This window comes from Pseudomonas brassicacearum (assembly GCF_000585995.1).
GTDB classification, from domain to species: Bacteria; Pseudomonadota; Gammaproteobacteria; order Pseudomonadales; family Pseudomonadaceae; genus Aquipseudomonas; species Aquipseudomonas brassicacearum_A.
The window spans coordinates 2,052,349-2,110,019 of record NZ_CP007410.1; the positions used below are offsets into that span (position 1 = coordinate 2,052,349).

44 protein-coding genes and 1 other RNA gene (2 of these 45 only partly in view) are annotated in these 57,671 nt (G+C 61.8%); 19 read left to right on the forward strand and 26 right to left on the reverse strand.

Annotation, left to right across the window (positions count from 1 at the left end; translation table 11 throughout):
- From CD58_RS08945 to CD58_RS08955, 3 genes are all read left to right on the forward strand, one after another.
- On the forward strand, positions 1-6 hold the 3' end of the coding sequence (locus tag CD58_RS08945) for a mechanosensitive ion channel family protein (protein WP_025212680.1). The gene continues 819 nt to the left of window position 1, outside the view; 6 of the gene's 825 nt are visible here — the last part of the coding sequence; its start codon lies beyond the left edge, outside the window; its stop codon occupies positions 4-6.
- Between the two features lie 91 nt (positions 7-97).
- On the forward strand, positions 98-688 hold the full coding sequence (gene sigX / locus CD58_RS08950) for an RNA polymerase sigma factor SigX (protein WP_025212681.1): 591 nt from the start codon (positions 98-100) through the stop codon (positions 686-688).
- 107 nt (positions 689-795) lie between these two features.
- Entirely contained in the window at positions 796-1,830 is a 1,035-nt protein-coding gene (locus tag CD58_RS08955) for an OmpA family protein (protein ID WP_025212682.1), read from the forward strand.
- A gap of 199 nt (positions 1,831-2,029) precedes the next feature.
- On the opposite strand, the gene cobA is transcribed toward CD58_RS08955, so the two are convergent.
- The 8 genes from cobA to CD58_RS08995 form a co-directional block, all read right to left on the reverse strand.
- Positions 2,030-2,785 (reverse strand): uroporphyrinogen-III C-methyltransferase, encoded by a 756-nt coding sequence (gene cobA, locus CD58_RS08960; RefSeq protein ID WP_025212683.1) that lies wholly within the window; start codon positions 2,783-2,785, stop codon positions 2,030-2,032.
- Between the two features lie 11 nt (positions 2,786-2,796).
- Positions 2,797-5,514 carry a nitrate reductase gene (locus CD58_RS08965; protein ID WP_025212684.1) on the reverse strand — a complete coding sequence of 906 codons (2,718 nt, stop codon included), beginning with the start codon at positions 5,512-5,514 and terminating at the stop codon, positions 2,797-2,799.
- Positions 5,514-5,831: a nitrite reductase small subunit NirD gene (nirD, locus tag CD58_RS08970; RefSeq protein ID WP_025212685.1), complete on the reverse strand. Its 318-nt coding sequence runs from the start codon at positions 5,829-5,831 to the stop codon at positions 5,514-5,516. Before nirD ends, CD58_RS08965 begins: the two co-directional genes overlap by 1 nt.
- Positions 5,828-8,281, reverse strand: coding sequence for a nitrite reductase large subunit NirB (gene nirB, locus CD58_RS08975; RefSeq protein ID WP_025212686.1), 2,454 nt, complete (start codon positions 8,279-8,281; stop codon positions 5,828-5,830). The genes nirD and nirB overlap by 4 nt, the downstream gene beginning before the upstream one ends.
- Before the next feature lie 415 nt (positions 8,282-8,696).
- A complete protein-coding gene (locus tag CD58_RS08980; protein ID WP_025212687.1) occupies positions 8,697-10,367 on the reverse strand; it encodes a bifunctional protein-serine/threonine kinase/phosphatase in 1,671 nt (556 codons plus the stop codon).
- A gap of 9 nt (positions 10,368-10,376) precedes the next feature.
- Entirely contained in the window at positions 10,377-11,588 is a 1,212-nt protein-coding gene (locus CD58_RS08985; RefSeq protein WP_025212688.1) for a nitrate/nitrite transporter, read from the reverse strand.
- 403 nt (positions 11,589-11,991) lie between these two features.
- Positions 11,992-12,567 (reverse strand): ANTAR domain-containing response regulator, encoded by a 576-nt coding sequence (locus tag CD58_RS08990; RefSeq protein ID WP_025212689.1) that lies wholly within the window; start codon positions 12,565-12,567, stop codon positions 11,992-11,994.
- 14 nt (positions 12,568-12,581) lie between these two features.
- A complete protein-coding gene (locus CD58_RS08995) occupies positions 12,582-13,793 on the reverse strand; it encodes a CmpA/NrtA family ABC transporter substrate-binding protein (RefSeq protein ID WP_025212690.1) in 1,212 nt (403 codons plus the stop codon).
- A gap of 254 nt (positions 13,794-14,047) precedes the next feature.
- Between CD58_RS08995 and CD58_RS09000 the strand changes: the two genes are divergently transcribed.
- Complete coding sequence (locus CD58_RS09000; RefSeq protein WP_025212691.1) at positions 14,048-15,067, forward strand: quinone-dependent dihydroorotate dehydrogenase; 1,020 nt, start codon at positions 14,048-14,050, stop codon at positions 15,065-15,067.
- A 339-nt stretch (positions 15,068-15,406) separates the two neighbouring features.
- Here the strand turns inward: CD58_RS09000 and rmf are convergent, their stop codons facing one another.
- Positions 15,407-15,622: a ribosome modulation factor gene (rmf, locus tag CD58_RS29135; RefSeq protein WP_003223300.1), complete on the reverse strand. Its 216-nt coding sequence runs from the start codon at positions 15,620-15,622 to the stop codon at positions 15,407-15,409.
- Positions 15,623-16,153: 531 nt separating this feature from the next.
- On the opposite strand from rmf, the gene rlmKL reads away from it, so the two are divergent.
- Both rlmKL and CD58_RS09010 read left to right on the forward strand, forming a co-directional pair.
- Positions 16,154-18,424, forward strand: a complete 2,271-nt coding sequence (gene rlmKL / locus CD58_RS09005) for a bifunctional 23S rRNA (guanine(2069)-N(7))-methyltransferase RlmK/23S rRNA (guanine(2445)-N(2))-methyltransferase RlmL (RefSeq protein WP_025212692.1) — start codon at positions 16,154-16,156, stop codon at positions 18,422-18,424.
- A gap of 145 nt (positions 18,425-18,569) precedes the next feature.
- Positions 18,570-20,957, forward strand: a complete 2,388-nt coding sequence (locus CD58_RS09010; RefSeq protein WP_025212693.1) for a GGDEF domain-containing protein — start codon at positions 18,570-18,572, stop codon at positions 20,955-20,957.
- A gap of 148 nt (positions 20,958-21,105) precedes the next feature.
- On the opposite strand, the gene dacB is transcribed toward CD58_RS09010, so the two are convergent.
- Positions 21,106-22,572, reverse strand: coding sequence for a D-alanyl-D-alanine carboxypeptidase/D-alanyl-D-alanine-endopeptidase (dacB, locus tag CD58_RS09015; RefSeq protein WP_025212694.1), 1,467 nt, complete (start codon positions 22,570-22,572; stop codon positions 21,106-21,108).
- A 233-nt stretch (positions 22,573-22,805) separates the two neighbouring features.
- Between dacB and CD58_RS09020 the strand changes: the two genes are divergently transcribed.
- Positions 22,806-23,150, forward strand: coding sequence for a YggL family protein (locus CD58_RS09020; RefSeq protein ID WP_025212695.1), 345 nt, complete (start codon positions 22,806-22,808; stop codon positions 23,148-23,150).
- Between the two features lie 92 nt (positions 23,151-23,242).
- On the opposite strand, the gene CD58_RS09025 is transcribed toward CD58_RS09020, so the two are convergent.
- Positions 23,243-24,433: a benzoate/H(+) symporter BenE family transporter gene (locus tag CD58_RS09025; protein WP_025212696.1), complete on the reverse strand. Its 1,191-nt coding sequence runs from the start codon at positions 24,431-24,433 to the stop codon at positions 23,243-23,245.
- A 243-nt stretch (positions 24,434-24,676) separates the two neighbouring features.
- Between CD58_RS09025 and CD58_RS09030 the strand changes: the two genes are divergently transcribed.
- Complete coding sequence (locus tag CD58_RS09030; RefSeq protein ID WP_025212697.1) at positions 24,677-25,441, forward strand: GntR family transcriptional regulator; 765 nt, start codon at positions 24,677-24,679, stop codon at positions 25,439-25,441.
- Between the two features lie 130 nt (positions 25,442-25,571).
- On the opposite strand, the gene guaD is transcribed toward CD58_RS09030, so the two are convergent.
- The 4 genes from guaD to xdhA form a co-directional block, all read right to left on the reverse strand.
- Positions 25,572-26,876: a guanine deaminase gene (guaD, locus tag CD58_RS09035; RefSeq protein WP_025212698.1), complete on the reverse strand. Its 1,305-nt coding sequence runs from the start codon at positions 26,874-26,876 to the stop codon at positions 25,572-25,574.
- A 19-nt stretch (positions 26,877-26,895) separates the two neighbouring features.
- Positions 26,896-27,738, reverse strand: coding sequence for a xanthine dehydrogenase accessory protein XdhC (gene xdhC, locus CD58_RS09040; protein WP_025212699.1), 843 nt, complete (start codon positions 27,736-27,738; stop codon positions 26,896-26,898).
- A 117-nt stretch (positions 27,739-27,855) separates the two neighbouring features.
- Positions 27,856-30,255, reverse strand: coding sequence for a xanthine dehydrogenase molybdopterin binding subunit (xdhB, locus tag CD58_RS09045; RefSeq protein WP_025212700.1), 2,400 nt, complete (start codon positions 30,253-30,255; stop codon positions 27,856-27,858).
- Positions 30,248-31,702: a xanthine dehydrogenase small subunit gene (gene xdhA, locus CD58_RS09050; RefSeq protein WP_025212701.1), complete on the reverse strand. Its 1,455-nt coding sequence runs from the start codon at positions 31,700-31,702 to the stop codon at positions 30,248-30,250. The genes xdhB and xdhA overlap by 8 nt, the downstream gene beginning before the upstream one ends.
- A gap of 393 nt (positions 31,703-32,095) precedes the next feature.
- Between xdhA and CD58_RS09055 the strand changes: the two genes are divergently transcribed.
- From CD58_RS09055 to ffs, 6 genes are all read left to right on the forward strand, one after another.
- Complete coding sequence (locus CD58_RS09055; protein WP_025212702.1) at positions 32,096-32,755, forward strand: GntR family transcriptional regulator; 660 nt, start codon at positions 32,096-32,098, stop codon at positions 32,753-32,755.
- Between the two features lie 2 nt (positions 32,756-32,757).
- A complete protein-coding gene (gene smc, locus CD58_RS09060) occupies positions 32,758-36,246 on the forward strand; it encodes a chromosome segregation protein SMC (RefSeq protein ID WP_025212703.1) in 3,489 nt (1,162 codons plus the stop codon).
- 258 nt (positions 36,247-36,504) lie between these two features.
- Positions 36,505-37,350, forward strand: a complete 846-nt coding sequence (gene zipA / locus CD58_RS09065) for a cell division protein ZipA (protein ID WP_025212704.1) — start codon at positions 36,505-36,507, stop codon at positions 37,348-37,350.
- 131 nt (positions 37,351-37,481) lie between these two features.
- Positions 37,482-39,845: an NAD-dependent DNA ligase LigA gene (gene ligA / locus CD58_RS09070; RefSeq protein ID WP_025212705.1), complete on the forward strand. Its 2,364-nt coding sequence runs from the start codon at positions 37,482-37,484 to the stop codon at positions 39,843-39,845.
- Positions 39,846-39,921: 76 nt separating this feature from the next.
- Positions 39,922-41,082, forward strand: coding sequence for a zinc-binding metallopeptidase family protein (locus CD58_RS09075; RefSeq protein WP_025212706.1), 1,161 nt, complete (start codon positions 39,922-39,924; stop codon positions 41,080-41,082).
- A gap of 125 nt (positions 41,083-41,207) precedes the next feature.
- Positions 41,208-41,303: signal recognition particle sRNA small type (gene ffs / locus CD58_RS29140), an RNA gene on the forward strand.
- Positions 41,304-41,498: 195 nt separating this feature from the next.
- On the opposite strand, the gene CD58_RS09080 is transcribed toward ffs, so the two are convergent.
- Both CD58_RS09080 and CD58_RS09085 read right to left on the reverse strand, forming a co-directional pair.
- The gene (locus tag CD58_RS09080) at positions 41,499-42,005 is read right to left on the reverse strand and encodes a DUF4823 domain-containing protein (protein WP_025212707.1); all 507 of its coding nucleotides are present in this window, start codon (positions 42,003-42,005) and stop codon (positions 41,499-41,501) included.
- A 202-nt stretch (positions 42,006-42,207) separates the two neighbouring features.
- Positions 42,208-42,522 (reverse strand): helix-turn-helix domain-containing protein, encoded by a 315-nt coding sequence (locus CD58_RS09085; protein ID WP_025212708.1) that lies wholly within the window; start codon positions 42,520-42,522, stop codon positions 42,208-42,210.
- A gap of 340 nt (positions 42,523-42,862) precedes the next feature.
- On the opposite strand from CD58_RS09085, the gene CD58_RS09090 reads away from it, so the two are divergent.
- Positions 42,863-44,605 (forward strand): putative bifunctional diguanylate cyclase/phosphodiesterase, encoded by a 1,743-nt coding sequence (locus CD58_RS09090; protein WP_025212709.1) that lies wholly within the window; start codon positions 42,863-42,865, stop codon positions 44,603-44,605.
- On the opposite strand, the gene CD58_RS09095 is transcribed toward CD58_RS09090, so the two are convergent.
- Positions 44,557-45,324, reverse strand: coding sequence for a substrate-binding periplasmic protein (locus CD58_RS09095; RefSeq protein ID WP_025212710.1), 768 nt, complete (start codon positions 45,322-45,324; stop codon positions 44,557-44,559). The two genes, CD58_RS09090 and CD58_RS09095, sit on opposite strands and share 49 nt — an antisense overlap.
- Positions 45,325-45,466: 142 nt before the next feature.
- Here CD58_RS09095 and dnaX point away from each other — a divergent pair, with 142 nt between their 5' ends.
- The 4 genes from dnaX to recR all read left to right on the forward strand — a co-directional run bounded on the left by dnaX (position 45,467) and on the right by recR (position 49,928).
- On the forward strand, positions 45,467-47,533 hold the full coding sequence (gene dnaX, locus CD58_RS09100) for a DNA polymerase III subunit gamma/tau (protein ID WP_025212711.1): 2,067 nt from the start codon (positions 45,467-45,469) through the stop codon (positions 47,531-47,533).
- Positions 47,534-47,597: 64 nt separating this feature from the next.
- Positions 47,598-47,936 (forward strand): YbaB/EbfC family nucleoid-associated protein, encoded by a 339-nt coding sequence (locus CD58_RS09105; RefSeq protein ID WP_025212712.1) that lies wholly within the window; start codon positions 47,598-47,600, stop codon positions 47,934-47,936.
- Positions 47,937-48,224: 288 nt separating this feature from the next.
- Positions 48,225-49,259 carry an NADP-dependent oxidoreductase gene (locus CD58_RS09110; RefSeq protein WP_025212713.1) on the forward strand — a complete coding sequence of 345 codons (1,035 nt, stop codon included), beginning with the start codon at positions 48,225-48,227 and terminating at the stop codon, positions 49,257-49,259.
- A 66-nt stretch (positions 49,260-49,325) separates the two neighbouring features.
- Complete coding sequence (gene recR / locus CD58_RS09115; protein WP_025212714.1) at positions 49,326-49,928, forward strand: recombination mediator RecR; 603 nt, start codon at positions 49,326-49,328, stop codon at positions 49,926-49,928.
- A 125-nt stretch (positions 49,929-50,053) separates the two neighbouring features.
- Here the strand turns inward: recR and CD58_RS09120 are convergent, their stop codons facing one another.
- From CD58_RS09120 to ccoG, 8 genes are all read right to left on the reverse strand, one after another.
- A complete protein-coding gene (locus CD58_RS09120; protein ID WP_025212715.1) occupies positions 50,054-50,602 on the reverse strand; it encodes an adenine phosphoribosyltransferase in 549 nt (182 codons plus the stop codon).
- Positions 50,603-50,687: 85 nt separating this feature from the next.
- Positions 50,688-51,422, reverse strand: a complete 735-nt coding sequence (fnr, locus tag CD58_RS09125) for a fumarate/nitrate reduction transcriptional regulator Fnr (RefSeq protein WP_025212716.1) — start codon at positions 51,420-51,422, stop codon at positions 50,688-50,690.
- A 94-nt stretch (positions 51,423-51,516) separates the two neighbouring features.
- Positions 51,517-52,899 (reverse strand): oxygen-independent coproporphyrinogen III oxidase, encoded by a 1,383-nt coding sequence (gene hemN / locus CD58_RS09130; RefSeq protein WP_025212717.1) that lies wholly within the window; start codon positions 52,897-52,899, stop codon positions 51,517-51,519.
- Between the two features lie 196 nt (positions 52,900-53,095).
- Entirely contained in the window at positions 53,096-53,779 is a 684-nt protein-coding gene (locus tag CD58_RS09135; protein ID WP_025212718.1) for a sulfite exporter TauE/SafE family protein, read from the reverse strand.
- Positions 53,772-53,990: a cbb3-type cytochrome oxidase assembly protein CcoS gene (gene ccoS / locus CD58_RS09140; protein WP_025212719.1), complete on the reverse strand. Its 219-nt coding sequence runs from the start codon at positions 53,988-53,990 to the stop codon at positions 53,772-53,774. The genes CD58_RS09135 and ccoS overlap by 8 nt, the downstream gene beginning before the upstream one ends.
- A 24-nt stretch (positions 53,991-54,014) precedes the next feature.
- Positions 54,015-56,465: a heavy metal translocating P-type ATPase gene (locus tag CD58_RS09145; protein WP_025212720.1), complete on the reverse strand. Its 2,451-nt coding sequence runs from the start codon at positions 56,463-56,465 to the stop codon at positions 54,015-54,017.
- Positions 56,466-56,628: 163 nt separating this feature from the next.
- Positions 56,629-57,168: a FixH family protein gene (locus tag CD58_RS09150; protein ID WP_025212721.1), complete on the reverse strand. Its 540-nt coding sequence runs from the start codon at positions 57,166-57,168 to the stop codon at positions 56,629-56,631.
- Between the two features lie 11 nt (positions 57,169-57,179).
- Positions 57,180-57,671: the 3' end of a cytochrome c oxidase accessory protein CcoG gene (ccoG, locus tag CD58_RS09155; RefSeq protein WP_025212722.1), read on the reverse strand. The gene runs 924 nt beyond the window's last position; the window shows 492 of its 1,416 coding nt (coding positions 925-1,416); its start codon lies off the right edge, out of view; it ends in the stop codon at positions 57,180-57,182.

Below are 57,671 nucleotides of genomic sequence, written 5' to 3' on the forward strand. Positions count from 1 at the left end.
CGCTAACCCGGCAAACCCTGCTAATGTATGCCGCCGCAAAATGCCCGTTATCGCAGGCTGCGGCGCACATTGACCTAGACTGTCGGCCCGACTTGTTTTGAACAAACCCCAATCGCTATCTACGCGCTACGACCCCCGTGATCTCTCCGATGAGGAGTTGGTCGCGCGCGCGCATACGGAGCTGTTTCACGTAACACGCGCTTACGAAGAGTTGATGCGGCGTTACCAGAGAACATTATTTAACGTTTGTGCACGATATCTTGGGAACGATCGCGATGCTGACGATGTCTGTCAGGAGGTGATGTTGAAGGTGCTGTATGGCCTGAAGAACTTCGAGGGGAAATCGAAGTTCAAGACATGGCTCTATAGCATCACGTACAACGAATGCATCACGCAGTATCGCAAGGAACGGCGAAAGCGTCGCTTGATGGACGCTTTGAGCCTGGACCCTCTCGAGGAAGCGTCTGAAGAAAAGGCGCCCAAGCCCGAGGAAAAGGGTGGACTCGATCGCTGGCTGGTCTATGTGAACCCGATCGACCGGGAAATTCTGGTGCTACGATTTGTCGCAGAACTGGAATTCCAAGAGATCGCAGACATAATGCACATGGGTTTGAGCGCGACAAAAATGCGCTACAAGCGCGCTCTTGACAAATTGCGTGAGAAATTTGCAGGCATTGCTGAAACTTAGTTTGGCGCAAATATCTCTTACGTGTAGGCAAGTTCTGATAGACTTGCCGCCGAGTTGTCCCCCGGTTTGCGGGACTGCTTCACAATCACCAGATGGGGATTTAACGGATGAAACTGAAAAACACCTTGGGCTTTGCCATTGGTTCTCTTATTGCTGCCACTTCGTTCGGCGCTCTGGCACAAGGCCAAGGCGCAGTTGAAATCGAAGGCTTCGCCAAGAAAGAGCAATTCGACAGCGCTCGTAACTTCAAGAACAACGGCAACCTGTTCGGCGGTTCGGTTGGTTACTTCCTGACCGACGACGTTGAACTGCGTCTGGCCTACGACGAAGTGCACAACGCACGTACCGACGACGGCACGAACGTCAAGGGCGCCAACACCGCTCTGGACGCTCTGTACCACTTCAACAACCCAGGTGACATGCTGCGTCCTTACGTCTCTGCCGGTTTCTCCGACCAGAGCATCGACCAGAATGGCAGCAACGGTCGTAACCGTTCCACCTTTGCTAACGTTGGTGGCGGCGCCAAGCTGTATTTCACCGAGAACTTCTACGCCCGTGCTGGCGTTGAAGCTCAGTACAACATCGACCAAGGCGACACCGAGTGGGCGCCAAGCGTCGGTATCGGTGTGAACTTCGGTGGCGGCTCCAAGCCTGCTGCTGCTCCAGTTCCAGCTCCGGCTGAAGTCTGCTCCGACAGCGACAACGATGGCGTGTGCGACAACGTCGACAAGTGCCCTGACACCCCAGCCAACGTAACCGTTGACGCTGATGGCTGCCCAGCAGTTGCTGAAGTTGTACGTGTTGAGCTGGACGTCAAGTTCGACTTCGACAAGTCGGTCGTTAAAGAAAACAGCTACGGCGACATCAAGAACCTGGCTGATTTCATGAAGCAGTACCCATCCACCAGCACCACTGTTGAAGGTCACACTGACTCCGTCGGTCCTGACGCTTACAACCAGAAACTGTCTGAGCGTCGTGCAAACGCCGTTAAGCAAGTTCTGACCAACCAGTACGGTGTTGAATCGTCCCGCGTTCAGTCTGTTGGCTACGGCGAATCCCGCCCAGTTGCTGACAACAAGACTGAAGCTGGTCGCGCAGTTAACCGTCGCGTAGAAGCGCAGGTTGAAGCTCAAGGCAAGTAATTAGCCCGAAGCTGTAGAAAAGCCCGGCTTAGGCCGGGCTTTTCTTTGCCTGCGATTTATGGGAGATGGAGGATGTGTCAGGCAAAGCAAAACCTGTGGGAGCGAGCTTGCTTGCGATAGCGGTGGGTCTGCATCCTTGATGTTGACTGATACGCCGCCATCGCGAGCAAGCTCGCTCCCACAGGTTCGGTGTTGTTTGTTACAGCGCTGAAGCCTGGACCCACGCAGGCTGCGATCCTGCAAGTTCAGCGGCCGCTGCCACCGCACCAATCACCAGGATGGCCGGGCTCTTGAGCTGGAACGCACTGGCATCGGCTTCCATCGAGGCCAGGTCGCTGCGGCAGTCACGTTGATGGGGCAGGGAAGCGTTTTCAATCATGGCCACCGGGGTGTCCGCCGCCAAGCCACCGGCCAACAGTTGCTCGCGGATTTCGCTCAGTTTCGCCACGCCCATGTACACCACCAGCGTCGTGCCGCTTTGGGCCAGGGCTTGCCAGTTCAAGCTGCTGCCGTCCTGGGTGTGGGCGGTCACCAGTGTCACGCCACGGGCAATCCCACGCAGGGTCAGCGGAATATCGCACTGGGTGGCGCCTGCAAGCCCCGCGGTGATGCCATTGACCAGCTCCACTTCGACGCCATGCTCACGCAGCCACTGCGCCTCTTCACCGCCCCGGCCGAAGATGCACGGATCGCCACCCTTGAGACGCACCACGCATTTGCCTTGGCGGGCATAACGCAGCATCAACCGATGGATAAAGGCTTGTGGCGTGGACCGGCATCCGCCGCGTTTGCCCACGGCAATGATGCGAGCGGTGGGGCAATGCTCAAGCACGGCGCTATTGACCAGATCGTCGATCAGCACCACGTCGGCTTCGCCCAAGGCGCGCACGGCTTTGAGGGTCAATAATTCAGGGTCACCGGGACCCGCACCCACCAGCCAGACTTTTGCGTTCATAGTGTTTTTCCTCACGAGATAACGGCCACCGGTTGCGCAGTGGCAACCAGTAGGCGCTTGATTTCCGGTACACAGGAGCCGCATTGCGTGCCGCAACCCAGTTCCTTTTTCAACCCCTGCAGATCCAGGCCACGTTCAATGCCCGCACAGACCGCACGCTGGCTGACGTTCATGCAGTTGCACAGCGTTTTGCTGCCTTTGAGCGAAGTGCCGACATTGCCCGGCGGCGCGCTCAAAGGCGCCAGCAGCCAGCGGCGCAATTGCTCATCGGCACGACCTTCCTGCCACAGATTCTGCAACCAGTGTCGGGCCAGGGTTTCGCCGGCCAGGCGAATGGCGGTGATGCGACCGTTTTCGATGCGCACCCGTTTACCAATGGAGCGCCGTGGATCGTCATAGGCCAGAACCGGCCCATCGATCAGCCCCAATTGCGCGTCAATCGCCTGGAGCAGTTGCGGTTCGGGGGCGATGGCGCTGGCAGCGCGAATCAGCAATGCGGGACGTTCACGACCGGTCAGACTCAGGCTGACGTAGGAAAACGCCTCACACAGCGGTCGTAGCGTCTCCAGATGCTGTTGAACATCGCCTTCGATCAAGGCGAAAAGCTGCCAGGGCAGGTTTACCGGATCCAGGCGCACGCCACTGTGTTTGAGTTCCGGTTGCTTCGATAGCGGGTCGAAGGCCGGCTGGGTCAGGGTATTGACCCCACCCTTGAGGAACCGGTCGCCCCAGTGCATGGGCAGGAACGCTTGGCCGGGGCGCACGCTTTCGTCGCTTTCCACCGCCACGATCACGGCACCGCGACGGCTTTTGAGGCTGACCAGGTCGCCGGCTTGCAGGCGATGGCGCTGCATTTCGTCGGGATGCAGGCTGAGCACGGCTTCGTTCACATGGCCGAACAATTGCGCGGCGGTGCCGGTACGGCTCATGCCGTGCCACTGATCGCGCAGCCGACCGGTGTTGAGGGTCAGCGGGTAGCGGGCGTCACGCAGTTCCTTGGCGGCGCGATACGGGTCGGCCACGAACCGGGCGCGGCCGCTGTCGGTGGGAAAAATCCCGTCCACATACAGGCGCGCCGTCCCAACGGTCGCACCTTCCGGGAAGGGCCATTGTTGCGGGCCGAGTTGATCGATCAGTTCATGGCTGATGCCGGACAAGTCCAGGTCGCGACCCCGGGTCAGCTGTTTGTATTCATCGAACAGTTGGGCTGGGGTTTCAAAGGCGAACAGGCTGGGCTGGCCGGGCCGCAGGCGTTTCTCCAAGCGTTGTGCGAAATCTACCGTGATTGCCCAGTCCGCCCGCGCTTCACCCGGTGCGCCGATCGCCCGGCGGACGTGGGAAATGCGCCGTTCGGAGTTGGTTACCGAACCTTCTTTCTCACCCCAGCTGGCCGCCGGCAGCAGCAGGTCGGCAAACGCGGCGGTTTCGGTGGTCCGGAAAGCCTCCTGCAACACCACGAATGGGCAGGCTTGCAGCGCTTCACGTACCGCCGCCTGGTCTGGCATCGATTGGGCCGGGTTGGTGCAGGCGATCCACAAGGCCTTGATCTTGCCGCTGCGAACCTGCTCGAACAATTCGATGGCGCTCAAGCCGGTGGTGGCGGGCAATTGCTCGACACCCCAGTAACGGGCGACTTCGGCGCGATGCTCCGGGTTGGCTGCTTCGCGATGGCCTGGCAGCAGGTTTGACAGGCTGCCGGTTTCCCGTCCGCCCATGGCATTGGGCTGGCCGGTCAGTGAGAAAGGTCCCGCACCCGGCCGGCCGATTTGCCCGGTGGCCAGATGCAAATTGATCAATGCGCTGTTCTTGGCGCTGCCAGCGGTGGACTGATTCAAGCCCATGCACCACAGCGACAGGAAACTCGGCGACGTGCCGACCCATTCGGCGCACTGGTGCAGTTGCTCGACGCTGATACCGCACAGTTGGGCGACCATGCTCGGTGTGTAGTCGCGGACCAGGTTTTTCAGGTCTGCCAGGCCTTCGGTGTGGGCCTTGATGAAGTCGCGGTCGACCCAGTCTTCCCACAGCAGCAGGTGCAAAATCCCATGGAACAAGGCGACATCGGTGCCGGGCAGGATCGCCAGGTGCAGGTCCGCCAGGTCGCAGGTGTCGGTGCGCCGAGGGTCGATGACGATGATCTTCATCTGCGGCCGACGGGATTTGGCTTCCTCGAGGCGGCGAAACAGGATGGGGTGGGCGTAGGCCATGTTACTGCCGACGATCATCACGCAGTCGCTCAGCTCCAGGTCTTCATAGCTGCAGGGCGGGGCATCGGCACCGAGGCTGCGCTTGTAGCCCACCACGGCGGAGGACATGCACAGCCGGGAATTGCTGTCGATGTTGTTGGTGCCCACCAACGCCCGGGCGAGTTTGTTGAAGGCGTAGTAATCCTCGGTCAGCAGCTGCCCGGAGATGTAGAACGCCACGCTGTCGGGGCCGTGTTCGGCAAGGGTATCGGCGAACACGCTGGCAGCGTGATCCAGGGCACTGTCCCAGTCGGTGCGGGCCCGGGCCAGGCCTTTGCCCAGGCGCAGCTCCGGGTACAGGGCCCGTGCGGCGAGGTCGCCGGTCAAGTGCAGGGTGGAGCCCTTGCTGCACAGTTTGCCGAAGTTGGCCGGATGGGCGGGATCGCCACTGACGCCGAGGATGCGCTCGTCGTCATGCTCGATCAGCACGCCGCAACCGACCCCGCAATAACAGCAGGTCGAGGCAGTGGTCTGGCGGTTCATCAGCTTGCGTCCCGCAGGGCCAGCATCACCCGGCCGTTCTCGACTCGCGCCGAATGATGATGGGCACAGCCCACGTCCGGGGCCTGGGCCTGGCCGCTTTCCAGGTCGATCTGCCAGTTATGCAGCGGGCAGGCCACGCGCTTGCCGTACACCAAGCCTTGTGACAGCGGTCCACCCTTGTGAGGGCAACGGTCATCCAGGGCGAACACCTCATCATCGCTGGTACGAAAAATCGCGATATCGCCTTTCGGGCCATTGATGATGCGCGACCCGAGGATATTGATCTCTTCCAGTGCGCAGATATCCAGCCAGTTCATGCCAGCACCTCCAGAGTCTTCACGGGAATGACCTCGAACTCTTTTTTCAGCTGGGGTTGTTCCAGGCGTTGTTTCCACGGGTCCTGTTCCAGCGACAGGGAAAATTTCAGGCGTTCGTGAAGAGCTTTGCGCCGCTCCGGGTCTTCGAGCACGGCCTTCTTGATGTGCTCCATGCCGACCCGCTGCATGTAGTGCACGGTGCGTTCGAGGTAGAAGGCTTCTTCGCGGTACAGCTGCAGGAAGGCGCCGTTGTATTCACGCACTTCTTCGGCGGTCTTGAGTTTGACGAAGAATTCGGCGACCTCGGTCTTGATCCCGCCGTTGCCACCGATGTACATCTCCCAGCCGGAGTCGACGCCGATGATGCCGACGTCCTTGATGCCGGCCTCCGAGCAGTTGCGCGGGCAACCGGAGACGGCCAGCTTGACCTTGTGGGGCGACCACATGTTGAACAGGTCGTGCTCCAGCTCGATGCCCAGTTGGGTCGAGTTTTGCGTGCCGAAGCGGCAGAACTCACTGCCCACGCAGGTTTTCACGGTGCGGATGGACTTGCCGTAGGCGTGGCCGGACGGCATGTCGAGGTCTTTCCAGACCCCCGGCAGGTCTTGCTTCTTGATGCCCAGCAGGTCGATACGCTGGCCGCCGGTGACCTTGACCATGGGCACGTTGTATTTGTCGGCCACGTCGGCAATGCGCCGCAGTTCCGAAGGATTGGTCACGCCACCCCACATCCGCGGGACGACCGAGTAGGTGCCGTCTTTCTGGATGTTGGCGTGGGCACGTTCGTTGATCAGCCGCGACTGCGGGTCGTCCTGGGCTTCGCCGGGCCAGCTGGAGATCAGGTAGTAGTTCAGCGCCGGGCGGCAGGTGGCGCAGCCGTTCGGGGTGCGCCAGTTCAGGTAACTCATGGTCCCGGCTATGGTCAGCAGGTGCTGGTCGCGGATCGCCTGGCGGATCTGGCCGTGGTTGAGGTCGCTGCAACCGCAGATGGCTTTTTCGCTTTTCGGCTTGACGTCCGCCGCGCCGCCCACGGTATTGATCAGGATCTGTTCCACCAGGCCGGCGCAGGAACCGCAGGAGCTGGCGGCCTTGGTGTGTTTTTTCACGTCATCGACGCTGAACAGGCCATGTTCCTGGATCGCCTTGACGATGGTGCCCTTGCACACGCCGTTGCAGCCGCAGACTTCGGCGCTGTCGGCCATGCTCATGGCTTTGTCCTGGCCTTGGTGACCGACGTCGCCCAAGGCGTTCTCGCCAAACATCAGGTGATCGCGGATCTCGCTGATGGCATGGTTTTCACGGATCTGGCGGAAATACCAGCCACCATCCGCCGTATCGCCGTACAGGCAGGCACCGACCAATACGTCGTCCTTGATCACCAGCTTTTTGTAGACGCCGCCGATCGGGTCGGAAAGGGTGATGGTTTCGGTGCCTTCGCCGCCCATGAAGTCCCCGGCGGAGAACAGGTCAATGCCGGTGACTTTGAGTTTGGTCGAGGTCACTGAGCCCTTGTAAGTGGCGAAACCCAGTTGCGCGAGGTGGTTGGCGCAGACCTTGGCCTGTTCGAACAACGGTGCGACCAGACCATAGGCGGTGCCGCGATGGCTGGCGCATTCACCGATGGCGTAGATGCGCGGGTCGTAGGTTTGCATCGTGTCGTTGACCAGGATCCCGCGGTTGCAAGGAATGCCGGATTTTTCCGCCAGTTCGGTGTTGGGACGGATGCCGGCCGCCATCACCACCAGGTCGGCGGGGATGATGTCGCCATTCTTGAACTGGACCGAGCCGACCCGGCCGTTGCCGGCGTCGTGCAGGGCTTGGGTCTGTTCGCTGAGGCGGAATTTCAGGCCACGGTTTTCCAGGGCGGTTTGCAGCAACTGGCCGCTGGTTTTGTCCAGTTGCCGCTCCAGCAGCCACTCGCCCAAGTGCACCACGGTCACGTCCATGCCCCGTAGCTTCAAGCCATTGGCGGCTTCCAGGCCCAGCAGGCCACCGCCGATCACCACGGCGTGTTTGTGGGTCTTGGCGGTGTTGATCATCGCCTGGGTGTCGGCGATGTCGCGGTAGCCGATCACGCCCTCCAGGGTGTTGCCGGGAATCGGCAGGATGAACGGGGTGGAGCCGGTGGCGATCAGCAGGCGGTCGTATTCGGCTTCGCTGCCGTCTTCGGCGATGACCCGGCGCTTGATCCGGTCGATCTCCACCACCTTGCGATTGAGCAGCAACTTGATGTTGTTGTCCAGGTACCAGCTCAGGTCGTTGAGCACGATCTCTTCGAACGTCTGCTCACCGGCCAGCACCGGCGAGAGCAGGATGCGGTTGTAGTTGGTGTGGGGCTCGGCACCGAACACCGTGATGTCGTAAAGCTCATTGCTCAACTTGAGCAGTTCTTCGAGGGTTCGAACCCCGGCCATGCCGTTGCCGATCATTACCAGTTTGAGTTTTTTCATCAGGGTTCTCCGCAAGCCAGGCCCGTTTCATCACGGCGATCGGACTGGCTCGGCAATTTTTACGAAAACAAAAAAAGGCGTCCCGCTAGCAAGCTAGCGAGGACGCCTTTGTCCTGGTCCCGTTCTCTCGGGAAGCACCGCCTTCATCGTTGGAGGCGTTGCTTTATGTATGGTGAGAGAGGTTATGCAGTGGTTGTGCCAAGTGGCTTGAAGGCGCGGATTTATTGGGGGCAAGCGTGGGGTGGGGAGGGTGGAGGGGGATTTATTGCACCGAATCAAAGCGTGTTGCCCGGTAATGGAGCGCTGTCGAGCTTTATGTGGCGAGGGAGCTTGCTCCCGCTCGAGCGCGAAGCGGTCGCAAGTTCTTGGGTCTGCTTCGCAGCCCAGCGGGAGCAAGCTCCCTCGCCACAGGTCATTACGAATGGAACACCAAAAACAGCAGCACAATGTTTACCACCAAAGACACCAGCGCCAAGGTCCGCCAGACCTTCAGCGGTTCACGCTCCAGCAACGGCCGGGGCCTTACGCTCAAGCTACGGCGTTCGCCCTGTTCCAGCAGCAACAACCACTCCTCAGCCGTTTCAAAGCGTTGCTCCGGATCTGCGGCGACGGCGCGTTCCAGGCTTTGCCCGAGCCATTCGGCCAGGTCCGGTCGATAGCGACTGGCGCTGACCGGCACGCCAAAGCGTGGGCGCTGGAACGCTTCGATTTCGCCGTAGGGATAATGCCCGGTCAGCAGGAAGTACAAGGTCACGCCGACCGAGTACAGGTCCTGTTGCGCGGTCGGCGCCGTGCCGGCGAAGGCTTCCGGGGCGATGTAGCTGGGCGTGCCGGGCAACACGTTGGCCTGGTCCTCGGACAGGCCTGGGCAGTAAGCCAGACCGAAATCCAGCAGGCGCAATTCCCCGTCATCCCCCAGGTGCAGGTTTTCCGGCTTGATGTCGCGGTGGTAGATCTGCCTTCGATGCAGCAGGCCCACCGCCCGCACCAGTCGTTGCGCCAGGTCCAGCCACTGGGCCAAAGGTAGCGGCCCGCCCTGGTTGAACAACTCGGCCAGGGTCATGCCCGAATACTCGCGCATCACATAGTACAAATGCTGGCGCTGGGGAGCACCATGGACCTCGGGAAACTGCCGCCCGGCGACCCGCTTGAGAAACCATTCTTCCGACAGCAAAGCCTGTCCGGCACGGCTGTCGTCCCGCAGCTGCCCTGGCAAGGTTTTCAGCAGCCAGGGCTGGCCCTGACCGTCGTGTACCCGGTAGAGCAACGATTGCTGGCTCTGGCCGAGCAGGCCTTCGATCTGCCAGCCTTCGAACACCTGGCCGGGTTTCAGTGCCGGGGGAAGGGGCCATTGTTGCAACTGGATCAGCGCATCGCCGATGCTCGCTTCACCCACCGCATCGACCCGCACCAACAGGGCGCTGGCGTTGTCCTGGCTGCCGGCCAGGTGCGCGGCATTGACCAGGGTCTGGGCGGCGAGGTCCAGGTCCGGTTGGTCGCGCAGGATGCCGGCGATGGCCGTGTCGCCCAGGACCGCCCAGACCCCGTCGCTGAGCAGTACGAAGGTTTCGTCGGTGCGCAGTTCGCCGTCAAGGAAATCCAGGATCAGGTGTTGATCCAGCCCCAGGGCGCGCTTGAGCACATGTTGCATGCCTTGCTGTTCCCAGACGTGGTCTTCGCTGACCCGTTGCAGGTGCTCGGCGTGCCAGCGATAGACCCGGCAATCACCGACATGCGCGAGGGTAAAGCGTCGGCCCCGCAGGACCAGGGCGCTGACGGTGGTGAGCAGCGGTTGCCCACCACCGTTGGCCTGCAGCCAGCGATTCTGTGCCAGCAACAGCCGGTCCAGTGCCTGGGCCACGCCCCAGGTTTGCGGCGTGGAGTAGTAGTCCAGGGCCAGGGCCTGCAAGGTCGAACGGGCGGCCAGTCCGCCATCGGCGCATTGGCTCACGCCGTCGGCGATGGCGAACAGGTATCCCTTGCTGGCGGCCAGGGCCGGCGCCGGAGTGACCAGGCGCAGGGCGTCCTGGTTTTCTTCCCGCGGGCCGATGGCACTGGCTTCGGCGAAACTCAGTTGCAGACTCATGGAGGCTATTTATACCCGAGCCGCGGTGACGGCGGCCGAACCCCAAGTGGTCCTCCAGCGACGCTTGACGCCGTGCAGGCCGAACCAGGCCAGGACACCGAGGCTGGCGAACAACCACAGCGCCAGTTGATAGCTGCCGGTGCTCTGCTTGATCGCACCCATGCCCGCCGCGAGGGCAAAACCCCCGATACCGCCGGCCATGCCGATCAGCCCAGTCATCACGCCGATTTCGCGGCGGAAGCGTTGTGGCACCAGTTGGAACACCGCGCCGTTGCCCGCACCCAAGCCGAGCATGGTGCAAACGAACAGGGCCAGGGCCGCATAGGAGCTTGGCAGGTTGAAACCCACCGCCGCGATGCAGACGGCCGCCACGGTGTACATGCCCAGTAATGTGCGGATGCCGCCGAAACGATCCGCCAGGGCGCCGCCCAGGGGGCGCATCAGGCTGCCACCGAAGACGCAGGCGGCGGTGTAGTAGCCGGCGGTGACCGGGCTCAGGCCGTATTGGTCGTTGAAGTAGCCGGGCAGGGCGCTGGCCAGGCCGATGAAGCCGCCGAAGGTCACGCTGTAGAAGAACATGAACCACCAGCTGTCACGGTCGCCCAGGGCCTTGAGGTAGTCGGCCATGGATTTGGCTTTCGGCCGCTCGGGAGCGTTCTTGGCCAGCCAGGCGAAGAGCACCAAGGTCAGCACCAGCGGGATCAGTGCAAAGCCGAAGACGTTGGTCCAACCGAATGCCACCGCCATCACCGGCGCGATCAATGCAGCGAGCACGGTGCCCGAGTTACCGGCACCGGCAATGCCCATGGCCTTGCCCTGGTGTTGTGGCGGATACCACTGGGACGCCAGCGGCAGGGCCACGGCGAACGACGCGCCGGCCACGCCCAGGAACAGGCCCAGCAACAGGGCTTGCTCGTAGCTGTGGATGCCGAGTTTCCAGGCGCAGAACAGCGCACCGATCACAATCACCTGGCCCACCATGCCGGCGGTCTTTGGCGAAATCCGATCGGCCAGCAGGCCCATGAACAGACGCAGTACGGCACCGGCCAGGATCGGCGTCGCTACCATCAGGCCGCGTTGCTGGGTGGTCAGGTGCAGGTCGGCAGAGATCTGTACCGCCAGTGGACCGAGCAGGTACCAGACCATGAAGCTCAGGTCGAAGTAGAGGAAGGCCGCGAACAGTGTCGGGGTGTGGCCGGATTTCCAGAAGCTTGAATTCATCGCGCACCTCAGCTGTAAAAGTCTCGAGAAATGAGTCAGTGCTTTGAGCAGTGCGCCGCCTGTGGTCGCACCACCGGCCCCAAAGGGCCAAAACAAAAAAACGCCGCAACCCGGATTGCCAGAGAGGCAAGGAGGGTATGCGACGTCTTTGTCGTAGGTGGGGCAACCGCCGTTGGTTACCTGTGGGATTGCTTAAGCGAGATCTGTGCCAACAGTAGGGATCGGAGGTGTCCTCTGAACCTGTGGGAGCGAGCTTGCTCGCGATGACGGTGGGTCAGTCGATATTGATGTCGGAAGTTAGATTGCTATCGCGAGCAAGCTCGCTCCCACAATGGATCCGCAGTGGCCGCAGAGCCTGTGGGAGCTTGCTCGCGATGGCGCCAGGCCAGGCGCTACAAGGCTTTCAGCCGAGCAACTCGTTCATCGCGATGATCTGCTCCGCCACCTGGATCAGCTTCTGCTGGCGGCTCATGGCCTGGCGGCGCATCAGGGTGTAGGCCTGTTCTTCATTGCATTCTTTCATCTTCATCAGCATGCCCTTGGCCAGTTCGATGCGCTTGCGCTCGGCCAGTTGCTGGTCGCGGGCCAGGAGCTGGGCGCGCAGGGCCTGGTCGCTTTCGAAGCGGGCCATGGCCACGTCGAGGATCGGTTGCAGGCGTGCGGCGTGGATGCCTTCGACGATGTAGGCGCTGACGCCTGACTTGATCGCCTGGCGCATGACATCCGGGTCGTGCTCGTCGGTAAACATGACGATCGGTCGTGGCTGGTCGCGACTGACCAGCACCACTTGTTCCATGACATCGCGTCCGGGTGACTCGGTATCGATCAGGATCACGTCCGGACGCACCGTTTCGACGCGCGCCGGCAGGTCGATGGTCAATCCGGATTCATCGATGACTTCGAATCCGGCTTCAATCAGGGCGGCTTTGAGGCGGCCGACTTTTTTCGCGGTGTCGTTGATCAGCAGGATACGCAGCATGGTCGAGGCTCCTGTCAGCGGCTGGCGAAAAGGGGAGCCGCATCGCTCAAGGCGTGCAGTTTGAAGCTGCGGGCATACTTGGCCGGGTCCGAACCGTCCCAGATGGTGCCATCGATCAACTGGCTGCTGCGCATGTCCTGGCGCGGGGACACGATGCCCAGTGCGCCAGCGGCTTCGCGGTACAGCTTGAGCTGCTGGACGTCCTGGGCCACGGCCAGGTAATCCGGGTCTTCGCGCAACAGCCCCCAGCGGCGGAACTGGGTCATGAACCACATGCCGTCGGACAGGTACGGCAGGTTGACCTCGCCATTGCCGTGGAACCGCATGGCGTGGGGATCCTGCCAACTGTTGCCCAAGCCATCGGCGTAGATCCCCAGCAACCGGGGTTCGATGCAGTCCAAGGGGGCGTCGAGGTATTCAGGCGCACTCAACAGTTGCGCGGTGCTGCGACGGTTTTCGCTGCTTTGTTCAATGAAGCGGCTGGCTTCGAGGATCGCCATCACCAGGGCCCGGGCGGTATTGGGGTGCTGCTCGACGAATGCGCGGGTGCAGCCCAGGACTTTTTCCGGGTGATCAGGCCAGATGGTCTGGGTGGTCGCCAGGGTGAAGCCCAGGTTCTGTTTCACCGCGCTGGCGCACCAGGGCTCGCCGACGCAAAAACCGTCGATACGCCCGGCTTGCAGGTGCGCGATCATTTGTGGCGGTGGCACCACCACGCTGTCGACATCCGACAACGGATGGATGCCTTGGGCGGCGAGCCAGTAATAGAGCCACATGGCATGGGTGCCGGTGGGGAAGGTCTGGGCGAAGGTCAGTTTCGGGCGAGTTTGGTGCACGTGCTGTTCCAGTGCCTCAGGACTGGTCACGCCCAAGGCCTGCAGGCCATGGGACAGGTTGATGCTCTGGCCGTTCTGGTTCAGGCCCATCAGCACGGCCATGTCGGTCGGCGCGACACCGCCGATGCCCAGGTGCACGGCGTAGATCAGGCCGTACAGGCTGTGGGCGGCATCGATTTCACCGCTGACCAGCTTGTCCCGCAGGTTGGCCCAGGACGTCTGGCGCTTGAGGTTCAGGGTCAGGCCGTAGGGTTGGGCGAAGCCCTGGGTGGCGGCTACCACCAGCGGGGCGCAGTCACTCAAGGCCATGAAGCCCAGGTTGATTGCGCTCTTTTCCGGGGCATCGCTGCCGTTGACCCAAGCCAGGGGGTTGGCTGGAACTTCATTCATCGCGCATCACCTTCCACGTAAAAAAAGCGCCGTACCCAGCGCTTGCCGGGGCAGGCCGGATGACGACGCCGTTGTCCTTTAAAACAGTGTGGCACTCATTCCGCCATTGGCATGGGCGCCGATGAACGAAAAGGGTGCAAGGCATATGCCAGTGCGTGCCTCATCACCTTTCCCAAAGCCAGGGTTCTCGCCGGTCGCCCTCCTGCCCGGTATAATCCCGTCACTTTTTATCGCCCAGAGAGTCAAACCCGCCCATGTACACCCTGGCCCGTCAGCTGTTGTTCAAACTTTCCCCGGAAACCTCTCACGATCTGTCCCTGGACCTGATCGGCGCGGGTGGGCGTCTGGGACTTAACAGCTTGCTGTGCAAGGCCCCGGCGAAAGTGCCGGTGACGGTCATGGGTCTGGAGTTCCCCAACCCGGTCGGATTGGCGGCAGGCCTGGACAAGAATGGCGCGGCCATCGACGGGTTCGCCCAGCTGGGATTCGGTTTCGTGGAAATCGGTACCGTCACGCCGCGCCCGCAGCCGGGTAATCCCAAGCCACGGCTTTTCCGCCTGCCCCAAGCCGAGGCGATCATCAACCGCATGGGCTTCAACAACCTGGGGGTCGATCACTTGCTGGCTCGGGTGGCCGCCGCCAAGTACAAGGGCGTGCTGGGCATCAACATCGGCAAGAATTTCGACACCCCGGTGGAGCGCGCCGTCGACGATTACCTGATCTGCCTGGACAAGGTCTACGCCCATGCCAGCTATGTGACCGTCAACGTCAGCTCGCCGAACACCCCGGGGCTGCGCAGCCTGCAGTTCGGTGATTCCCTCAAGCAACTGCTGGCCGACTTGGCCCGGCGGCGCGCCGAGCTGGCGGTGGTGCATGGCCGGCATGTGCCGCTGGCGATCAAGATTGCCCCGGACATGACCGACGAAGAAACCACCCAGGTTGCCCAGGCCCTGATCGAGACGGGCATGGACGCGGTGATCGCCACCAACACGACGTTGGGTCGCGAAGGTGTCGAGGGGCTGGAGCACGGTGATGAGGCGGGTGGGTTGTCTGGCGCGCCGGTGCGTGACAAGAGCACCCACACCGTGAAGGTCCTGGCCGCCGAACTGGCGGGGCGCTTGCCGATCATCGCGGCGGGCGGGATTACCGAAGGCCGGCATGCCGCCGAGAAAATCACCGCCGGGGCGAGCCTGGTGCAGATTTATTCGGGCTTTATCTATAAAGGGCCGGCGTTGATTCGTGAGTCGGTGGATGCTATCGCGGCGTTGCGTTGATTGATCTTTGGAAATCCATGGTGGCGAGGGGATTTATCTGTGGCGAGGGGATTTATCCCCGTTGGGCTGCGCAGCAGCCCCCCGAAAGAACACCTACCCGATCAACCTGACACACCGAGGCGGTAGTTATAGGGGCTGCTGCGCAGCCCAGCGGGGATAAATCCCCTCGCCACAACTGTGTTCACAGCTCCGGTAGGAGTGGTGTTTATCAGAATCCAGGCATTAAAAAGGGCTCCTCGAAGGAGCCCCCTGGGCCGTAGCCCGCCGTCCGGGTGGGACGCGCGTGGTTAAATCAATGTGGATATCAAATTGTCGAGTTCTTGAGTGTTTAGCCCTGTGTCAGCCGACGGCGTGAAGTTCGTTGAGTCTATGGATACCCGCAGTGCCGGTCATACCGTCCCAGTTGTCGCCGCGTCCTTCTCGCCAGCCATTGATCCAGGCTTGACGTACTGACGGTAGAGTAAAGGGGCAAAGCTCACGGGATTTACCACCAACGCCATATTGGTAACCGCGTAAAAATGCTCTTTCCAACGGATCACGCTTAAGTCTTCTCATAGGGTGTTGCCCTCACTTGTTGACTGTTGCTTAGCGTCGACCTCTATCGAGGCCGGGGCAGAATCATTCTGCCGTTGGTGGCTCGTTGCCGGCGTGACGAGCCGAGGTGTTGACGCCGTTGCGACGTCAACCTGTGTTGAGTTCTAACCAAAGCGTCACATGGATGGAATGATCGTTTTGTCATAAGCACGTAACGATAAAGATGTTAGGGCGATAAGTAACTTCATGTTCGTTGACCGCTTTTGAGCAAGACCCCTGTATGATCGGCCCTGCGCCAAAGGGGACCGGCTTTCCTTGAATGAGAATGTCCTCCCGTTGCACTCGGGTACTATTCGACGAAAGGGGCGAGTTTTCACAATTTGTTGCACAGAATTTTTTATCTGCCCTCGCATCTAAGCTCTTTTAACCTGAGCGGCGAGGGCGGCACGGCACACATTCGTGCCACACGGGTGCTCTTGAGAAAAGCACCTGATTGAACCCGGCCCGGCAATGCGTTGCCCGGTCCACTTAGCCAAAGGCTCTGGAAATCCCATGTCCGATCGTTTCGAACTCTTCCTCACTTGCCCCAAGGGCCTCGAAGGCCTGCTCATCGAGGAAGCCGTCGGGCTTGGCCTTGAAGAGGCGCGCGAGCACACTTCGGCGGTGCGCGGCATGGCCGACATGGAGACGGCGTATCGCCTGTGCCTGTGGTCGCGCCTGGCCAACCGCGTGTTGCTGGTCCTCAAGCGTTTTCCAATGAAGGACGCCGAAGACCTGTACCACGGTGTGCTGGATGTCGACTGGCAAGACCACATGCTGGCCGATGGCACCCTGGCGGTGGAGTTCAGCGGGCACGGCTCGGGCATCGATAACACCCATTTCGGCGCCTTGAAGGTCAAGGACGCCATCGTCGACAAGCTGCGCACCCCGACGGGCGAGCGGCCGTCCATCGACAAGCTCAACCCGGACTTGCGCATTCACCTGCGCCTGGACCGTGGCGAAGCCATTCTCTCCCTGGACCTCTCCGGCCACAGCCTGCACCAGCGCGGCTATCGCCTGCAGCAAGGCGCCGCGCCGCTGAAGGAAAACCTCGCCGCGGCGATCCTGATCCGCGCCGGCTGGCCGCGCATTGCCGCTGAAGGCGGGGCACTGGCCGACCCGATGTGCGGTGTGGGCACGTTCCTGGTGGAAGCCGGGATGATCGCCGCCGACATGGCGCCGAACCTGCGTCGCCAGCAGTGGGGCTTCACCGCCTGGCTCGGCCACGTGCCGGCGCTGTGGAAGAAGCTCCATGAAGAAGCCACCGCCCGCGCTGACGCCGGGTTGGCCAAGCCACCGTTGTGGATTCGCGGCTACGAAGCCGATCCACGGCTGATCCAGCCGGGCCGTAATAACGTCGAGCGTGCGGGCCTGAGCGAGTGGATCAAAATCTATCAAGGCGAAGTCGCCACGTTCGAGCCGCGTCCGGACCAGAACCAGAAGGGCCTGGTGATCTGCAACCCGCCGTACGGCGAGCGTCTGGGCGACGAAGCCAGCCTGCTTTACCTCTATCAGAACCTCGGCGAGCGTCTGCGCCAGGCGTGCCTGAACTGGGAAGCGGCGGTGTTCACCGGCGCTCCGGACCTGGGCAAGCGCATGGGCATTCGCAGTCACAAGCAGTATTCGTTCTGGAACGGTGCCTTGCCCTGCAAGCTGTTGCTAATCAAAGTGCTGCCGGATCAGTTCGTGACCGGCGAGCGTCGTAGCCCGGAACAGCGTCAGGCCGAGCGTGAGCAGGCTGCCTATGATCAGGCGCCTGAAGTCCCGCAAGAGCGCCAGTACAACAAGAACGGCAACCCGATCAAACCGACTCCGGCACCGGCCCCCGTTGTGGAGCAGGCGCGGTTGAGCGAAGGCGGGCAGATGTTCGCCAATCGCCTGCAAAAAAACCTCAAGTTGCTGAGTAAGTGGGCCAAGCGTGAAGGTGTGGATTGCTACCGGGTCTACGATGCCGACATGCCGGAATATTCCATGGCCATCGACCTGTACCACGATTGGGTACACGTCCAGGAATACGTCGCGCCAAAATCCATCGACCCGGAAAAGGCCTCGGCCCGGCTGTTCGACGCCTTGGCGGCGATTCCCCAGGCCCTGAACATCGACAAGAACCGCGTGGTGATCAAGCGTCGCGAGCGTCAGAGCGGCACCAAGCAGTACGAGCGCCAGAGCGCCCAGGGCAAGTTCACCGAGGTCAACGAAGGCGGCGTGAAACTGCTGGTCAACCTCACCGATTACCTGGACACCGGGCTGTTTCTCGACCACCGGCCGATGCGCCTGCGGATCCAGAAAGAAGCGGCCGGCAAGCGCTTCCTCAACCTGTTCTGCTACACCGCGACCGCCAGCGTCCACGCCGCCAAGGGCGGTGCGCGCAGCACCACCAGCGTCGACTTGTCGAAAACCTATCTGGATTGGGCCCGACGCAACCTGTCGCTCAACGGGTTTTCCGACAAAAACCGCCTGGAGCAGGGCGATGTGATGGCCTGGCTCGACGCCAGCCGTGACGAGTACGACCTGATCTTCATCGACCCGCCGACCTTCTCCAACTCCAAGCGCATGGAGGGGGTGTTCGACGTGCAGCGCGACCATGTCCAACTGCTGGACTTGGCCATGGCTCGCCTGGCGCCGGGCGGCGTGCTGTATTTCTCCAACAACTTCCGCAAGTTCCAGCTCGAGGACAACCTCGGCGAGCGCTACGCAGTGGAAGAGATCACCGCCAAGACCATTGATCCGGATTTTGCCCGCAACGGCAAGATTCATCGAGCCTGGAAGATCATGGCGCGTTGACCCGTAGCTGATTGGATCCACGAAGCCTTGTAATTCAAGGCTTCTGGCCTTGTCAGGGGGCTGGCCAAAGTGATGGCGAATAGCTATAACTTAGGCTGTGTCCAGGGCTGTGCCTATGCCTGGCTCCTTTCCCTGAGTTGTATTTATGGCATTGCATCAGGTACGCCCCAGAATCCTGGGCTTTATCAGCGAAGACGTATCGGCCTGGCTGGTGGCTTCGTTGGTCTTGCTGGCCGGTACGTTCCTGACCGGCTTGCTGGCCTGGGCGATGATGAACCTGTCCCAACAGCAGTTAAGCCAGCGCTTCGAGTTGCAAGCCGAAGAGCGCTTCAGTCGCCTTGAGGAGCGTTTCGAGGGGCAGGAGCAACGCCTCGACAGCCTCAGGCGTTTCTTTGCTAACTCGCAAGGGGTTTCCAACGATGAATTCCGCGGCTACGCCGACGCGCTGTTGCGGCGTACCCGCGCCTTCGTCTGGGCGCCGAGGGTGCTTCGGGGCGAACGGCAATCGTTTGAACAGCTGGCACGGGCCGAAGGGGCAGACAGCTTTGCTATCCGTGAGGCCGATGACACCGGTGGTTTGCGGCAAGCCGCTGAGCGGGACGAATACGCGCCAATGCTCTATATCCAGAGCCAGGCGTCCTCCGGGTCATTGTTGGGGTTGGATCTACTGGCCGACCCATTACGCCGTGCCACGCTCGAGCGGGCTCGCCAGCGTGGCGCTCTGGTGGTCTCGCAGCCATTGGATCTGATGGGCGGCGACCCGGGCTTTACGCGTGGAGTTTTGCTGGTTGCACCGGTCACCAGGGCATCGGCGAAGGAGCCGTTCGGCTACGTGGTGGCGGCCATCAGCATGCGCCAGTTGGTCGGTGATGGCCTGCCGGAGTCCGGTCATGACAACCTTTCGATGCGTGTCCTGGATTTGTCCACGGATGATCGGGAGGAAATACTGTTCGAGTCCCCCGACCCAGCGGCCGACAGCGATTTGTCGGCGACCCGTCTGTTACGTCTGGCCGATCATGACTTTCGGGTGGAGTTGCGGCCCAGCAGCACCTTTCTGGCGACCAACCATTCCACCGCAATGAGCCTGGTGGTGCTGGGCAGTTTGCTCAGCCTGTTGCTCAGCGCCTTGCTCTACGTGTTGGTCAGCCAGCGGCAACGGGCCCTGAAACTGGTGGAGCAACGGACCCAAGAACTGCGCGCCCGTGAACAAGAGTTGCGCGGTACCCATGGGCAGTTGCGGGGCGTGCTGGATGCCGCGACCCAAGTCGCGATCATCGCCACGGACCTGCGCGGTGTCATCACCACGTTCAATGCCGGCGCTGAACAGATGCTCGGCTATGACAGCAGTGAGGTCCTGCACAGCATGACGCTCGAGGGCCTGCACGTTCCGCGCGAACTCCAGGCCCGGGCCGCGCAGCTCGGCGCGCGTTATGGCAAACCGATCCCTACGTGCCACGCCATGTTGGTCGAAGGGGGCGAGCAGGGTGGCCAACAGGCCCGGGAATGGACGCTGGTGCGTCGCGATGGCAGCCACTTGACCGTGAACATGCTGGCCACGCCGATGCTCGATGACCAGGGGCTGTGGGTCGGGCATCTGGCGATCTGCATCGATATCACCGAACGCAAGCGCGTCCACGAGGCCCTGGCCGCCCGGGACCTGTTGTTGAAAAAACTCAGCGCCCACGTTCCCGGCGGTATTTATCAGTTCAAAATGGATTTCAATGGCCGCTTCAGCGTGATCTATGCCAGTGACGGCATTCGCGAGATCTACGAGCTGGAGCCCGATGTGTTGGTGGCAAACGCCGAAGCAGTGTTCTTGCGCATTCACCCGCTGGACAACGCCCGGGTTCGCGCCTCGATTCGTGCTTCGGCCGATACCTTGAGCCCGTGGCGGGAGGAGTACCGTGTGCAGTTGCCCCTGCGTGGCCTGCGATGGGTGCGCGGCGAGGCCACGCCTGAGGAGTTGCCCGGCGGTGGAGTTCTGTGGCACGGCTATATCTCGGATATTTCCGATCTCAAGCGGGTGGAAGAGGAGCTGCGGGCCTTGTCGGTGACCGATGCCTTGACCGGCATCCGCAACCGGCGCTATTTCCAGGAGCGCCTGACCTCGGAAATGCTCCGGGTCGAACGCGGCTCTGGCGAGCTGGCGGTCATCATGCTCGACATCGATCACTTCAAGCGTATCAATGATCAGCACGGCCATGCCGTGGGCGACCGCGTATTGCAGGCGGTTTGCCAGCGCATTGCCCAGCGGCTCAGGCGTACCGACGTGTTCTGCCGGCTGGGCGGGGAGGAGTTCGTGGTGCTGTGCCCTGACACCGACGGTACCAGCGCCTATGCATTGGCCATTGGCCTGTGGGAAGGCCTGCGCGGTGCGCCGATCGATGACGTGGGTATCGTCACCGCCAGTTTTGGTATTGCCAGTTGGCGTGTCGGGGAGGGCGCGGATGCGTTGCTGTTGCGGGCTGACTCAGGCGTGTATGCGGCCAAGCAGGCCGGACGGGATCGGGTCGAGTCGCAGCCGGGGGCGTAGGCGGGTACTCGGTCAACTGTGGGAGCGGGCTTGCTCGCGAAGGCGGTGTTACATCCAACAATTTCGTTGACTGACACACTGTCTTCGCGAGCAAGCCCGCTCCCACATGGGGTCTCTGGTCGCCGCTAACCTTTGGCGAATCGAGAACTCAGAGCACCGAAGCCGTCTGCGGCAATTTTGGCTGGCGGTACAGGTCCAGCAGCACCTGGTCCAGCACCGACGAAGCGCCCCAGGGTTTCGGGTCGTTGAGGATTGCCACCACCGCCCAGGTGTTGCCATTGATGTCACGGCTGAAGCCGGCGATGGCGCGGACGGTGTTCAGGGTGCCGGTCTTGACGTGGGCTTCACCGGCCATGGCGGTGGTCTTCAGGCGTTTGCGCATGGTGCCGTCGGTGCCGGCAATCGGCATCGAACTGATGAACTCCGCCGAATATGGGCTGCGCCAGGCGGCCTGCAGCATCGCGGCCATTTCCCGGGCGCTGACCCGCTCGGCGCGGGACAGGCCGGAGCCGTTCTCCATCACCAGGTGCGGCGCGGTGATGCCTTTCTTGGCCAGCCACTGACGCACCACCCGTTGCGCCGCCTTGGCGTCGTCACCGTCGGCTTCGTTGCGGAACTGCGCGCCGAGGCTCAGGAACAATTGCTGCGCCATGGTGTTGTTACTGTATTTGTTGATGTCGCGGATGATCTCCGCCAGGTCCGGCGAGAACGCCCGGGCCAGCACCTTGGCGCTGCTCGGGGTCGGGGCCAGGCGGTCCTTGCCCTGGATGCTGCCACCCAGTTCTTTCCAGATCGCCCGCACCGCACCGGCGGTGTAGGTGGCGTGGTCCAGCAGCGACAGGTAGGTCTGGGAGCTGCAACCGTCACCCAGCTGGCCGCCGACGGTCACGGTCACGCTGCCGTCCGCCTGGGGCACCGGGTTGTAGCGTACGCCGCCGGTGCATTGCTTGGAGTTGACCGCCTTGACCTGGTTTTCGATACGGATGCTGGCAATCGGCGGTTCCACCGACACCAGCACGCGGCCGCCGTCATTGCGGGCGACGAAGCGCAGGGCCTTGAGGTTGACCAGCAGCGAGTCGGGCTTGACCAGGAACGGTTTGTTTTCGTCGTTGCCGTCGTCATTGAACTCGGGCAATTGCGGCTGGATGAAAAAACCGCGGTCGAGCACCAGGTCGCCGGTGACTTGCTGCACGCCGTTGGCCCGCAGGTCACGCATCAGCAGCCAGAGCTTTTCCATGTTCAGCTTGGGGTCGCCGCCACCCTTGAGGTACAGGTTGCCGTTGAGAATGCCACCGCTGAGGGTGCCGTCGGTGTAGAACTCGGTTTTCCACTGGTGATTGGGGCCGAGCATTTCCAGGGCTGCGTAGGTGGTCACCAGTTTCATGGTGGACGCCGGGTTCACCGAGACATCGGCGTTGTGCAGGGTCGGGGTGCCGGGGCCGTTGAGCGGGATCATCACCAGGGACAGGGCATCGTCTTGCAGCTTGCTGGCCTTGAGGGCTTTTTGCACGTTGGGCGACAGGGCGGTGTTGATCGTGGCGGCGCTGGTGGTGACAGGGAGGGCCAAGGGAAGGAGAAGGCTGGCCAGAAGCAGTGGACGCAAAGATTTGATCATGTGAAATAAAACCCTACGGGCGAGGGGAAAAAAACGAGGACATGGAAATGAACGCCCTCAACGGTCACGAAAGTGTCGGCATTATGCCCCAAGGTGCGACGGCTTGTGCCGTGCCTGAGCCCTTCCAGGCGCTATTTTTTTACCGACGGTAGGTCGACGCACCCGATCAGTCGGGCAATCGACGCACCAAACTGGTAAAGTGCCGGCCGTTATTACTTATGAGGATTGTTCCAATGGCGACTAACCGTTCCCAGCGTCTGCGCAAAAAACTGTGCGTGGATGAATTTCAAGAGCTGGGTTTCGAACTGAACCTGGATTTCAAAGAAGATCTGGCCGATGAGGCTATTGACGCTTTCCTCGACGCTTTCCTGAAAGAAGCCATGGAAGCCAATGGCCTGGGCTATGTCGGCGGCGACGACTACGGTCTGGTTTGCCTGCAGAAGCGTGGCTCGGTGACCCAAGAGCAGCGTGCAGCCGTTGAGGCCTGGCTCAAGGCGCGTCCTGAGCTGACCAGCGTTGAAGTCAGCCCGCTGATGGACGTCTGGTACCCGGAAAAGCCGATCAATCCGGTCGCTTGATGTTCCGATGATGTTCCGAAACCGGCAGCCCGTATGGGTGCCGGTTTTTTTGTGCCTGTCTGTTGGGTTGATCGTTCCCAGCGTGGGAACGATCAATCCTTGCGCCAGTTCAGGATCACCAAGGTCAACACCCCCGCCACAATTCCCCAGAACGCCGAGCCGACGGAAAACAGCGTCAGCCCCGATGCCGTGACCATGAAGGTGACCAGCGCCGCTTCCCGTTCCCGGGCTTCGCTCATGGCGATGCTCAAGCCATTGATGATCGACCCGAACAATGCCAGCGCCGCGATGGACAGCACCAGTTCCTTGGGCAGCGCCGCGAACAACGCCGCCAGCGTCGCGCCGAACACCCCGGCAATCCCGTAGAAAACCCCGCACCAGACCGCTGACGTGTAGCGCTTGTTGCGATCTTCATGGGCGTGCGGCCCGGTGCAGATGGCCGCGCTGATGGCCGCCAGGTTGATGCCATGGGAGCCGAACGGGGCCAATAGCAGCGAAGCGATACCGGTGGTGGTGATCAACGGTGAGGCCGGCACGTTGTAACCGTCGGCCCGCAGCACGGCGATGCCGGGCATGTTCTGCGAAGTCATCGCCACCACAAACAGCGGAATGCCGATGCTGATGGTGGCCGCCAGGGAAAAGTGCGGGGCGGTCCAGACCGGTGTTGCGACTTCCAGGGCGAAGTTGCTGAAATCCAGCAATCCCAACAGCCCGGACAGCGCCGTGCCGATCAGCAGCGCCGCCAGCACGGCGTAGCGCGGCGACAGGCGCTTGACGATCAGGTAGGTGAAAAACATCCCCAGTACCAGGCCGGTGCGATGTTGGGCGGCAACGAAAATCTCGCTGCCGATCTTGAACAGGATCCCGGCCAGCAATGCCGCCGCCAGCGAGGCTGGAATGCGTTTGACCAGGCGCTCGAAACTGCCGGTCAGGCCGCAGATGGTTACCAGCACCGCGCAAGTGATGTAGGCGCCGATGGCCTCGCCATAACTCACGCCGCCCAGGCTGGTAATCAGCAAGGCCGCACCCGGTGTCGACCAGGCAATGGTGACCGGCGTGCGATAACGCAACGACAGGCCAATGGAGCACACCGCCATGCCGATGGACATCGCCCAGATCCACGACGAAATCTGCCCGCTGCTCAGCCCCGCCGACTGCCCGGCCTGGAACATCAGCACCAGGGAACTGGTGTAGCCGGTCATCATGGCGATGAACCCGGCGACAAAAGCTGAGGGCGAGGTATCGGCCAACGGACGAAGTGGCGTGGTCGTGACTTCGGTCATGGTGGGTGGTGGTCCTTGTTGTAGATTGGCTGGACTGGATGACGCCACAGATTTGGGTTTAAAGCTTAAACTCAACGTAGTTGCCGATTGCAATACAGCCATGCCCGCAAACAGCCATACAGTCGTGTTGCCATCAGAGGTTGTGTACAATCGCCGTGTTGTTTACGCGATACTTGCCAGCGACCCGCTGTGCCGTATTACAGTCACGGTCAATTCGCCGCAGTTCTCCCGACCCGAGTGCCCATGAACGAACAGTTGCAGCCCCTCAAGAAACAACCGCGAGCAGGTAAAGCCGGCCGCAGCGGAACCCAGGACGATATTGTCTATGCGCACATCTTCGAGGCCATCCTCGAGCAGCGCCTGGCGCCCGGGACAAAGTTGAGCGAAGAGGCACTGGGGGAAATTTTCGGGGTCAGCCGCACGATCATTCGCCGGGCATTGTCACGCCTGGCCCATGAAGGGGTGGTGTTGCTGCGGCCCAATCGCGGCGCCGTGGTGGCCAGCCCAAGTGTCGAAGAGGCCCGCCAGGTGTTCCTGGCCCGGCGCCTGGTGGAGCGGGCGATCACCGAACTGGCGGTGCAGCACGCCACGGCCGAACAGCTGGCTGAATTGCGGCAGATGGTCAGTGACGAGCGCGACAGTTTCTCCCGCGGTGACCGCGGCGCCGGCATCCGTCTGTCGGGCGAGTTTCACCTCAAGCTGGCCGAAGCGGCAAAAAACGCCCCGCTGATCAGCTTCCAGCGCAGCCTCGTGTCCCAGACGTCGCTGATCATCGCCCAATACGAAAGCGGCAACCGTTCCCACTGCTCCTATGATGAACACACCCAGCTGATCGACGCCATCGAGGCGCGTGACGCCAAGCTGGCGGTGGACCTGATGATGCACCACATGGACCACATCGACAGCAAGCTCAACCTCGACGAAGAAAGCGCGTCGGATGATTTGCATGCGGTGTTTTCGCATCTGTTGCAGAGCAAGAAACCTGGGCGCTCGACGGCCAAGCTCTGATTGAGTGGCGTCAGTGGCACCGCGTCGGCTTCATCGCGAGCAGGCTCGCTTCCACATTGGATTTAGGGTGCCTACATATCCCTGTGGGAGCGAGCTTGCTCGCGATAGCAATCCAACAGCCAATAAAAATCTACCGATGATGTACTAACCGGCCAGCCGCATACGTCTGCGCCACTGTCCGGTCATCCCCCAGCGTCATCAACACAAACAACCGCTCGGCAATGTCCCGGGCCTGCTTCAGGCGATAATCCAGCAGCGGCGTGGCGTTGTAGTCCAGCACCAAAAAGTCCGCATCCGTGCCCGGCTGCAAAGTCCCGATCCGGTCTTCCAGGCGCAAGGCCCGGGCGCCGCCGAGGGTGGCCAGGTACAGCGATTTGAACGGGCTCAGTCGCACGCCCTGTAGCTGCATCACCTTGTAGGCTTCGTTCAGGGTCTGCAGCAGCGAAAAGCTGGTGCCGCCGCCCACATCCGTGCCCAACCCCACGTTCACTTTGTGTTTTTCGGCCATCGGCAGGTTGAACAGGCCGCTGCCGAGGAAAAAGTTCGAGGTCGGGCAGAACGCAATGGCCGAACCGGTCTCGGCCAGGCGTGCGCATTCGTCGTCGCACAAATGCACGCCGTGGGCGAACACCGAACGCGCGCCGAGCAGTTGGTAGTGGTCGTAGACGTCCAGATAACCCTTGCGCTCGGGAAACAGCGCCTTGACCCATTGCACTTCCTGCAAGTTTTCACTGATGTGGGTCTGCATGTACAAGTCGGGATATTCCCCCAGTAGCTGACCGGCCAGGGTCAGTTGCTCCGGGGTGCTGGTGGGGGCGAAGCGTGGGGTCACGGCGTAATGCAGGCGGCCCTTGCCGTGCCAGCGCTCGATCAGCGCCTTGCTCTCGGTGTAGCTGGATTCGGCGGTGTCGGTCAGGTAGTCCGGGGCGTTGCGGTCCATCATCACTTTGCCGGCGATCATCCGCAGGTCGAGCTTCTCGGCCACTTCGAAAAACGAATTCACCGATTGCGGATGCACACTGCCAAACACCAACGCTGTGGTGGTGCCGTTGCGCAGTAGCTCCTTGACGAAAATATCGGCCACCGCGTCGGCGTGGGCCTTGTCGGCAAACTGGCCTTCGCAGGGGAAGGTGTAGGTGTTGAGCCAGTCCAGCAACTGCTCGCCGTAGGCGCCCACCATGCCGGTCTGCGGCAGGTGGATGTGGGTGTCGATGAAACCGGGGGTGATCAGTGCATTCTGGTGATGGACGACTTCGATGTCCGCCGCCAGGGTTGGCAGCAGGTCGTGGGCGTGGCCGATGGCGCTGATCTGGCCGTTTTCTACCACCAGCAAACCGTCTTCGAAATATTCATAAGACGCTTCGATGCCGACTTCGGCGGGATCGGCGAGGCTGTGGAGCAGGGCGGCACGGTAGGCTTTACGTGTCAGAGGCATGGGAATTCTCAACGAGGGTTCAACGGTTCGCCTGGCTGCGGCGCGAGACCGGCAGCAGTTTGGCAATCGGTTCGGCGCGGGCGGTGTGCTGGCCGAAATCCGCGTTATAGGTGGCGATGATTTCGCCGGCGATAGAGATGGCGATTTCCACCGGCAACTTGCCTTTGACTTCGCCGATGCCCATCGGGCAACGCATGCGTTGCAAGGTGCTGCTGTCGAAGCCGCGATCACGCAGGCGATGTTCGAACTTGACTCGTTTGGTCTTCGAGCCGATCAGGCCGAAGTAGGCGAAGTCGTTGCGCTTGAGGATCGCGGCGCTCAATTCCAGGTCGAGCTGATGGTTGTGGGTCATGACGATGCAGTAGCTGCCGGCGGGCAATTCGTCGACTTCATCCAGTGGCTCTTCGCTCACGATCTTGCGCACACCGTGGGGCAGATGTTCGGGGAATTCCGCCTCCCGCGAGTCGATCCAGCGCACCTTGCAGGGCAGGCTCGCCAGCAGCGGTACCAACGCGCGACCGACATGGCCGGCACCGAATACGGCGATCTGCGCTTGCACCTGGCCCATGGGTTCGAACAGCAATACGGTCACGCCGCCGCAGCACTGGCCCAGGCTGGCACCAAGGCTGAAGCGTTCCAGATGAGTGTTCTGCTGGCCGCTGGCAAGCATTTGCCGGGCGATCTCCATGGCCTTGTATTCCAGGTGCCCGCCACCGATGGTGTCGAAGATCTGGCTGGCGCTGATGACCATTTTCGAACCGGCGTTACGCGGGGTCGAGCCGAGTTCCTCGATGATCGTCACCAGCACGCAGGGTTCACCGCGGGTTTGCAGGTCGGCGAGGGCGCTGATCCAGTTGTACATATTCACCTCGACATCTCTTTTGTCTGTTCGGCCGCCTTCGCGAGCAAGCCCGCTCCCACATTTGGATCGCGGTCCCCTGTGGGAGCGAGCTTGCTCGCGATCGGCCGCGCCTCGGTATCAGAGCGAAGCCAACTCGGTTTCAGCTTCTCCAACCTTCACTGTCTTCAGCTGCCGCATCTGCTCACACCCCCACAACACCCGCTCCGGCGTCGCCGGCGCGTCGATTTTCGGCTGGTGCCGGTAATCCCCCAGGCTCGCCACGGCGTCCTTGATGGCGCACCACGCGGCGATGCCGAGCATGAACGGCGGCTCGCCCACGGCTTTGGAATGGAACACCGTGTCTTCGGGGTTCTTGCGGTTTTCCACCAGTTTGACCCGCAGGTCCAGCGGCATGTCGGCCACGGCGGGGATCTTGTAGCTGGCCGGGCCATTGGTCATCAGCTTGCCCTTGTCGTTCCACACCAACTCTTCCATGGTCAGCCACCCCATGCCCTGGATGAACCCGCCCTCGACCTGGCCGATGTCGATGGCCGGGTTCAGCGAGGCGCCGACGTCGTGGAGGATGTCGGTGCGCAGCATCTTGTACTCGCCCGTGAGGGTGTCGACGATCACTTCGGCACACGCTGCGCCAAAGGCGTAGTAGTAGAAGGGCCGGCCACGGGCCTGGCTGCGGTCGTAATAGATTTTCGGGGTCTTGTAGAAGCCGGTGCTCGACAGCGAGACCTGGGCGAAATACGCCTGCTGCACCAGCGCCTCGAACGACAGGATGTGATCGCGTACCCGCACATGGCCGTTGTGGAATACCACGTCTTCTTCGCTGACCTTGTACTGCCGCGCGGCGAACTCCACCAGACGCCGCTTGATGGTTTCGGCGGCATTCTGCGCGGCCTTGCCGTTCAGGTCGGCGCCGCTGGAGGCAGCGGTGGGCGAGGTGTTCGGGACTTTGTCGGTGTTGGTCGCGGTGATCTGCACCCGGTCCATTTCCACCTGGAACACCTCGGCCACCACTTGGGCGACCTTGGTGTTCAGGCCCTGGCCCATTTCGGTGCCGCCATGGTTCAGGTGGATGCTGCCATCGGTGTAGACGTGGATCAGCGCGCCGGCCTGGTTGAGGAAACTGGCGGTGAACGAAATGCCGAATTTCACCGGCGTCAGCGCCAAGCCTTTTTTCAGGATCGGGCTATTGGCGTTGTAGCGGCGGATCGCTTCGCGGCGTTCGGCGTACTGGCTGCTTTGCTCAAGCTCGGCGGTCATTTCCTCGAGCATGTTGTGCTCGACGGTCTGGTAGTAGTGGGTGACGTTGCGTTCGGTCTTGCCGTAGTAGTTGGCCTTGCGCACGGCCAGCGGATCCAGACCCAGGTGCCGGGCGATGGCATCCATCACCTCTTCGATGGCGACCATGCCTTGTGGCCCGCCGAAACCACGGTAGGCGGTGTTCGAGGCGGTGTTGGTCTTGCAGCGGTGGCCGTTGATGGTCGCATCGCCCAAGTAATAGGCATTGTCGGCATGGAACATCGCCCGGTCGACAATCGACGCCGACAGGTCCGGCGAGCAACCGCAATTCCCCGCCAGTTCCAGGGCAATGCCGTGCAGGCGCCCGCTGCTGTCGAAACCCACGTCGTATTCGATGTAGAAGGGGTGGCGCTTGCCGGTCATCAGCATGTCTTCGACCCGGGGCAGGCGCATCTTGGTTGGCTGGCCCGTGAGGTGGGCGATGACCGCGCACAGGCACGCCGGGCTGGCGGCCTGGGTTTCCTTGCCACCGAATCCGCCGCCCATGCGGCGCATATCCACCACGACCTTGTTCATCGACACGCCCAGCACTTCGGCCACCAGTTTCTGCACTTCGGTGGGGTTCTGGGTGGAGCAATAGACGATCATGCCGCCATCTTCGGTGGGCATTACCGAGGAGATCTGGGTTTCCAGGTAAAAGTGTTCCTGGCCGCCGATGTGCAGCGAACCCTGGATGCGATGCTCGGCGCTCGCCAGGGCGGTGGCCGAGTCACCGCGTTGGTGGGTGTGGCTGTCGAGCACGAAATGCCGTTTGCGCAGGGCTTGGACAACATCCAGTACCGGCTCCAGGTCTTCGTATTCGACGATGGCTGCCATCGCGGCCTGGCGGGCGGTGTCCAGGTCCTTGGCGGCGACGGCCAGCACTGGTTGACCGACGAACTGCACGTCGTCGATGGCCAGCAGCGGATCGCCGGGCAGCAGCGGGCCGATGTCCTTCAGCCCCGGAATGTCGGCATGGGTAATGGCGATACGCACGCCTTCGAAGGCGTAGCAGGGCGCGGTGTCGATGCGGATGATCCGGGCGTGGGCGCGGTCTGACAGCCGGGCGTAAACGTGCAATTGGTTAGGGAATTCGAGACGGTCATCGATGTACTGCGCCTCGCCGGACACGTGCTTGGCGGCGCTGTCATGCTTGACGCTGCGGCCCACGCCGGTGGTCAGGTCGCGGGCGAACAGCTCGGCCAGTTCGGCTTGAGTCTTCTCTACGGTGTGATGGTTAGACATAAGCGGTCACCCGAGTCTCGATGTTCGGCGTTTGCAGTTCGATGAAGTATTTGCGCAACAGGTTGCGGGCGCTGAGCAGGCGGTATTCCTTGCTGGCGCGGAAGTCCGACAGCGGTGTGAAATCCTCGGCCAGGGCCGCGCAGGCGCGTTCGACGGTGTTGTCGTTCCACGGCGCACCGACCAGTACGGCTTCGCAATGCTTGGCGCGTTTGGGCGTCGCGGCCATGCCGCCGAAGGCGATCCGGGCATCGCGGACCACGCCATTGTCGATCCGCAGGTTGAACGCGGCGCACACGGCGGAAATGTCATCGTCCAGGCGCTTGGAAACTTTGTAGGCGCGAAACGCCTGCTCGGCACTGGCCCGGGGCACGATGATCTTCTCGATGAATTCGCTTTCCTGGCGTGCAGTGACGCGGTAGTCGATGAAATAGTCTTCCAGCGCCAGGGTGCGGCGGGTCTGGCCCTTGCACAGCACGATCTGCGCGCCGAGGGCGATCAGCAGCGGCGGGGAGTCGCCAATCGGCGACGCATTGCCGATGTTGCCGCCCAAGGTGCCTTGGTTGCGGATCTGCAGCGAGGCAAAGCGTTGCAGCAGTTCGCCGAAGTCCGGGTATTCGCCTTTCAAAGCCTCGTAACAATCGGAAAGCGCTGTGGCGGCACCGATCTCCAGGCGATCATCGAAGCGTTCGATGCGCTTGAGCTCGGCCACGTTGCCCACGTAGATCATCACCGGCAGGGTGCGGTGAAACTGCGTGACTTCCAACGCCAGGTCGGTGCCGCCGGCCAACAGGCGCGCCTGGGGATAAGCATCATAGAGATCGGCCAGGTCGGCCACGGTCAGCGGTACCAGGCAGCGCTTGTCGCCGCTGTTGAGTTCGCCGGTTTCGGTCGGGGCGATGGCTTTGAGGCGGGCGATGGTATCGGCCTCGCGGGCGTCGAACTGGTCCGGCTGCTTACCGCAGCAGGCCTGCTCGGCCGCGGCCAGGATCGGCCGGTAGCCGGTGCAGCGACAGAGGTTGCCGGCCAAGGCTTCGTGGGCCTTGTGCGCGTCGGGTTGCGCGCTGTTCTTTTGCAAGGCAAACAGCGACATGACGAAGCCAGGTGTACAGAAACCGCACTGCGAACCGTGGCAATCGACCATCGCCTGCTGGACGCTGTGCAACTGACCCTGGTGCTTGAGGTCTTCGACGCTGATCAGTTGCTTGCCGTGCAGGGCCGAGACGAAGGTCAGGCATGAATTGAGACTGCGATAGCGCATGCGCTCACGGCCGGTTTCATCCATGTGCAGTTCGCCGACCACCACGGTGCACGCGCCACAGTCGCCGCTGGCGCAGCCTTCTTTGGTACCGGATTTACCGACGTGCTCGCGTAAATAGTTGAGCACGGTCAGGTTCGGGTCCAGGGCGTGCTCGCTACGGAGTTCCTGGTTGAGTAAAAACTGGATCACGGAAGGCCTCGCAGACTCATTATTGTTGTATCGACTTGGGCCGAATTTATCAGTTCTGACTTTTCGGTCAATGATTTTCTGACTTAAAGGTCAGGAAAATTCGTTTGGTCGATAAACAACGGTTTCGGGTATTGATCCTCGAGGGATGTCCTATACCCATCAGTTAAGCGCAAATCCCTGTGGGAGCGGGCTTGCTCGCGAAGACGGGGTTTCTGCCGGTAGATTTTTTGCGGACGGACTGGCCTCTTCGCGAGCAAGCCCGCTCCCACAAGGGCCGGACCACTAAAAAATTGCTTATATCGTGCCAAAAACCCGGTGCAGGCCCTGCGCCATGACGTATTGAGTGCGCTACACTGCGCCGCTTGTGCAAATCGAAGAGTTTGAAGGACAACCATGACGTTCAAGGCCCCGGACAGCCTCGCCGAGCAAATCGCCCATCATCTCGCCGAGCGCATCATTCGCGGCGAAATGAAGCCGGGAGAGCGCATCCAGGAGCAAAAGGTCACGTTGGCGCTCAATGTCAGCCGCGGCTCGGTGCGCGAGGCCCTGCTGATTCTGGAGCGGCGCCACCTGATCGCCATCCTGCCGCGCCGTGGCGCGCACGTCACCGAGCTCACCGAACACAATGTGCGCAGTCTTTGTGCGCTGATGAGTGAGTTGTACATCCTGCTGGGCCATGCCGTGGCCCATGGCTGGCAGGATCAAGCCGACATGGCGCCGTTCGTGGCCATCCAGCAGCGTCTCAAGGACGCGTTTGCACGCCAGGACATCCGCACCTTTGTCGACGAAAGCTTCAGCGTGATGCGCGCTGCGTATCCGTTCGCCAACAACCCTTACTTGCAGGAAACCGTCGAGAACCTGCAACCGGCCATGAGTCGCGCCTATTTTCTCGCCCTGGAACAACGCAAGGCTGAAATGGGCGAGTTTCTCGATCTGTTCCAGCGCCTGCTCGCCGCTGTGCTGGCCCGTGATTTGCCGCAGATCCGCATCGTGCTGACGGCCTACGCCCAGCGCAGTTGCGATCTGGTGGTCTCTGCCCTGACGAAGGCCTGAACGTGCGGCTCAAGTGCATCAAATTGGCGGGGTTCAAATCCTTCGTCGACCCGACCACGGTGAACTTCCCCAGTAATATGGCGGCGGTGGTCGGGCCCAATGGCTGCGGCAAGTCGAACATCATCGACGCCGTGCGCTGGGTGATGGGCGAGAGCTCGGCCAAGAACCTGCGCGGCGAGTCGATGACCGACGTCATCTTCAACGGCTCCACCAGCCGCAAACCGGTGAGCCAGGCCAGCATCGAGCTGGTGTTCGACAACTCCGACGGCACCCTGGTTGGCGAATATGCGGCTTATGCGGAGATTTCCATTCGTCGCAAAGTGACCCGCGACAGCCAGAACAGTTACTTCCTCAACGGCACCAAGTGCCGGCGTCGCGACATCACCGATATTTTCCTCGGCACCGGCCTGGGCCCGCGCAGCTACTCGATCATCGAGCAGGGCATGATCTCCAAGCTGATCGAGGCCAAGCCCGAGGACCTGCGCAACTTCATCGAAGAAGCCGCCGGCATCTCCAAGTACAAGGAGCGGCGCCGCGAAACCGAAAACCGCATCCGCCGCACCCACGAAAACCTCGCCCGCCTGACCGACCTGCGCGAAGAACTCGAGCGCCAGCTCGAACGCCTGCACCGTCAGGCCGAGGCCGCCAAGAAGTACCAGGAATACAAGGGCGAGGAGCGTCAGCTCAAGGCCCAGTTGTCGGCCCTGCGCTGGCAGGCGTTGAACGAGCAGGTTGGCCAGCGCGAGGCCGTCATCGGCAACCAGGAAGTCAGCTTTGAGGCGTTGGTGGCCGAACAGCGCAACGCCGATGCCGCCATCGAGCGCCTGCGGGACGGGCACCACGACCTGTCCGAGCGCTTCAACCTGGTGCAAGGGCGCTTCTACTCCGTGGGCGGCGACATCGCCCGGGTCGAACAGAGCATCCAGCATGGCCAGCAACGGCTGCGTCAGTTGCAGGATGATTTGAAGGAAGCCGAGCGGGCGCGCCTGGAAACCGAATCCCACCTGGGCCACGACCGCACGCTGCTGCTGACCCTTGGTGAAGAGCTGGACAGGCTCACGCCGGAACAGGAAGTCACCAGCGCCGCCGCCGAAGAAGCCGCTGCCGCCCTGGAAGAGGCCGAGCTGACCATGCACGGCTGGCAAGAGCAGTGGGACAGTTTCAACCTGGCCTCGGCCGAGCCGCGGCGTCAGGCTGAGGTCCAGCAATCGCGTATCCAACAGTTGGAAACCAGCATGGAGCGCCTGGCCGAGCGTCAGCGCCGCCTGGCCGAAGAACGCGCCTTGCTCGCGGCGGACCCGGAAGACGCGGCGATTCTTGACCTGGGCGAGCAACTGGCGGCCAGCGAAGCCACGCTCGAAGATTTGCAGGCCAGTGAAGACGCCCAGGTCGAACGGCTTGAGCAACTGCGCCAGGCCTTGCAACTGGCCTTGCAGAACCAGCAACAGGCCCAGGGCGAATTGCAGCGGCTCAATGGGCGCCTGGCCTCGTTGGAGGCCCTGCAGCAAGCCGCGCTGGACCCGGGCACCGGCACCGCCGAGTGGTTGCGCGACCAGCACCTGGCCGAACGCCCGCGGCTGGCGGAGGGCCTGAAGGTCGATGCCGGCTGGGAACTGGCAGTGGAAACCGTGCTGGGCGCGGACCTGCAAGCAGTGCTGGTGGATGACTTCGGCGGCTTCGACCTGTCGGGCTTCACCCAGGGCGATCTGCGTCTGCTCAGCCCGGCCGGCGACGGCGTGCGCGTGCCCGGCAGTTTGCTGGACAAAGTCGAGGCCCAGGTCGATCTGTCGCCGTGGCTGGGGCAGGTCAAGCCGGTGGAAAGCCTTGAGCAGGCTTTGGCTCTGCGCGGACAGTTGGCGGTAGGCGAAAGCCTGATCAGCCGGGACGGCTACTGGGTCGGCCGGCATTTCCTGCGGGTGCGCCGGGCCAGCGAAGCCGAGAGCGGCATGCTCGCCCGGGGCCAGGAAATCCAACGCTTGAGCGCCGAGCGCGAAGAGCGCGAGGCCAGCGTCGAAGCCCTGGAAACCGAATTGCAAAACTTGCGGGCGCAACAGCGTCAACAGGAGAACGGCCGCGAGCACCTGCGTCGACTGTTGCAGGATGAGGCCCGCCAACAAGGCGAGCTCAAGGCGCAGTTATCGGCCGGCAGGGCCAAGCTCGAACAACTGGCCCTGCGTCGCACCCGCCTGGAAGAAGAGATCGCCGAGCTGGGCGAGCAGCGGGCCTTGGAGCACGAACAGATCGGTGAGGCGCGCCTGCAATTGCAGGAAGCCCTCGATGCCATGGCGCTGGACACCGAACAGCGCGAACTGCTGCTGGCCCAGCGCGACAGCCTGCGTGAACGCCTGGACCGAGTACGCCAGGAAGCTCGCCAGCACAAGGATCATGCCCATCAGTTGGCGGTGCGCCTGGGCTCGCTCAAGGCTCAATACGATTCCACGCGCCAGGCCTTGGAACGGCTGGAAATGCAATCCGAACGCCTGACCGAGAAGCGCGAGCAGTTGAGCCTCAATCTGGAGGAGGGCGAAGCGCCGCTGGAAGAGCTGCGCCTCAAGCTCGAAGAGTTGCTCGACAAGCGCATGAGCGTCGACGAAGAACTCAAGACCGCGCAAATTGCCCTGGAAGACGCCGACCGCGAATTGCGCGACGCCGAGAAACGCCGCAGCCAGGCCGAGCAGCAATCCCAGCTGATTCGCGGCCAGATGGAACAGCAGCGCATGGAATGGCAAGCCCTGACGGTGCGGCGCAAAGCCTTGCAGGACCAATTGCTCGAAGATGGCTACGACCTCAACGGCGTGCTTGCCACCTTGGTGGCCGGGGCGAACGAGAAAGACGCCGAAGAGGAGCTGGAACGCATTGCCCAGCGCATCCAGCGGTTGGGGGCGATCAACCTGGCGGCCATCGACGAGTACCAGCAGCAGTCCGAGCGCAAGCGCTATCTGGATGCCCAGAACGACGACCTGGTGGAAGCGCTGGAGACCCTGGAAAACGTCATTCGCAAAATCGACAAGGAAACCCGCAATCGCTTCAAGGATACCTTTGATCAGATCAACGGCGGTTTGCAGGCCCTTTTTCCAAAAGTTTTCGGTGGCGGCAGCGCCTACTTGGAACTGACGGGCGAAGATTTACTCGATACAGGGGTGACAATCATGGCGCGTCCTCCTGGCAAGAAGAACAGCACCATCCATTTGCTCTCCGGTGGCGAAAAGGCACTGACCGCCCTGGCCCTGGTTTTTGCCATCTTCAAGTTGAACCCGGCGCCGTTCTGCATGCTCGATGAAGTCGACGCACCGCTGGACGACGCTAACGTAGGCCGTTACGCACGGCTGGTGAAGGAAATGTCCGAAACGGTGCAGTTCATCTACATCACCCACAACAAGATCGCCATGGAAATGGCCGATCAGCTGATGGGTGTGACCATGCATGAGCCGGGCTGCTCGCGACTGGTGGCGGTGGATGTGGAGGAGGCGATGGCCATGGTGGATGCCTGAAACACAGGCCGTAGGGCATGTACCTGGAGCGCTGTAGGTGTTTTTTACCCCTGGGCCTGTTGTCCAATCCACAGATTGGGCACAAGCCCATGCGACAGACGGTGTAAAGTTATCTTTGGTCGTGCTAGTTTAATGTCAATTTTTCGTATGCGTGGGCAAAACGCCATTCAGAACATAGAGTTGGCGCCACGTTTTAAAGCGGTTTGCAAATAGCTAAGCCCCTTATTTTTCAGCATTTTTATAGAGGCACGGGATTACATGGAAATCGGTCTGCGCGAGTGGCTGATCGTCATCGGCATTATTGTCATTGCCGGTATTCTTTTCGACGGCTGGCGCCGCATGCGCGGTGGCAAGGGGAAACTGAAGTTTCGTCTTGATCGCAGCCTGTCGAACCTGCCGGACGACGACGGCAACGCCGAGTTGCTGGGCCCGCCCCGGGTGCTGGACACCCATAAGGAACCGCAGTTGGACGAGCACGACCTGCCGTCGATGAGCGCGCCTGTGCGTGAGCCTCGGGAATCGGGTTCCAAGCGCGGCAAGCGCAACAGCGAGCCGTCCCAGGGCGACCTGAACCTCAATCTTGACCTGGACGGCGGCCCGAGCTTCAGCAGCCGCGACGACGATTTCCCGGACGATAACAAAACCTCGAACGCCGACAAAGACCAGGCCCAGGCCGAAGAAGTGCTGGTGATCAGCGTGATCTGCCGCGACCCGGCCGGCTTCAAGGGCCCGGCGTTGTTGCAGAACATCCTGGAAAGCGGCCTGCGCTTTGGCGAGATGGACATTTTCCACCGCCACGAAAGCATGGCCGGCAATGGTGAGGTGCTGTTCTCCATGGCCAACGCCGTCAAGCCAGGCGTGTTCGACCTGGACGACATCGACCACTTCAGCACCCCTGCCGTCAGTTTCTTCCTGGGCCTGCCAGGTCCACGTCATCCCAAGCAGGCTTTCGACGTGATGGTGGCTGCCGCACGCAAGCTGTCCCAGGAGCTCAATGGCGAACTGAAGGATGACCAGCGCAGCGTGCTGACTGCCCAAACCATCGAGCATTACCGCCAGCGCATCGTCGAATTCGAACGCCGCGCGCTGACCCAGAAGCGCTGAGCGATGGACGGCTCTCAAACCCAGAGAGCTTATGTGGCGAGGGAGCTTGCTCCCGCTGGGGTGCGAAGCACCCTATGTATCAAGAAAATCGAGCAGCCTAGGCTGCTCTTTTGCTTTATGAGAGAACACCCATGAACGCCGTCGAAACCCGCATCCAACAGCTGCGCACTGAGTTGGATCAGCATAACTACCGCTACCACGTCCTCGACGAGCCGAGCATTCCGGACGCCGAATACGACCGCCTGTTCCACGAGCTCAAGGCCCTGGAAGAGCAGCATCCGGACTTGGTGACCAGCGATTCCCCGACCCAACGGGTCGGCAGCGTGGCACTGTCGGCGTTCAGCCAGGTGCGGCACGAGATCCCGATGCTCAGCCTGGGCAACGCCTTCGACGAAGTCACTATGCGCGAGTTCGACCGCCGGGTAACCGAAGGCCTCGACTTGCCTGTCGGCGATCTATTGGGCGGTGGCGCGGCGGTGGAATACAGCTGCGAGCCGAAGCTCGATGGCCTGGCGGTCAGCCTGTTGTACCAGGATGGCATGCTGGTGCGCGGTGCCACGCGCGGTGACGGCACCACCGGTGAGGACATCAGCGTCAATGTACGTACCGTGCGCAATATCCCCCTCAAGTTGCAGGGCAGCGGTTGGCCGCCGGTGCTGGAAGTGCGCGGCGAGGTGTACATGTCCAAGGCCGGCTTCGAGCGCCTCAACGCCACGCAACTGGAGGCGGGCGGCAAGACCTTCGCCAACCCGCGTAACGCGGCGGCCGGCAGCCTGCGCCAGCTGGATTCGAAGATCACCGCCAACCGCCCGCTGGAGTTCTGCTGCTACGGCATCGGCCAGGTGAGCGCGGACATTGCCGATACGCACATCGGCAATCTCAAGCAGCTCAAGGCCTGGGGCATGCCCATCAGCCGTGAGCTGAAACTGGCCCACGGCATCGACGAATGCCTGGACTACTACCGCGACATCGGCGAGCGGCGCAACGCATTGCCTTATGAAATCGACGGTGTGGTGTTCAAGGTCAACAGCATTGCCTCCCAGCGTGAACTGGGCTTTCGCGCGCGCGAGCCGCGTTGGGCCATCGCCCATAAATTCCCGGCCACCGAAGAACTCACCGAGTTGCTCGACGTCGAGTTCCAGGTCGGCCGCACCGGGGCCGTCACGCCCGTGGCACGACTCAGGCCGGTGAAAGTTGCCGGCGTGACCGTGGCCAACGCCACACTGCACAACATGGACGAAGTGGCGCGCCTGGGCCTGATGATCGGCGATACCGTGATTATCCGCCGTGCCGGTGACGTAATTCCGCAAGTGGTGCAAGTGATCACCGAGCGCCGCCCGGACGATGCCCGTCCGGTCGAGGTCCCCAAACAGTGCCCGGTCTGCGGCTCCCATGTCGAGCGCACGCAGTTGATCAAGCGCAGCAAGGGCCGCGAGACCATCAGCGAAGGCGCGGTGTACCGCTGCGTCGGTCGCCTGGCCTGTGGCGCGCAACTCAAGCAGGCGATCATTCATTTTGTGTCGCGTCGGGCCATGGACATCGAGGGGCTGGGCGAGAAGAGCGTCGAGCAACTGGTGGACGAGGGCCTGGTGGGCTCGCCCGCCGATCTGTATGCCCTGACGTTCGAGCAAGTGGTCGACCTGGAAGGTTTCGCCGAACTGTCGAGCAAGAACCTGCTGGCCGCCATCGTCGACAGCAAGAAGCCGAGCCTGGCGCGCTTCATCTATGCCCTCGGCATTCCGGACGTGGGCGAGGAAACCGCCAAGGTCCTGGCCCGCTCCCTCGGTTCGCTGGAGCGCGTGCAGGCGGCTTTGCCCCAAGTGCTCACGTATCTGCCGGATGTCGGCCTGGAAGTGGCCTACGAGATTCACAGCTTCTTTGAAGACCCGCACAACCGCCAGGTGATCAAGGACCTGCTGCGCCACGGCCTCGATATCCAGGACCAGGGCGAGTTGGGCGCCGAATTTTCCGCCAGCACGACGCTGGGCGGTTTTCTCGACAAGCTGCACATTCCGTCGGTCGGGCCGGGTGGGGCGCAGAAACTGGCGGACAAGTTCGGCTCCCTCGAAGCGGTAATGAGCGCCGACTGGCTGGACATGCGCCAGGCGTTGCCAGAAAAACAGGCCAACGCCGTGCGCGAGTTCTTCGCCATCGCCGCCAATCGCCAACAGGCCGAGGCTGCGGAGCAGCAGCTGCGGGACTTCGGCATGCATTGGCAAAGCGAGAAAAAAGTCGTCGAAGGCCTGCCCGAAGCGGGACACACCTGGGTGTTGACCGGCTCGCTGGAGTTGATGAGCCGCGATGTCGCCAAGGACAAGCTGGAAAGCCTGGGGGCCAAGGTGGCCGGTTCGGTGTCAGCGAAAACCCATTGCGTCGTGGCCGGGCCGGGTGCGGGTTCGAAGTTGGCCAAGGCGAATGAGTTGGGGGTGAAGGTACTGGATGAAGAGGCCTTTGTCGGTTTTTTGAGTAGGCACGGCATCACGGTTTCGTCGTGATCATTCCCGCGCCCTGCGTGGGAACGATCATGCTCGAAGGATGATCTAGTCTTGCAGGCTCCTGGGAAAGATCGCCATGTACCGCTTCTTCGAACAACTGAGCTCACGCATCGCGGCGCCTTTCATGGGCGACCGCTCACGCAACAGTAAGATCTGGTCGTGCCGCTGCGGCCAGTCCCTGTTTTTTCGCAACAGCCAATGCCTGGCTTGCCTGGCGGTGCTGGGCTATCAGCCTGAGCAGAGTCGCCTGTCGTCCTTGCAACCCGGCGAGCAACCCGACACCTGGACGCTGGACGTCGACCCGCAAGCCGGACTGTTCCGTCGTTGCGCCAACCTCGACACGCCGGCGGCGTGCAATTGGCTGTTACCGGCCAACGGCTACGATACCTTGTGCATCGCCTGCAGCCTGAATCGCACCATTCCCGACCTGTCGATCCCGGAAAATCCCGAACGCTGGCGCAAAGTAGAAACCGCCAAGCGCCGGCTGGTGGCGCAACTGATCACCCTTGGCTTGCCGGTCATCCCGAAAACCGTCGATGAAAATATCGGCCTGGCGTTCGACTTCATCGGCGTCGACCCTGATGGCACGCCGCCGACCACGGGGCATGCCAGCGGGTTGGTCACCCTCGACATCAAAGAGGCTGACGATGCCCATCGTGAATACGTGCGCCAGCAGATGCGCGAGCCGTATCGCACCTTGCTCGGGCATTTTCGTCACGAAGTGGGTCACTATTATTGGGATCGCTTGATCGCCAACAGTCACTGGCTCGAGGCCTTTCGCGAGCTGTTTGGCAACGAGCGCGCCAGTTACGCCGAAGCCCTGGAGCGCCACTACCAGCAAGGCGCGCCGTTGGACTGGCAAACCCGCTACGTCAGTGCCTACGCCACCATGCACCCTTGGGAAGACTGGGCCGAAACCTGGGCCCACTACCTGCACATGATGGACGCCGTGGACACCGCGCTGGGGTTCGGCATGAGTGCCCGGGAAATGGATTTTGATTACCAGCCGTTCCCGCCCGAGACCTTGTACGACCCCGAACACACAGGCGGCGAGGCCTTCCTCTCATTCGTCAACGCTTGGATCGAACTGGCCGGCATGCTCAACGAACTGTCCCGCAGCATGGGCCAGCCGGATTTCTACCCGTTCGTCGTACCGGCCGCCGTCATCACCAAGCTGCATTTCATCCATCTGGTGATCCAGGAAGAGGGTGGCCGGGCGGATGAGGTGCTGTTGTAGCTTTGCTCCCACGGCAAGTGCTTGAACATCTTCAGTTTTTTAATCCGGCGGGAACGGTTGTAACTTCTCGTCAGATAGGTACAATGGCGCGGCTCGCCGTCAGGCGGGCGTCGTTATGGTGACCCCATCGGTCCCCCGCAACGATTACCCGTGAACCTGGTCAGATCCGGAAGGAAGCAGCCACAGCGGGAACATTGTGTGCCGGGGTGTGGCTGGTGGGGTTGCCTCCATAACGCCCAGGCCTTCGTTCGCAAGGCTTTTTGAATTCCAAATTTCTTTTTGTTTGCTGATCGATATCGATCGTTGCTTTCTGCTGTCCCGGCTTTGGCCAGGCAGGGCAGTCGAAGCCCAAAAAAGCAGCCCGGTCCTATTGCACATCGACAGGGCCGGGCTCAGAAACGCTTGCGGTTCTGCGGTCAGTATTGAGCCTTTACATACTCAGCAATCGGCTCCTGCAGCAGGTCCTGTGGATGATCCCCGCCAAAGGTCGCCCATTTGCTTTTACCCGTCAGGATCGCAGACCCCAACGGTTCCGCGCCCGTCGGGCCATAGATGGCGAGCTTCACTTCAATCTTGTCGGGGATGCCTGACCATTCTGTGGCGCGTTCTTCCCAATGGAGGATTTCCGGGATGACGTAGTAGCCCGAGGGGCTGTTTTGTCTCAGGCAGCTCAGTTCACGGCACGCGCCCATGACCGTCACACGGTTGGTGTAATGAGAGAAGGCCGTTTTAACGGCGGCGGCTGTCATGTCGCCGGAAGCAGGGTATACCGTCGTTTCGTAGCGGCCGTCGATCGGCGTGGCGATGGCGATTGGCATTTGCCGATCAAGTTTTGCCTGGCTGGGGAATACATCTTGTTGTGCATATTTAGCGGTGCAGCCGGTGGCGAGTAGCGAAATAAGGATGATCGAGAGTTTATGCACGGTGTGCCCTTGGGATTCTATTGATGTCAGCGGGTCGCAGGCATCATGGGGATGCAAGATGGGCTTTGATAGTCGGGGTTCGCGGTCGGCGATGTCAACGTGACATTAGTTGTTGGCTCACCGACGGAATCGAAGGGCATGGGTACCGGTTGCCTGTTGGACAAGCCAAAGAGAAGCCAGGCCTGTCTTTTTCATGACGGCATCAAGACTTGGACATCGCCTGGTCAACCGCGGCGATCAGCTTCCCCAGGTCCTTCGGCGTGGCTTTGTGTATGACACCGAACAGATAGGCCCGCTGTTCGTCTTCCTCGCTCATGTCGGTGAAGAACGCTTTCAGCTGCACATCCAGAACGTTGGCAAGCAGGAACAAGGCTTCGACGCTGGGGGTGTAGGTGCCGGTTTCGAAGCGGCTGATGGTTTTTGGGTCAAAACCGGTTTTTTCGCCAAGTTCAGCCTGAGTCAGCCCCGCTACTTTGCGATAGCGTCTGATGGCCGCACCCAAACTTGAAATTTGCATCGCTTAATTCCCATTTAGAATCAAGAACTTAACGATAGATTTTTGCATTAGGCAACTGCATGATTCATCACCTTGACTTGCAAAATGTGATGTGTTTCGTAGAATCGGCCTTTGGCACGGGTGTTTAGTGACCTGCTTCAGAAGCCGGGATGTGCGAAAAGAGTGGGTCTTGCGTTTCTTGCCGCGACACAAGGCAGGGGCCTGCTCCCTCTCTGGCAGTGCCTCCAGGGCCCGCGCTCCAGCTTATCTCAAGGTGTTTGAGCCTAGTTGATTTTCGCCTGTTCCAGAGGCGGTGCAACCGCGCGCGACAAATGAGCCTGACTCATGGATGACTGCTTCGATGGATAAGAAGTACCGCAGAGCCGTTGACGCCGCCGCGATTTTTTCCGAAACCGATCTGAGCGGGCGCATCACTTACGTCAACGACCAATTTTGTAGCCTTTTTGGTTACCAGCGCGATGAGTTGCTGGGTGCGAACCATCGCCTGCTCAATTCCGGCCAACACCCCGACGAGTTTTTCAGCACCATGTGGCACACCATTGCCCAGGGGCAGGTCTGGAAAGGGGAAATTTGTAACCGGGCCAAGGACGGAACGCTGCATTGGGTCGATACCACCCTGGTTCCGGTGATCGACGATGAGACCGGACAAGTCGAACGCTACCTGGCGATTCGCTTCGACGTCAGTGAAAAGCGTCGGCTGTTGCACTCCTTGCAATGGCGGGTCGGACACGATGTGCTGACCGGGTTGCCCAACCGCACCTACTTGTCCGAGCTGCTGGATCAGGCCCTGGCGTTCTCTCGCGCGGAAAATCTACCCCTGGCGGTGTGCATGCTCGACCTTGATGGCTTCAAGGCCGTCAACGATGGTCATGGCCACGCCAGTGGCGATCGGCTGTTGGTGGAGGTTGCCAGGCGTTTGCGCAGTATCGTGCGTGGCGAAGACGTGGTGGCTCGGTTGGCCGGGGACGAGTTCGTGCTGGTGCTGCGCCATGTGCGTGGAATGGATGAATTGAATGCCGCGCTGAATCGCGTATTGGTCGCCGTTTCAATGCCGTATGCCATCGACGGCAAGGGCATCAAGGTCTTCGCCAGCATTGGCGTCACGCTGTTCCCTTGGGACAACGAAAACGCCGAGACCCTGTTGCGCCACGCCGACCAGGCGATGTACGTGGCCAAACAAAGTGGCCGTAATCGTTTCCATCTGTTCGATGTGTCCCGGGACAAGGAGGTCCGGGCTACTTATCAGACTGTCGAACGGGTCCGCCAGGCGATGGCGACTCACGAGCTGCGGCTGCACTTCCAGCCCAAGGTCAATATGCGCAACGGCGCTGTGGTCGGCCTGGAGGCGTTGCTGCGCTGGAAACATCCACAGCGTGGCCTGATCCCTCCTCGGGAGTTCCTGCCGCTGGTAGAGGAAACCGACCTGATCGTCGAGATCGGCGAGTGGGTGATGGAGCAGGTGTTGACCCAGCTGCAGCAGTGGCAGCTGGCAGGGCAGGGCTGGCCAGTGAGCATCAATATCTCGGCACGGCATTTTCAGCGTACGGATTTCGTCGAGCGCCTGCGAGACGTCTTGGAGCGGCACCCGACGGTGTCTCCGCGCATGCTGGATCTGCAAATTGTCGAATCCGTCGCCGTGGAGAATCTCGCACATGTCAGTGCCTGCCTCCAGGCGTGTCAGGCCCTGGGCGTGGGGTTTTCACTGGGCGGCTTCGGTACGGGTTATTGCTCGCTCAACGACCTCAAGCACCTGCGCACGCAAACCATCAAGATCGACAAGGCCTTTGTCCGCGATATTCTCGATGACCGGGACGACTTGGCGCTGACCGAAGCGGTGATCGGCCTTGCCCGGGCGTTTGGTCGCCAAGTCGTCGCCGAGGGATTGGACAGCCTTGAACATGGGCAACTGCTGCTGCGCCTGGGCTGCGAGGTGGCGCAAGGCTATTTCATCGCCCGGCCCATGCCGCCCGAACTGGTTCCCGGGTGGGTGACGGGGTTCATTCCGCCGTTGCAATGGCAGCAGCGGCCAGGCATTCAGGGAGAGTCCGCCGCGGTTTCCGATGCTTCACTGCGACCCGTGTAGAGCTGGATGATCGCGTCGATTTCCCCTGATATTTTCATTTTTTGCAAGGTGAGCAGAATGCGTTGCGCTGAAATTTTCAGGTCAGCGCGCACGTAACAACTCAACTGCTGTTGCTGGATAACTGCCACTTCGTGCAATTGCCGGTCAGCGGTATGCCGTTGATTGAACCAGTCCAGCGCCCACTGGTTGCTGACCGCATAGCGATAGCGGCCGGCCAGCAGTTTGGCCAGCACTTGTTCCTGGTTGCGCGCATCGTCACGCCGCAGGTGCCCGCCGTCGAACAGAGGCTGCAGGGTCGGATAGGAATAGCTGAGCACGGTGCCGATGGGCTGGAGCGGTAGCGTCGCTGGCGTCACCTCGGCGGGGGCGCTCGCGGTGCCGACGAGTATGTCGCGCTGGAAAAACAGCGGGACACTCCAGAGATAGTCGCCATCCTTGTCGGCAACCCAATCGGGGGTGACATAACAACGTATGTCGACTTCGCCGTGTTTCATGGCAGCGTCCAGGCGAGCGCGGGACAGGACGTGAAATTCAGCCGGCATGCCTATTTGGGTCGCCAGGCTGGTCATGATGTCGGGAATGATGCCCTGGGTCGGATGGCCCCGCTCGATCTGCACCATAGGCATGGCCCAGCCATCGCTGATGGCGAATCGCAACGGTACTTCTTCGGCAAAACAGCCTGTACCCACCAACAGCAAAGCCCCCATGGCTGAGCGCATAAACTCTCCTGACTGTGTAAAACCGGTCGACAACCGAGTCCCTGACCCAAGCTTAGTCAGATTAGACGAGTACACTGGATGCAATTTCGCCCCTGCTCCGCTAGCATTAGCCGCTTATGTTCCTTCGTTGCGACGGTTTTCGATGAGTTATCAGGTTCTTGCACGTAAATGGCGTCCGCGCTCGTTCCGCGAAATGGTCGGCCAGACCCATGTGCTCAAGGCCCTGATCAACGCCTTGGACAGCCAGCGGCTGCACCATGCCTATCTGTTCACCGGTACCCGTGGGGTGGGCAAGACCACCATCGCGCGGATCATCGCCAAGTGCCTGAACTGCGAAACCGGCATTACCTCCACGCCTTGCGGGGAGTGTTCGGTCTGCCGGGAAATCGATGAAGGTCGGTTCGTCGACCTGATCGAGATCGACGCCGCCAGCCGCACCAAGGTCGAAGACACCCGCGAGCTGCTCGACAACGTGCAGTACGCGCCGAGCCGTGGGCGCTTCAAGGTCTACCTGATCGACGAAGTGCACATGCTCTCCAGCCATTCTTTCAATGCGCTGCTCAAGACCCTCGAAGAACCGCCGCCCTACGTCAAGTTCATCCTGGCCACCACCGACCCGCAGAAACTTCCTGCGACGATTTTGTCGCGGTGCCTGCAGTTCTCCCTGAAGAACATGACGCCGGAACGGGTCGTCGAGCACCTGACCCACGTGCTGGGCGTCGAAAACGTACCGTTCGAAGACGATGCGCTGTGGCTACTGGGCCGCGCCGCCGATGGTTCGATGCGAGATGCCATGAGCCTGACCGACCAGGCCATTGCTTTTGGTGAAGGCAAGGTCATGGCAGCCGATGTGCGGGCCATGCTGGGCACTCTCGATCACGGCCAGGTCTATGACGTGCTGCATGCGTTGATCGAAGGCGATGCGAAGGCGTTGCTCGAAGCGGTGCGTCACCTGGCCGAGCAGGGCCCGGACTGGAATGGCGTGCTCTCGGAAATCCTCAACGTGTTGCACCGTGTCGCCATCGCCCAGGCCTTGCCTGATGGCGTCGACAACGGCCACGGGGACCGTGATCGCGTGCTGGCCCTGGCCCAGGTGCTGCCCGCCGAGGACGTGCAGTTCTACTACCAAATGGGTCTGATCGGTCGTCGTGACCTGCCCTTGGCGCCGGACCCGCGCGGCGGCTTCGAAATGGTGTTGCTGCGAATGCTGGCGTTCCGACCGGCCGACACGGCGGACGCCCCGAGGCAACCGCTAAAGCCAGTGGGGATCAGCCAGGCCACAGCTGATTCCGCCAAGCCAGTGGCTGCCGCGCCCGTCGTTGCGCCGGCAGTCGCTCCGGCTCCGGTGGCTGTGGCCGAACCGGCCCCGACGCCTGTCCTTGCACCCATTGAGCCCGCGCCTGAACCGGTCGTCGAGGCCGTGCCCGAGCCGGTCGCCGAAGCGGTGATTGATCTGCCCTGGAACGACCCGGTCGAGCCCGAGATCGTCCAGCAGCCCGCTGTGGAACCGGTGTTGGAAACCACTGCCGAGCAGCCCGAATTGCCGCCGATGCCGTTGCCGACGCCCGATAGCGTGGTGCCCGATGCGCCGGAGTGGGTTGCTGCCCCGGTGCCTGAGCCGACAGTGGCCGACGTTGATGTCGCCACGCCGGGCATGGACCTGGACGACGAGCCTCCGCTGGACGAGGATTACATCGAGCCGGACATGGATTCGGCCTACAGCTACCTGGACGAGCTGGCCAGCGAGCACGCCGCCGAGCCAGCACCGGAGCCTGAGCCGGAACCCGCGGCGATGCCGGCCACCGGGCTGGCCCTGCAATGGCTGGAACTGTTCCCGAAACTGCCGATCACCGGCATGACCGGCAGCATCGCCGCCAACTGCACGTTGATCTCCGTGGAGGGGGACCACTGGCTGCTGCACCTGGACCCGGCCCACAGCGCGCTGTTCAACGCGACCCAGCAGCGTCGTCTCAACGATGCGCTGAACCAGTACCACCAGCGCACCCTGACGCTGAGCATCGAGCTGATCAAGCCTGAGCAGGAAACCCCGGCCCAGGCCGCCTCTCGCCGCCGTGCCAACCGTCAGCGCGAAGCCGAGGAGTCGATCCATGGCGATCCGTTCATCCAGCAAATGATGCAACAGTTCGGCGCCGTGGTTCGTCACGATACTATCGAACCTGTCGAGGCCCCGGTTATCCAGGGCTCATAACTGAAAGCGCCGGGCCGAACGGGCCGGGCGTGTAGTTTATCCAAGTACTTTCGAGGTGATTCCCATGATGAAAGGTGGCATGGCCGGCCTGATGAAGCAGGCGCAGCAGATGCAGGAAAAAATGGCCAAGATGCAGGAAGAACTGGCCAACGCCGAAGTCACCGGCAAGTCCGGTGGCGACATGGTGACGGTGGTCATGACCGGCCGCCACGACGTCAAGCGCGTCAGCATCGATCCGAGCGTGGTCGAAGGCTTGAGCGAAGACGACAAGGAAATGCTTGAAGCCCTGTTCGCCGCTGCGGTCAACGATGCCGTCCGCAAAATCGAAGCCAACAGCCAGGACAAGATGTCTGGCATGACCGCCGGCATGCAACTGCCACCGGGCATGAAACTGCCGTTCTGATTCGCCATCCCGGTCGGGATGGGCTACACACAATGCCAGGCATCGCGCCTGGCATTTTTGTTTCTGTCCAAGGCAATGTGGTGGCTATGAGGCCGCTATCGCGAGCAAGCTCGCCCCCACACTGGATTGAAGTGTTCTCAATTGTGAGGTTCATCGCAGGTCCTATGTGGGAGCGAGCTTGCTCGCGATGCCGTCACTGCGGTCCAACCAAACAAACATCGAACGCCGCCCCCTCGGCAATGGTCTGCTCCCTATACGTGTCACTCAACGATCAAGGAGAACGCTTCCATGTCCCAAGCATCGACCTCCAACCAGCGCATCGTCCTCGCTTCCCGCCCCAAGGGTGCGCCCACCCCGGACAATTTCCGCCTTGAACAGGTGGCGCTGCCGGACTTGGTGGACGGGCAGATCCTGCTCAAGACGCTGTTCCTGTCCCTGGACCCCTACATGCGCGGGCGAATGAGTGACGCACCGTCCTACGCCGCACCGGTGAAAATCGACGAAGTGATGACCGGTGGGGCTGTCAGCCGCGTGGAGCGCTCGATGCACCCGAAATTCCAAGAGGGCGATCTGGTGGTGGGCGCCACGGGTTGGCAGAGCCACAGCATCAGTGAGGGGCGCAACGTAATCCCCATCCCGTCCGGAATGCCCAGCCCGTCGATGGCCTTGGGTGTGCTGGGCATGCCGGGTATGACCGCGTACATGGGGCTAATGGACATCGGCCAGCCCAAGGCCGGGGAAACCCTGGTGGTGGCGGCGGCTTCGGGCGCCGTGGGCTCGGTGGTCGGCCAGGTGGCGAAGATCAAGGGCCTGCGAGTGGTCGGTGTGGCGGGCGGCAAGGAGAAATGCCAATACGTGGTCGACGAGCTGGGGTTCGACGCCTGCGTCGATCACAAGGCTGAAAACTTTGCCGAAGCGTTGGCCAAGGCTTGTGACAAGGGCATCGACATCTACTACGAAAATGTCGGGGGCAAAGTCTTCGACGCGGTGGTGCCGTTGCTCAACGCCAAGGCGCGCATCCCGCTTTGCGGCCTGATCTCGGCCTACAACACGCACGAAGCGCCGAGCGGTCCGGATCGCTTGCCGCAACTGCAGCGTACCTTGTTGAACAAGCGCGTGCGGATCCAGGGTTTTATTGTGTTTGACGATTACGGTGACCGCCAGCCGGAGTTCATCAGTGCCATGGCGCCCTGGGTGCGCGATGGCAAAGTCAAGTTCCGCGAAGACGTGGTCGATGGCCTGGAGAATGCGCCGCAGGCCTTTATCGGTCTGCTGGAAGGGCGCAACTTCGGCAAGCTGGTGGTGCGGGTGGCGCAGGATTGAGTATTTGACGCTAATCGGAGGCGCGGGTATAAACCGCGTCTCGTTGTTATGTCGGACATTTCCTCCATGAGCTTCAGCCCTTTGATTCGCCAACTGATCGATGCCCTGCGAACTTTGCCAGGTGTGGGTCAGAAAACTGCCCAGCGCATGGCGTTGCAATTGCTTGAGCGTGATCGCAGCGGCGGTTCGCGCCTGGCCCAGGCCCTGAGCCAGGCCATGGAAGGGGTCGGGCATTGCCGTCTATGCCGCACTCTCACGGAAGACGACCTTTGCCCACAATGTGCCGACCCGCGTCGGGACGACAGCCTGCTGTGTGTCGTGGAAGGGCCGATGGATGTGTACGCGGTGGAGCAGACCGGTTTCCGGGGGCGTTATTTCGTGCTCAAGGGCCATTTGTCACCGCTCGACGGCTTGGGCCCTGAAGCCATCGGCATTCCGCAGTTGGTCGCCCGGATTGAAGAGGCGGGCACGTTTACGGAAGTCATTCTCGCCACCAACCCGACGGTCGAAGGCGAAGCCACCGCCCACTACATCGCCCAGTTGCTGAACAACAAAGGCCTGATCGCCTCCCGCATCGCCCACGGCGTGCCGTTGGGTGGCGAGCTGGAGTTGGTGGACGGCGGGACGCTGGCGCATTCGTTTGCCGGGCGCAAGCCGATCGCGTTGTAACCTCTACACAGTACCTGTGGGAGCTAGCTTGCTCGCGATGGCGGTGGATCAGTCAACATCTATGTGACTGATAAATCGCTATCGCGAGCAAGCTAGCTCCCACAGGTTCAGTGGTTGTCTGGCAACTATCTTTCGCTGAGCGAAAACTGCGTCAAGCAGAATGTCGCAATCCCCATGTCTTCCAGACGCTGGGAACCGAGCAATTCTGGCAAATCAATAATCGCCGCCGCTTCGTGGACCTTGGCGCCCATGCGGCGGATCAGGTTGGCGGCGGCGATCAGCGTGCCGCCGGTGGCGATCAGGTCATCGAACATCACCACCGAATCACCCTCGCACAGGCTGTCGGCATGCACTTCCAGGAAGGCTTCGCCGTATTCGGTCTGGTACCCCTCGGCCAGCACATCCGCAGGCAGCTTGCCTTGCTTGCGGAACAGCACCAGCGGTTTGTTCAATTGATAGGCCAGGATCGAACCGATCAGGAAACCGCGCGCATCCATCGCGCCGATGTGAGTGAACTCGGCCTCGACATAACGGTGAGCGAAGCTGTCCATCACCAGCCGCAGGGCGGTGGGGGACTGGAATAACGGGGTAATGTCGCGAAAGATCACGCCTGGCTTGGGGAAGTCGATCACGGGGCGGATCAGGGATTTGATGTCGAAGGAGTCGAAGACCATCGGGGGAGTCCTGGGTGAGCTGCAAACGCGGCAGTATAGCGCGGCTGGGGCTATCCCTCAGCCCCCCCGCAGCCGCGCTTGTCCGTCAGCCGTCGAGCGAGCCGCCGGCCAGGGCGCAGAGCTGGATCGGGTCGAGAATGTGAATTTCCTTGCCTTCGGCCGCGATCAACTCATTCTGCTGGAAACGGGTGAACACCCGGGATACGGTTTCCACCGCCAGGCCCAGGTAATTGCCGATTTCGTTGCGCGACATACTCAGGCGGAACTGGTTGGCCGAGAACCCGCGGGCGCGGAAGCGTGCCGAGAGGTTGACCAGGAACGTGGCGATGCGCTCGTCGGCGGTTTTTTTCGAGAGCAACAGCATCATTTGCTGATCGTCACGGATTTCCCGGCTCATGACCCGCATCAACTGGCGACGCAGTTGCGGCAACTGTATGGCCAACTCGTCCAGGCGATCAAAGGGAATTTCGCACACCGAGGTGGTTTCCAGCGCCTGGGCCGAGACTGGATGGCTCTCGGTGTCCATCCCGGATAACCCCACCAGCTCGCTGGGCAGGTGGAAGCCGGTGAGCTGCTCTTCGCCGCCATCGCTCAGGTTAAAGGTTTTCAAGGCGCCCGAGCGCACGGCATAGACGGAATCGAAGGTGTCGCCCTGACGAAACAGGAATTCACCTTTTTTCAACGGGCGGCCCCGTTTAACGATGTCGTCCAGCGCTTCCATGTCCTCCAGGTTCAGCGAAAGTGGCAGGCAGAGGGGGGCCAGGCTGCAATCCTTGCAATGGGCCTGGCTGTGAGCGCGCAGTTTGACTGGCTCGGACATTTCTTAAATCCTTGTGGGAAATCACACATAAGGCGTAAGGGTACCCCAGCGCAGGCACTCCGGCCAGTGTGGTTTCGTCGTCAAATTGTCGCGCTCAGATGACTCGGGAGAAGCGTTGTCGATTTTGCTGCTCCAAGTAGGCATCGAACACCATACACACTGATCGCACCAACAAGCGCCCAGCGGGCAGTACCTTGATGTGTGTGGTGTCGACCTCGATCAGCCCATCCTCGGCCATCGCCTGCAATTGCGGCCACAACGGCGCGAAGTAGCCGTAGAAATCGATATTGAAATGTTGCTCGATCTCGGCGAAGGCCAGGTTGAAATGGCAGATCAGCTGCTGGATTACCGCACGCCGCAACCGGTCGTCGGTATTGCATATGAGCCCACGACTGGTCGCCAATTGCCCGTCGGCGAGGGTGTTCTGATATTGATTCAGATCGCTGCTGTTCTGGCAGTACAAATCGCCGATCTGGCTGATGGCGGACACACCAAGGCCGATCAGGTCGCAATGACCATGGGTGGTGTAACCCTGGAAGTTGCGCTGCAGTGTGGCTTCTTCTTGGGCGATCGCCAATTCATCGTCGGGCAGGGCGAAGTGGTCCATGCCGACGTAGCGGTAGCCGGCGGCGGTCAGTTGCTCGATGGTGCCTTGCAGCATGGCCAGTTTCTGCTCCGGGCTCGGCAGGTCCTGGCTGTTGATGCGCCGCTGAGGCATGAAGCGTTCTGGCAGATGGGCGTAGTTGAACACCGAGAGCCGGTCCGGTTGCAGTTCGATGACCTCCTGAACCGTGCGGGCGAAGTTGTCCGGGGTCTGTTTGGGCAGGCCGTAGATCAGATCAATGTTGATCGAGCGGAACTGCAGGGTCCGGGCCGCTTCGATCACTGCGCGGGTTTCTTCCAGGCTTTGCAGGCGATTGACGGCGCGTTGCACGGCCGGGTCCAGGTCTTGCAGACCGATGCTGACCCGGTTGAAACCCAGTTCCCGCAGCAGGCCCATGGTCGACCAGTCGGCTTCGCGAGGGTCGATCTCGATGCTGTAGTCGCCGGAATCGTCGTCCAACAGGTGAAAATGCTTGCGCAACTGGGCCATCAACTGGCGCAGCTCGTCGTGACTGAGGAAGGTGGGGGTACCGCCGCCCAGATGTAACTGTTCCACGCGCTGGGCCGGGTCCAGGTGACAGCTGATCAGCTGGATTTCCTGTTCCAGGCGTTGCAGGTAGGCGTGGGCGCGGCCACGGTCCTTGGTGATGACCTTGTTGCAGGCGCAGTAGTAGCAAATGTTCGCGCAGAACGGCACGTGCACATATAGCGACAGCGGCCGCAAGGCCTTACGACTGTCGCGCAGGGCGTGGAGTAGATCGAAGGTGCCCACCTGGCTGCCAAATTGCGCCGCGGTCGGGTACGAGGTGTAGCGTGGTCCCGCCAGGTCGTAACGGCGGATCAGGTCTGTGTCCCAACGAATGGCGTCGAGCATGCGGGCGTTCCCCGGATAGGCTGGCATGGGTGCGAGTCTAGGGGTGTAGGCGCGGGGTGGTTTTGATTTGCGTCAACAGGGCACAGGTGTTGTCGATGATGGCCTCATCGCGAGCAAGCTCGCTCCCACATTTGCTCGACGGCGCTCACCGGTCTCCTGCGGGAGCGAGCTTGCTCGCGATGGGGGGGCGATTCGGTCAATGGCCCATCAGCCAATGTTGATGCGGCCCCGGCAGTGTCCAGAGACCAAAGACAATCACCAGCAACCCACCGGCCATGCGTACGCTGCGTTTGCGCAGCAGGGCAGTGACGCGTTCGGCGGCCAGGCCGGTGGCGAGCAGCACTGGCCAGGTGCCGAGGCCGAAGGCGAGCATCAGCAGCGCGCTGTCCAGTGCATTGCCTTGGCTGGCGGACCACAGCAGGGTGCTATAGACCAGTCCGCACGGCAACCAGCCCCACAGCGCGCCGAGCAGCAAGGCCCGGGGCAGGCTCGACACCGGCAGCAAGCGGTTGGCGACGGGCTGGATGTGCCGCCACAAGCCACGCCCGACGCTTTCGATACGGGTCAGGCCGCTCCACCAACCCGCCAGGTACAAGCCCATGGCGATCAGCAGCAAACCGGCCAGCACGCGCATGATCATCGCCGCCGGGCTGTTGGCCACGGCCCAGCCGGCCAGGCCGATCAGCAATCCGGCGGTGGCGTAGCTCAGGATTCGCCCCAGGTTATACGCCAGCAGCAGCCGGAAGCGCCGGCTGCGCTGTTCCTTGGGAATCGCCAGGGTCAGGGCACCCATCAGGCCGCCGCACATGCCCAGGCAATGACCACCACCGAGCAGGCCAAGGATGACCGCCGAGACCAGCAGTGGCGCCAGATCAAGCATGGGGCGGGGCCTTGTCGTCCGGTTCGCGGGCCTGGCCGCCAGCCTCATCCACCGCAGCCTTGTGGTTTGGGTCCTGATCGTCGAACAGAATGCTGTGGGCCGGACCGTCGAGGTCGTCGTATTGCCCGCTGTCCACCGCCCAGAAGAAAATGTACACGGCGATGGCCACGATCAGCAGCGCGGCCGGGATCATCACATAAAGAGCTGGCATTTCAGGACTCCATGCCCGCGCGGCTCAGGCCGGCAGCGGGCGGGTATCGGGGGTGGCGTCGATCACCTGCGCCTTGGGCTGACGGGTCAGCCTCAGCGCATTCAACACCACGGTCAACGAACTGATGGACATGCCGACCGCGGCCCACACCGGCGTAATCCAGCCGAGGGCGGCGAACGGCAACATGAGGCCATTGTACAGCCCTGCCCACACCAGGTTCTCGATGATTACCCGGCGGGTGCGCCGGGCCAGGTTGAAGGCGTGGATCAGGGCGCCGAGGCGGTTGGACAGCAGCACCGCGTCGGCGCTGGTCTTGGCCAGATCGGTGGCCGAGCCCATGGCGACACTGATGTCCGCCGCCGCCAGCACCGGTACGTCGTTCACGCCATCGCCGAGCATCAGCACCTTGCGGCCCTGCTGGTGCAACTGCTGCAACACGGCCAGTTTGTCGTCCGGACGCAGACCGCCCCGGGCCTCGTCGATGCCCAGTTCGGCGGCGACGCTGGCCACCATCGGCGAACTGTCGCCGGACAGCAGCAGCGTCCGCCAGCCCCGCGCCTTGCAGGCCGCCAGCAGCGCCGGGGCATCGGCGCGTAGGCGGTCGTCGAGGACGAACCAGGCCAGCGGCCCGGTGGCATCGCCCAGTAGCAACCATTGTCCGGGTTCGTCTGGCATCACCGGTATTGCCGCGCCACTGAGCTCACAGACAAAGCCGGGATGGCCGATGCGCAGGCGTTGTTTGTCGACCAAACCTTCGAGTCCTAGCCCCGGGGTGCTCTGTACGTGCTCGGCGGCCAGTGGCGCCCGGCCAAAGGCACGGGCGATGGGGTGCTCGGAGCGGTTTTCCAGGGCCGCGGCCAGGCCCAGGCATTGATCGCTGTCCAGGGCCGCCAACGGTCGAATGGCGCGCAAGGCCAAACGACCTTCAGTGAGGGTGCCGGTCTTGTCGAAAATCACCGTGTCGATCTGGTTCAGGCCCTCCAGCACATGGCCACGAGTCAGCAGCAGGCCAAGTTTGTGCAGGGTGCCAGTGGCGGCGGTGAGGGCGGTTGGCGTGGCCAGCGACAGGGCGCAAGGACAAGTGGCGACCAGCATTGCCAGGACGATCCAGAAGGCGCGTGAGGCATCCAGCTGCCACCACAACAGCCCGATGGCGGCAGCAGCGACCAGGGAGAACAACAGGAACCACTGGGCGGCGCGATCGGCGATTTCCGCCAGTCGCGGTTTCTCGGCCTGGGCCCGCTCCAGCAGCCGCACGATGGCCGACAAGCGAGTGTCCTGTCCAAGGGCCAACACCTCGACCGTCAACGCACCTTCGACGTTCAGCGTGCCTGCGGTGACTACGTCGCCTACCTGGCGGGGTTGTGGCAGGTATTCGCCGGTCAGCAGCGATTCGTCGATGCTGGACTGGCCCTCGAGAATCTTGCCATCGGCCGGTAGGACTGCGCCGGGATGCACCAATACTCGGTCGCCGGTGCGCAATTCGCTGAGCAGGATGCGTTCGCTCTGGCCGTTATCCTCCAGGCGCAGGCACGATGCCGGCAACAGATTGACCAGTTGTGCGGTGGCGGCAGCGGTACGCTCCCGAGCCCGACGTTCCAGGTAACGACCGGCCAACAGAAACAGGGCGAACATGCCCACGGCATCGAAATACAGCTCGCCAACGCCGGTGATCGACGTCCAGATCCCGGCGACGTAAGCGCCGCCGATGGCCAGGGACACCGAAACGTCCATGGTCAGGTGGCGGGTGCGCAGGTCGCGCATCGCGCCTTTGAAGAACGGCGCGCAGCTGTAGAAGACAATAGGGGTGGTGAGGAACAGCGCGACCCAGCGCAGGATAGTGTGCATTTCCGGGCTCAGGTCGATGTTGAATTCCGGCCAGGTGGCCATGGTCGCCATCATCGCCTGGAACCACAGCAGCCCGGCTACGCCCAATTGGCGCAGGGCCAGGCGGTTTTGCGCGGCAAGTTGTTCGCAAGCCTGGTCGGCCTGGTACGGGTGGGCGACGTAGCCGATCTGGCGCAACTCGGCGAGCATCGCACTCAACGGCAGTTGAGCGTCGGCCCAGCGCACCTGCAGGCGATGATTGGACAGGTTCAACCGCGCCTCGGCCACGGCAGGCAGGCTGCGCAGTTGTTTTTCGATCAGCCAGCCGCAGGCGGCGCAACTGATGCCTTCCATCAACAGGGTGGTTTCGGCCAGCTCGCCGTCATGGCGCACGAACGATTGCTGTACGTCGGGGCGATCGTACAGCGCCAGTTCATCGGTCAGTTGGACGGGCAGGGTCTCGGGGTTGGCCGATGCTTCGCTGCGATGCAGGTAATAACTCTCCAGGCCACCGGCCACGATAGCCTCGGCCACCGCCTGGCAGCCCGGGCAGCACAGCTCGCGGGTTTCACCGAGGACAACGGCGGTGAAGCGACTGCCGGCGGGAACGGGCAGGGCGCAGTGGTAGCAGGGCTGTGGAGTGTTCATGGTTGTCGCATGAAAGCCTTTTGTGGCGAGGGAGCTTGCTCCCGCTCGGCGGCGAAGCCGTCGTGATCTGAGAACTCGGTAGGCCTGAGAAGCGCGGTGGGCCGAACAGTAGGGCCGCTTCGCGGCCCAGCGGGAGCAAGCTCCCTCGCCACAGGAAAGCGGCTTACTTCTTCAGGTCTTCAGCGCCTTGCAGCGGTTCATCGCCGAGCAGGATGGCCTGGTCGTGGTTGATCTGTTCCTCTTCGAACAGGCGCCAGGTCTTGTCGTTCTCCACACCCAGCAATTCGACAAAACGCCGGCCCTCGATCTTGTCCGTTAACTGGCCGACGTACCGCCCCGGTTCGCTGTCATTGCGGGTCAGGACGATCTTGCGGTCCTTCTCCGGCTGGGTCGGCGAGATCAGGCTCAGTTCCAGGGTCTGGGGACGGCTGTTGCCGTTCAGGCGCAGGTTCACTTCACCGGTGACGTCGTCCAGTTGCGCATTGGCATGCAGTTGCAGGGTCTGGGCCAGCAGTTCGCGCTCCAGCGAGCGGTTGATGCCCTTGCCGGCTTCGTAATAGTTGTCGTTGACCAGGTTGTCCGGATTCTTCACCGCAATGGTCACCATCGTCAGGCTCAGTGTCACCGAACAGGTCAGGATCGCAATGATGATCCACGGCCAGAGGTGTTTGTACCAAGGGCTGGTGGCGGTTGCTGCAGGCATGTTCATTTCTCTCAACGAGTTTGTGGGCCGATGAACCGGCTCTTGGCTTCGATATGTACGCTTTCGTCATCGGCATCCTTGAGGATGAAGGTCACCTCATTGGTGCTCGATGGCAGTTGTTCCGGTGCGCTGGACAATTCCACCGGCTGGCTGAAGATCTCGCCGGCCGCGACTTTGATTTCCCGTCGGCCTTGCAGCTTCAGGTCAGGCAGGCCGGCGGCTTCCAGGACGTACGTATGGTCGCGCTGGTCTTTGTTCATGATCTTGAGGCTGTAGACGTTCTCGATCCGGCCCTCGGCATTTTCGCGGTACAGCACGCGGTCCTTGCTGACGTCGAAACCCACCAGCGAACGCATGAAGAACGCCGTCACCAGCAAACTGATCATTGCCAGCAAGACCAAGGCATAGCCGATCAGGCGCGGGCGCAGTTTATGGGTTTTCTGCCCCGACAGGTTGTGTTCGGTGGTGTAGCTGATCAGGCCGCGGGGGTAATCCATCTTGTC

Bases quoted from the DNA above. Each gene is read 5' to 3' on its own strand.
- dnaX (WP_025212711.1), top strand. From the start codon at position 45,467: ATGAGTTATCAGGTTCTTGCACGTAAATGGCGTCCGCGCTCGTTCCGC.
- CD58_RS09110 (WP_025212713.1), top strand. From the start codon at position 48,225: ATGTCCCAAGCATCGACCTCCAACCAGCGCATCGTCCTCGCTTCCCGC.
- CD58_RS09030 (WP_025212697.1), top strand. From the start codon at position 24,677: ATGAACGAACAGTTGCAGCCCCTCAAGAAACAACCGCGAGCAGGTAAA.
- xdhB (WP_025212700.1), bottom strand. From the start codon at position 30,255: ATGTCTAACCATCACACCGTAGAGAAGACTCAAGCCGAACTGGCCGAG.
- guaD (WP_025212698.1), bottom strand. From the start codon at position 26,876: ATGCCTCTGACACGTAAAGCCTACCGTGCCGCCCTGCTCCACAGCCTC.
- CD58_RS08980 (WP_025212687.1), bottom strand. From the start codon at position 10,367: ATGAGTCTGCAACTGAGTTTCGCCGAAGCCAGTGCCATCGGCCCGCGG.
- CD58_RS09135 (WP_025212718.1), bottom strand. From the start codon at position 53,779: ATGCTTGATCTGGCGCCACTGCTGGTCTCGGCGGTCATCCTTGGCCTG.
- CD58_RS08965 (WP_025212684.1), bottom strand. From the start codon at position 5,514: ATGAACCGCCAGACCACTGCCTCGACCTGCTGTTATTGCGGGGTCGGT.
- rmf (WP_003223300.1), bottom strand. From the start codon at position 15,622: ATGAGAAGACTTAAGCGTGATCCGTTGGAAAGAGCATTTTTACGCGGT.
- CD58_RS08985 (WP_025212688.1), bottom strand. From the start codon at position 11,588: ATGAATTCAAGCTTCTGGAAATCCGGCCACACCCCGACACTGTTCGCG.
- CD58_RS08995 (WP_025212690.1), bottom strand. From the start codon at position 13,793: ATGAATGAAGTTCCAGCCAACCCCCTGGCTTGGGTCAACGGCAGCGAT.
- nirB (WP_025212686.1), bottom strand. From the start codon at position 8,281: ATGAAAAAACTCAAACTGGTAATGATCGGCAACGGCATGGCCGGGGTT.
- CD58_RS08955 (WP_025212682.1), top strand. From the start codon at position 796: ATGAAACTGAAAAACACCTTGGGCTTTGCCATTGGTTCTCTTATTGCT.
- CD58_RS09020 (WP_025212695.1), top strand. From the start codon at position 22,806: ATGGCGACTAACCGTTCCCAGCGTCTGCGCAAAAAACTGTGCGTGGAT.
- CD58_RS09090 (WP_025212709.1), top strand. From the start codon at position 42,863: ATGGATAAGAAGTACCGCAGAGCCGTTGACGCCGCCGCGATTTTTTCC.
- CD58_RS09145 (WP_025212720.1), bottom strand. From the start codon at position 56,465: ATGAACACTCCACAGCCCTGCTACCACTGCGCCCTGCCCGTTCCCGCC.
- ccoS (WP_025212719.1), bottom strand. From the start codon at position 53,990: ATGCCAGCTCTTTATGTGATGATCCCGGCCGCGCTGCTGATCGTGGCC.
- nirD (WP_025212685.1), bottom strand. From the start codon at position 5,831: ATGAACTGGCTGGATATCTGCGCACTGGAAGAGATCAATATCCTCGGG.
- ligA (WP_025212705.1), top strand. From the start codon at position 37,482: ATGAACGCCGTCGAAACCCGCATCCAACAGCTGCGCACTGAGTTGGAT.
- CD58_RS09000 (WP_025212691.1), top strand. From the start codon at position 14,048: ATGTACACCCTGGCCCGTCAGCTGTTGTTCAAACTTTCCCCGGAAACC.
- zipA (WP_025212704.1), top strand. From the start codon at position 36,505: ATGGAAATCGGTCTGCGCGAGTGGCTGATCGTCATCGGCATTATTGTC.
- hemN (WP_025212717.1), bottom strand. From the start codon at position 52,899: ATGCTCGACGCCATTCGTTGGGACACAGACCTGATCCGCCGTTACGAC.
- CD58_RS09055 (WP_025212702.1), top strand. From the start codon at position 32,096: ATGACGTTCAAGGCCCCGGACAGCCTCGCCGAGCAAATCGCCCATCAT.
- CD58_RS09075 (WP_025212706.1), top strand. From the start codon at position 39,922: ATGTACCGCTTCTTCGAACAACTGAGCTCACGCATCGCGGCGCCTTTC.
- recR (WP_025212714.1), top strand. From the start codon at position 49,326: ATGAGCTTCAGCCCTTTGATTCGCCAACTGATCGATGCCCTGCGAACT.
- CD58_RS08990 (WP_025212689.1), bottom strand. From the start codon at position 12,567: ATGCTGCGTATCCTGCTGATCAACGACACCGCGAAAAAAGTCGGCCGC.
- cobA (WP_025212683.1), bottom strand. From the start codon at position 2,785: ATGAACGCAAAAGTCTGGCTGGTGGGTGCGGGTCCCGGTGACCCTGAA.
- rlmKL (WP_025212692.1), top strand. From the start codon at position 16,154: ATGTCCGATCGTTTCGAACTCTTCCTCACTTGCCCCAAGGGCCTCGAA.
- CD58_RS09120 (WP_025212715.1), bottom strand. From the start codon at position 50,602: ATGGTCTTCGACTCCTTCGACATCAAATCCCTGATCCGCCCCGTGATC.
- CD58_RS09105 (WP_025212712.1), top strand. From the start codon at position 47,598: ATGATGAAAGGTGGCATGGCCGGCCTGATGAAGCAGGCGCAGCAGATG.
- CD58_RS09085 (WP_025212708.1), bottom strand. From the start codon at position 42,522: ATGCAAATTTCAAGTTTGGGTGCGGCCATCAGACGCTATCGCAAAGTA.
- fnr (WP_025212716.1), bottom strand. From the start codon at position 51,422: ATGTCCGAGCCAGTCAAACTGCGCGCTCACAGCCAGGCCCATTGCAAG.
- CD58_RS09010 (WP_025212693.1), top strand. From the start codon at position 18,570: ATGGCATTGCATCAGGTACGCCCCAGAATCCTGGGCTTTATCAGCGAA.
- dacB (WP_025212694.1), bottom strand. From the start codon at position 22,572: ATGATCAAATCTTTGCGTCCACTGCTTCTGGCCAGCCTTCTCCTTCCC.
- CD58_RS09095 (WP_025212710.1), bottom strand. From the start codon at position 45,324: ATGCGCTCAGCCATGGGGGCTTTGCTGTTGGTGGGTACAGGCTGTTTT.
- CD58_RS09025 (WP_025212696.1), bottom strand. From the start codon at position 24,433: ATGACCGAAGTCACGACCACGCCACTTCGTCCGTTGGCCGATACCTCG.
- CD58_RS09150 (WP_025212721.1), bottom strand. From the start codon at position 57,168: ATGCCTGCAGCAACCGCCACCAGCCCTTGGTACAAACACCTCTGGCCG.
- xdhC (WP_025212699.1), bottom strand. From the start codon at position 27,738: ATGTACAACTGGATCAGCGCCCTCGCCGACCTGCAAACCCGCGGTGAA.